Annotated in this window: 37 protein-coding genes, 1 pseudogene, 1 CRISPR repeat array and 1 riboswitch (2 of these 40 cut by a window edge); of the genes and pseudogenes, 18 read left to right on the top strand and 20 right to left on the bottom strand. The window is 57.7% G+C overall.

The features are described 5' to 3' along the window. The 3 genes from dnaG to E8K88_RS10440 all read right to left on the bottom strand — a co-directional run. Nucleotides 1-500: the 5' end (the start) of a DNA primase gene (gene dnaG, locus E8K88_RS10430; RefSeq protein ID WP_136406608.1), read on the bottom strand. Its footprint begins 1,675 nt before the window's first position; only the first 500 of its 2,175 coding nucleotides appear in the window; it begins with the start codon at nt 498-500; the stop codon falls past the left edge of the window. Nucleotides 501-1,002: 502 nt separating this feature from the next. Then, entirely contained in the window at nt 1,003-1,728 is a 726-nt protein-coding gene (locus E8K88_RS10435; protein ID WP_136406655.1) for a DsbC family protein, read from the bottom strand. Nucleotides 1,729-1,961: 233 nt separating this feature from the next. Then, nucleotides 1,962-3,245 (bottom strand): FAD-dependent monooxygenase, encoded by a 1,284-nt coding sequence (locus E8K88_RS10440; protein ID WP_136406609.1) that lies wholly within the window; start codon nt 3,243-3,245, stop codon nt 1,962-1,964. Between the two features lie 516 nt (nt 3,246-3,761). Here E8K88_RS10440 and E8K88_RS10445 point away from each other — a divergent pair. After that, on the top strand, nt 3,762-4,160 hold the full coding sequence (locus E8K88_RS10445; protein WP_136406610.1) for a BLUF domain-containing protein: 399 nt from the start codon (nt 3,762-3,764) through the stop codon (nt 4,158-4,160). 40 nt (nt 4,161-4,200) lie between these two features. Then, nucleotides 4,201-8,970: a CRISPR direct-repeat array (repeat unit 28 nt; unit sequence TTTCTGAGCTGCCTATGCGGCAGGTCAC). 130 nt (nt 8,971-9,100) lie between these two features. Here E8K88_RS10445 and cas6f read toward each other — a convergent pair. From cas6f to cas1f, 6 genes are all read right to left on the bottom strand, one after another. Continuing rightward, entirely contained in the window at nt 9,101-9,667 is a 567-nt protein-coding gene (cas6f, locus tag E8K88_RS10450; RefSeq protein WP_136406611.1) for a type I-F CRISPR-associated endoribonuclease Cas6/Csy4, read from the bottom strand. 15 nt (nt 9,668-9,682) lie between these two features. Beyond that, nucleotides 9,683-10,702 (bottom strand): type I-F CRISPR-associated protein Csy3, encoded by a 1,020-nt coding sequence (gene csy3 / locus E8K88_RS10455; RefSeq protein WP_240754456.1) that lies wholly within the window; start codon nt 10,700-10,702, stop codon nt 9,683-9,685. A 29-nt stretch (nt 10,703-10,731) separates the two neighbouring features. After that, nucleotides 10,732-11,829 carry a type I-F CRISPR-associated protein Csy2 gene (gene csy2, locus E8K88_RS10460; RefSeq protein WP_136406612.1) on the bottom strand — a complete coding sequence of 366 codons (1,098 nt, stop codon included), beginning with the start codon at nt 11,827-11,829 and terminating at the stop codon, nt 10,732-10,734. After that, nucleotides 11,826-13,202, bottom strand: coding sequence for a type I-F CRISPR-associated protein Csy1 (gene csy1, locus E8K88_RS10465; RefSeq protein ID WP_136406613.1), 1,377 nt, complete (start codon nt 13,200-13,202; stop codon nt 11,826-11,828). The genes csy2 and csy1 overlap by 4 nt, the downstream gene beginning before the upstream one ends. Nucleotides 13,203-13,643: 441 nt before the next feature. Continuing rightward, nucleotides 13,644-17,195, bottom strand: coding sequence for a type I-F CRISPR-associated helicase Cas3f (cas3f, locus tag E8K88_RS10470; protein WP_136406614.1), 3,552 nt, complete (start codon nt 17,193-17,195; stop codon nt 13,644-13,646). Continuing rightward, nucleotides 17,192-18,217 (bottom strand): type I-F CRISPR-associated endonuclease Cas1f, encoded by a 1,026-nt coding sequence (gene cas1f / locus E8K88_RS10475; protein ID WP_136406615.1) that lies wholly within the window; start codon nt 18,215-18,217, stop codon nt 17,192-17,194. Before cas1f ends, cas3f begins: the two co-directional genes overlap by 4 nt. 659 nt (nt 18,218-18,876) lie before the next feature. Here cas1f and E8K88_RS10480 point away from each other — a divergent pair. Next, entirely contained in the window at nt 18,877-20,016 is a 1,140-nt protein-coding gene (locus tag E8K88_RS10480; RefSeq protein WP_205880064.1) for a choice-of-anchor U domain-containing protein, read from the top strand. 186 nt (nt 20,017-20,202) lie between these two features. On the opposite strand, the gene E8K88_RS10485 is transcribed toward E8K88_RS10480, so the two are convergent. The 4 genes and pseudogenes from E8K88_RS10485 to E8K88_RS10500 all read right to left on the bottom strand — a co-directional run bounded on the left by E8K88_RS10485 (nt 20,203) and on the right by E8K88_RS10500 (nt 24,595). Then, nucleotides 20,203-20,886, bottom strand: a complete 684-nt coding sequence (locus tag E8K88_RS10485; RefSeq protein WP_136406617.1) for a DUF6348 family protein — start codon at nt 20,884-20,886, stop codon at nt 20,203-20,205. A 75-nt stretch (nt 20,887-20,961) separates the two neighbouring features. Further along, nucleotides 20,962-21,654: an ABC transporter ATP-binding protein gene (locus tag E8K88_RS10490; RefSeq protein ID WP_136406618.1), complete on the bottom strand. Its 693-nt coding sequence runs from the start codon at nt 21,652-21,654 to the stop codon at nt 20,962-20,964. Nucleotides 21,655-21,727: 73 nt separating this feature from the next. Then, nucleotides 21,728-23,383: pseudogene (locus E8K88_RS10495) on the bottom strand (ABC transporter permease); the annotation flags it as partial. 171 nt (nt 23,384-23,554) lie between these two features. Continuing rightward, nucleotides 23,555-24,595, bottom strand: coding sequence for a Fe(3+) ABC transporter substrate-binding protein (locus E8K88_RS10500; protein WP_168797306.1), 1,041 nt, complete (start codon nt 24,593-24,595; stop codon nt 23,555-23,557). 366 nt (nt 24,596-24,961) lie between these two features. Here E8K88_RS10500 and E8K88_RS10505 point away from each other — a divergent pair, with 366 nt between their 5' ends. The 4 genes from E8K88_RS10505 (at nt 24,962) to E8K88_RS10520 (ending at nt 30,833) form a co-directional block, all read left to right on the top strand. Then, nucleotides 24,962-26,503, top strand: coding sequence for a hypothetical protein (locus E8K88_RS10505; protein WP_205880065.1), 1,542 nt, complete (start codon nt 24,962-24,964; stop codon nt 26,501-26,503). After that, complete coding sequence (locus tag E8K88_RS10510) at nt 26,500-27,297, top strand: hypothetical protein (RefSeq protein ID WP_136406620.1); 798 nt, start codon at nt 26,500-26,502, stop codon at nt 27,295-27,297. The genes E8K88_RS10505 and E8K88_RS10510 overlap by 4 nt, the downstream gene beginning before the upstream one ends. Before the next feature lie 3 nt (nt 27,298-27,300). After that, complete coding sequence (locus E8K88_RS10515) at nt 27,301-30,120, top strand: ATP-binding protein (RefSeq protein ID WP_136406621.1); 2,820 nt, start codon at nt 27,301-27,303, stop codon at nt 30,118-30,120. A gap of 170 nt (nt 30,121-30,290) precedes the next feature. Next, nucleotides 30,291-30,833, top strand: a complete 543-nt coding sequence (locus E8K88_RS10520) for a DUF192 domain-containing protein (RefSeq protein ID WP_136406622.1) — start codon at nt 30,291-30,293, stop codon at nt 30,831-30,833. A 320-nt stretch (nt 30,834-31,153) separates the two neighbouring features. Here the strand turns inward: E8K88_RS10520 and E8K88_RS10525 are convergent, their stop codons facing one another. From E8K88_RS10525 to E8K88_RS10535, 3 genes are all read right to left on the bottom strand, one after another. Further along, nucleotides 31,154-31,630, bottom strand: coding sequence for a DUF4149 domain-containing protein (locus E8K88_RS10525; protein WP_136406623.1), 477 nt, complete (start codon nt 31,628-31,630; stop codon nt 31,154-31,156). A gap of 27 nt (nt 31,631-31,657) precedes the next feature. Continuing rightward, nucleotides 31,658-32,134, bottom strand: coding sequence for a transcription elongation factor GreA (gene greA / locus E8K88_RS10530; protein ID WP_136406624.1), 477 nt, complete (start codon nt 32,132-32,134; stop codon nt 31,658-31,660). 329 nt (nt 32,135-32,463) lie between these two features. Beyond that, entirely contained in the window at nt 32,464-33,405 is a 942-nt protein-coding gene (locus tag E8K88_RS10535; protein ID WP_136406625.1) for a LysR family transcriptional regulator, read from the bottom strand. 397 nt (nt 33,406-33,802) lie between these two features. Between E8K88_RS10535 and E8K88_RS10540 the strand changes: the two genes are divergently transcribed. Then, entirely contained in the window at nt 33,803-35,224 is a 1,422-nt protein-coding gene (locus E8K88_RS10540; RefSeq protein WP_136406626.1) for a TolC family outer membrane protein, read from the top strand. Between the two features lie 121 nt (nt 35,225-35,345). Here E8K88_RS10540 and dinB read toward each other — a convergent pair whose 3' ends face one another. After that, nucleotides 35,346-36,581, bottom strand: coding sequence for a DNA polymerase IV (gene dinB, locus E8K88_RS10545; protein WP_136406627.1), 1,236 nt, complete (start codon nt 36,579-36,581; stop codon nt 35,346-35,348). Between the two features lie 236 nt (nt 36,582-36,817). Continuing rightward, nucleotides 36,818-37,411, bottom strand: coding sequence for a nitroreductase family protein (locus E8K88_RS10550; RefSeq protein ID WP_136406628.1), 594 nt, complete (start codon nt 37,409-37,411; stop codon nt 36,818-36,820). Nucleotides 37,412-37,848: 437 nt separating this feature from the next. On the opposite strand from E8K88_RS10550, the gene ppc reads away from it, so the two are divergent. From ppc to E8K88_RS10605, 11 genes are all read left to right on the top strand, one after another. Next, entirely contained in the window at nt 37,849-40,701 is a 2,853-nt protein-coding gene (gene ppc, locus E8K88_RS10555) for a phosphoenolpyruvate carboxylase (RefSeq protein WP_136406629.1), read from the top strand. 142 nt (nt 40,702-40,843) lie between these two features. Then, nucleotides 40,844-41,094, top strand: a riboswitch (cobalamin riboswitch). A gap of 118 nt (nt 41,095-41,212) precedes the next feature. Continuing rightward, a complete protein-coding gene (locus tag E8K88_RS10560) occupies nt 41,213-43,081 on the top strand; it encodes a TonB-dependent receptor domain-containing protein (RefSeq protein ID WP_136406630.1) in 1,869 nt (622 codons plus the stop codon). A gap of 22 nt (nt 43,082-43,103) precedes the next feature. After that, nucleotides 43,104-44,522 (top strand): cobyrinic acid a,c-diamide synthase CobB, encoded by a 1,419-nt coding sequence (locus E8K88_RS10565; protein ID WP_240754459.1) that lies wholly within the window; start codon nt 43,104-43,106, stop codon nt 44,520-44,522. Continuing rightward, nucleotides 44,519-45,181 (top strand): bifunctional adenosylcobinamide kinase/adenosylcobinamide-phosphate guanylyltransferase, encoded by a 663-nt coding sequence (gene cobU, locus E8K88_RS10570; protein WP_240754461.1) that lies wholly within the window; start codon nt 44,519-44,521, stop codon nt 45,179-45,181. Before E8K88_RS10565 ends, cobU begins: the two co-directional genes overlap by 4 nt. A gap of 47 nt (nt 45,182-45,228) precedes the next feature. Next, complete coding sequence (locus tag E8K88_RS10575) at nt 45,229-46,167, top strand: ABC transporter substrate-binding protein (RefSeq protein WP_136406631.1); 939 nt, start codon at nt 45,229-45,231, stop codon at nt 46,165-46,167. Nucleotides 46,168-46,208: 41 nt separating this feature from the next. After that, a complete protein-coding gene (locus tag E8K88_RS10580) occupies nt 46,209-47,225 on the top strand; it encodes a FecCD family ABC transporter permease (RefSeq protein WP_205880066.1) in 1,017 nt (338 codons plus the stop codon). After that, nucleotides 47,215-48,057, top strand: a complete 843-nt coding sequence (locus E8K88_RS10585) for an ABC transporter ATP-binding protein (protein ID WP_136406633.1) — start codon at nt 47,215-47,217, stop codon at nt 48,055-48,057. Before E8K88_RS10580 ends, E8K88_RS10585 begins: the two co-directional genes overlap by 11 nt. An 84-nt stretch (nt 48,058-48,141) precedes the next feature. Next, complete coding sequence (gene cobO / locus E8K88_RS10590) at nt 48,142-48,711, top strand: cob(I)yrinic acid a,c-diamide adenosyltransferase (protein WP_136406634.1); 570 nt, start codon at nt 48,142-48,144, stop codon at nt 48,709-48,711. Between the two features lie 53 nt (nt 48,712-48,764). Next, nucleotides 48,765-49,763, top strand: coding sequence for an adenosylcobinamide-phosphate synthase CbiB (gene cbiB, locus E8K88_RS10595; RefSeq protein ID WP_136406660.1), 999 nt, complete (start codon nt 48,765-48,767; stop codon nt 49,761-49,763). Nucleotides 49,764-49,793: 30 nt separating this feature from the next. Further along, nucleotides 49,794-50,993: an aminotransferase class I/II-fold pyridoxal phosphate-dependent enzyme gene (locus tag E8K88_RS10600; protein WP_136406635.1), complete on the top strand. Its 1,200-nt coding sequence runs from the start codon at nt 49,794-49,796 to the stop codon at nt 50,991-50,993. Nucleotides 50,994-51,015: 22 nt separating this feature from the next. Next, nucleotides 51,016-52,503 (top strand): cobyric acid synthase, encoded by a 1,488-nt coding sequence (locus E8K88_RS10605; protein ID WP_240754463.1) that lies wholly within the window; start codon nt 51,016-51,018, stop codon nt 52,501-52,503. Between the two features lie 141 nt (nt 52,504-52,644). On the opposite strand, the gene E8K88_RS10610 is transcribed toward E8K88_RS10605, so the two are convergent. Both E8K88_RS10610 and E8K88_RS10615 read right to left on the bottom strand, forming a co-directional pair. Beyond that, on the bottom strand, nt 52,645-53,133 hold the full coding sequence (locus E8K88_RS10610; protein WP_276606666.1) for a type IV pilin protein: 489 nt from the start codon (nt 53,131-53,133) through the stop codon (nt 52,645-52,647). Continuing rightward, nucleotides 53,096-57,671, bottom strand: partial view of a PilC/PilY family type IV pilus protein gene (locus E8K88_RS10615; RefSeq protein ID WP_168797307.1) — the 3' portion only. Its footprint extends 419 nt past the window's final position; only the last 4,576 of its 4,995 coding nucleotides appear in the window; its start codon lies off the right edge, out of view — the gene reads right to left on this strand; the stop codon is at nt 53,096-53,098. Before E8K88_RS10615 ends, E8K88_RS10610 begins: the two co-directional genes overlap by 38 nt.

A 57,671-nucleotide genomic window follows, 5' to 3' on the forward strand; every position in this document is an offset into this window, starting at 1 on the left:
GCATGCTCGCTCGCCGGTGCGTAGCCAAGCTGAAAGCGCGCGGCGATCTCGCCACTGACACCACGGCCCTTCAAATACAAAATCGCCTCTGATGCGCGCTTCAAGTGTTCTTTATAGGCCTTGGCCGCTTGGGCGTTGAAATCGGCCAGGGTTTTTTTCTCTTCTTTGCGCTGCTGACGCTCGGCCGCCTGGGCTGGCGAGACCTTGTCTTGCGGCACCTGCATGCCTGCCATTTGGGCCAGATCCTTGACCGCATCGATGAAGCCCACGCCTGTGAACTCCATCAGAAAGCCAATCGCATTACCGTGTTTTCCGCACCCAAAGCAGTGGAAGAACTGCTTGCTTGGGCTGACTGTGAATGAAGGCGACTTTTCCTCATGAAAAGGGCATAGCCCCATCAAGTTCACCCCGCCTTTTTTGAGGGTGACATAACGACCAACCACATCCGCGATGTCTACGCGTTCGGTCAGTTCATCCAGGAAACTTTGAGGAATGGCCACAGTTCAGGCTTGCTACTAGTGTGTGAGGGAATGCAGGTGACTGGTCAGACAACGCAGCAAGCAGTGCCGGTGTTGACGTCAGGCGTTGGCATGGACAGCAGCGCACAGGGGAGCGCAGCGCCTGATGCCATTATCCAACTTTCAACGACTTGCTGCGCTATTGGGCATGCAGAGCACGCACCGGCCAATGTGCGAGGCTGCACAGCAGCCAGCGCAAGCCATGCGCAGCCGCTATTGGTGGGCTTGGTGTAAGAGCCTTATTCGATCTTTTAGCAGATCGCGTTGAAGCCCAAAAGGGTGCAATGCGCGGCAACAGGCGCTTTGCACGGCCTCTTTTTATGCCTTGTGCGACTGCGAAAAGATCGTAAACAGGCTCTAAGAGTACAAAGTTCTTCAGAGCGCGGTTATCGCGCCAGAGCTTGTGCCATCTGCATGCTGAGTTTTGATCAAGGGTGCAGAGCAAAAAGCATGGCCATGCGCAGCTTCAACGCAGCAGGGCGAATTAAGAGCCTTTGGAGCTTGCTGCAATCGCTTGCAGTTTCTGCTCAACTTGCGGTGCCTCAATCGCGCCAGGAACGCGGGTATTGTCTTCAAACACAATCGTTGGTGTGCCAGTGATTTTGTAATTGCGGCCGAACGCCACATTGCGCTGTATGGCATCTACGTTATCACAAGCGTCCAGTTTGGCCGGTGTTTTGCCATCGAGCATCCAGGCATCCCAAGTCTCTTGAGGCTTGGCTGAGCACCAGATGTTGCGCGATTTTTCAACCGAGTCCTGGCCCAGGATGGGGTAGAGAAACACGTGGATGGTAACGTTGTCGACCGCCAGCATGTTCTTTTCAAAGCGCTTGCAGTAACCGCAGTTCGGGTCTTCAAAAATAGCCATTTTGCGGCTGCCATCGCCGCGCACAATGGTGAAGGCGTCATCGATTGGTAACTCGCTGAAGTTGATCGCGGTCAACTCATTGATGCGCTTCTCAGTCAGGTTCTGCGCGTTCTTGGTGTCAAACAACTCGCCGCTGATCAAAAAATCGCCAGTGGCGGTGGTGTAGAACACATTCGTGCCATGGCGCACTTCAAACAAACCGTCCATGGGCGTGGCTCTGATTTCTTCAATGCCAGCCAATTGCGGCACGCGCTGCTCCAGCGTGCTGCGAATGGTTTTGGCTTGCGCATCAGACACTGGTTTGGCGTCCTGGGCAACAACCACCGCAGTGGCAGCGGCCATGCCGGCTACCAAGGCCAGCTTGGCCGTACATTGGGTCAGGGTTGTCAGAGAGAAAGGTGCGTCAAAGCGGATCATAAAAACCTGAATAAATAGTGAACGAGAAACGTGGCCGTGCCAGAAGCGCTGCCTTAAGCATCATTGCCCATTGCAGCGCTTGCCTTGCGCCAACGTCAAAATGTGGCAAGCAGCCTGCGAAGCTGCCTGAAGTTAAAACAGTTTGACATTCCTGTATCTTAAAGGTTCATTGCCTGGCGAACCAACCAATCCTTGAGAGGGCCACTTGACGAAACACCGCGCATGCCCCAATTGCGCAAGGACTGCAGCAGCGGCAAGTCCTGCCAGAACAGCCACTGCAGGCTGTCGGTGGCAAACGCAAACGGCAGCATCGCAGCCTTGCGCTCGCGTTCGTATTGGCGCAGCACGCGCAAATCGTGAACTGGCCGCCAGTTGGGTTGCTCCAGCAACAAGTGACTCAGCGTTGCCACATCGCCCAAGCCCAAGTTCAGACCAGAGCCGGACAATGGGTGAATGGTATGTGCGGCATCGCCTAGCAAAACCCAGCTGCCAGGCCCTTGCGCTGCATGGGCAGCATCATGCGTGGCGCGGTTTTTGGCGGGGGCTGGAGATGCCGAAGCTTTTGCAACTGTCTCAGCCTGAGCCATCGTGCCGCACCAATGCGTGGCCTGGCTTAGTCGCAGTGGCCAGCGGGCCCGGCTGCCAATGAGCGACAGAGACACAACGCCCGGCTGTGCATATTGGTTTGCTGAGTCGTTGCTAGAACCATTGACGATGGCTTCTAACTCATGCGCAAAGGCGCTATCGCTGAGCGCACTCAAACGGCCCGCTTGCTCACAACTGGTAGACCACACGACCGCGTACTCGTCACCGGCTGCACCGCCCAGTGGCAGCAAGGCCACAATGTGCGGCCCGCTAAACCATTGCCAGGCGCAGCCTCCATGGGGCTGGCTGGCTTTGACGCGCGTGGCAATGGCCTGCTGCGGGTAATCGTGGCCATGCGATGCAATGCCCAAGGCATCGCGGCTGGCACTGAATTTGCCCTCGCAAATGGCCGTCAAACGTGCAGGCACAGGCGCTGTGACAATCTCCACTGTGCTTTGAAACCGCAGTGCAGTTTGTAAAACATCTTCCAGTGCGGGCACATCAACAATCCAGGCCAAGGCCTGGACATCAGTGGTTGCGAGCGCATCCAAGCCTGCGCCAGGTTGACTGGCTTGAGCGGCATCAAAATCAACGCGGCCAGTGGTATCGCCATGCACCTCCATGCGCTGCACCGCCGTAATGGCTGAATCATCTGGCCAACAGCGCAGGCTCTCCAGCAATTGACGGGAGGCGTGGTTCAACGCATACGCGCGAATATCGCGCGGCGACTGCTCGCTGCCACCCGCGCCCGAATCCACGAGCGCGACCCGCAGCTTGGCTTGCCCAAGCTTTAAAGCCAAAGCACGGCCGACAATTCCTGCGCCACGAATGCAAACATCAAAATTGGTTTTCGACATGGGATGGATTGTAGAGTAGGGCCGGACCTGTTGATGGGGCAAAAACAGCGATATGGCATTCTTTGGAACTCTTTGGGACAGTAACGCAAGGAAAATTACCAAGACCTGAACGTGCCTTGGCTGCAGTTAGCTCCATTTGTAAAAGCGGTGTGCGAGAACAGGCGCTAAGCGTCAGCAGCATCGGCCACGGTGAGGCTATGTCCAAGGAGTTGCTTGAGACCGTACAAGCTGAATCCTTCTGGGTTGCATTTTGCGTTCATCTGGCTTCCCAGAATAACTGAAATAGGAGGCTGAAAACCATTTGTAAAACCTTGGCCGATTTCACAATGTTGTTGCAATGTTGTTGGTTATCTAGCATACCTGCATGCAGTCAATGCAGATGTTACATTGGCATGACACCCACTTGGACGCGATTCAATCCATAATGGAAAAATGATTTTATGTCTATGCTTTCCATACAAGCTAGAAACCAGGCGCCGCCTGGCTTGCACTACGTAAGATCAATCGAAAGCCTACGTGACCCAAACTCTGCACCGCTTTTTCTACCACAGCCAACTCGCCGATAGTTACGGTGCTGTATGTGTCAGTGACATCATCAAGACAGCGCGCCTATTCAACGCGACACATGGCATAACAGGGGTGCTTGTTTTCGATGGCACACGCTTTTGCCAGTATTTTGAAGGGCCAGAAACTGCGGTGCGCCACCTCATCGCCAGCATCCAAAAAGACCCACGCCACACCGCATTCACGCCCTTGCTGGATGCCCCACTGACAGGGCCGCGCGTATACGAAGGTTGGGTCATGGCCTACTGCTTGTTGGAGGGCATGCCCTTCATTGAGGCCCTGCTGCAGAAAACTCCGCAAGAAGCACTGGAGTTTCTGCATGCGTCACGCAATATGCTCGATATGGCCTGATGAGGCTATCCAGCAAGCTGGCCAGTGCGTTGTTTTGGTGATTTTGAGCTGCCTATGCGGCAGGTCACCCGTGGCTAGACGTACCAATACAAGCGGAGACTTTCTTAGCTGCCTATGCGGCAGGTCACATGCCATCCAAGATAAACCCAGAAGTGGTGATTTTCTGAGCTGCCTATGCGGCAGGTCACGATCCAGATGACCCAAATGCCGCCGAGGTGCTTTTCTGAGCTGCCTATGCGGCAGGTCACGTCGCTTCCACTCGCCCGCGCTGCTGCTTGTCTTTCTGAGCTGCCTATGCGGCAGGTCACGCGCTTTATACAGAAGAAGGCGGCATTTTGTTTTTCTGAGCTGCCTATGCGGCAGGTCACCTTGCGCTCATTGGCATCCACCAGCACCTGACTTTCTGAGCTGCCTATGCGGCAGGTCACTCGGCCACGCCCTTGGTCATCGCCTGGTAAATTTTCTGAGCTGCCTATGCGGCAGGTCACTTTCCCAGCTTGTGGGCGCGCGCCAATCTTCTTTTCTGAGCTGCCTATGCGGCAGGTCACGCCCGAGCCAGTGCGCCCCAGGGAGTGCCGGATTTCTGAGCTGCCTATGCGGCAGGTCACATTCGCCACACCGCGCAGCCATTGCGCAGGAGTTTCTGAGCTGCCTATGCGGCAGGTCACCCATGTACCAGACCTCCCTCTCAATTCAAAAATTTCTGAGCTGCCTATGCGGCAGGTCACATCGGCGACCTGATGCTATGTGTATTGGTAACTTTCTGAGCTGCCTATGCGGCAGGTCACAAGTTTCACAGTTACGCTTTGATGTTGGGTAATTTCTGAGCTGCCTATGCGGCAGGTCACCTGCCCGACTGCGCAATGAGTTCAGACATTGCTTTCTGAGCTGCCTATGCGGCAGGTCACTCATTTCCGCGCCAATGTTCTTGAATTTCTCATTTCTGAGCTGCCTATGCGGCAGGTCACACTGACCACCTTTTGAGCCACTGAACTGCCAATTTCTGAGCTGCCTATGCGGCAGGTCACGAATTAACCCCACAAAATCCACCCTGCCCCAATTTCTGAGCTGCCTATGCGGCAGGTCACGCATAAAAGCGATTGCACTTGCGTCTGTCTCATTTCTGAGCTGCCTATGCGGCAGGTCACACATTGCAAATCACCTACGCCCCAGCGGCTGATTTCTGAGCTGCCTATGCGGCAGGTCACTTGGTAGTCCACAGTGCCCGATGCATCCCCCATTTCTGAGCTGCCTATGCGGCAGGTCACTGTTGGCTATGCGCTCATGACTCGCGAGGGATTTTCTGAGCTGCCTATGCGGCAGGTCACAATGGCTTTAACGGTGGCTCTGGTTTTGTGGATTTCTGAGCTGCCTATGCGGCAGGTCACCATAGGATTCAGACCAGGCATAAGTCACATCATTTCTGAGCTGCCTATGCGGCAGGTCACGAATAAAGCTTTTGATCAACTTACGAGTCTCTTTTCTGAGCTGCCTATGCGGCAGGTCACTTTAAACCTGAAGCCATCACGGGGGCCATGCCTTTCTGAGCTGCCTATGCGGCAGGTCACGCAAGAGGCCATTGGCGCTGGCGGGGTGACGGTTTCTGAGCTGCCTATGCGGCAGGTCACGTCGAGGCTGAAGCATTCCGCGCACTGAAGTGTTTCTGAGCTGCCTATGCGGCAGGTCACCGGGAAGCTGCGGAGCGGGAAATATTCCACCATTTCTGAGCTGCCTATGCGGCAGGTCACCTCTACGATGCGCGTACACCCTTCTGGCCAGCTTTCTGAGCTGCCTATGCGGCAGGTCACGCTACCCGGTAGCGGTGTCGTTGATGTGCTGCTTTCTGAGCTGCCTATGCGGCAGGTCACCTCTACGATGCGCGTACACCCTTCTGGCCAGCTTTCTGAGCTGCCTATGCGGCAGGTCACGCCAGGACTCTCGGCAGTACGTGGGGAATTGTTTCTGAGCTGCCTATGCGGCAGGTCACAGAGTATTGGTGTTCAGCCATATAGCCTCCTATTTCTGAGCTGCCTATGCGGCAGGTCACACAATGGCTTTGCCTGCATCCCATATCCAGCAATTTCTGAGCTGCCTATGCGGCAGGTCACGCCTGCGATGCTCAGCGAGCTCTTTGATGTGATTTCTGAGCTGCCTATGCGGCAGGTCACCTGCCAGGACACGCTGACAACACTGCACGCTTTTTCTGAGCTGCCTATGCGGCAGGTCACGCCTGCGATGCTCAGCGAGCTCTTTGATGTGATTTCTGAGCTGCCTATGCGGCAGGTCACCATGCCGACAATTTCAGGCCCCATGGCTCCGAGTTTCTGAGCTGCCTATGCGGCAGGTCACTGCCTACTTTTGCACAGTGGCGCACCGGCAGTTTTCTGAGCTGCCTATGCGGCAGGTCACACACAAATTGCCTTGCTTGACGTATCCAGGCGTTTCTGAGCTGCCTATGCGGCAGGTCACTACAGTTCCAGAGTCTAGTGATTTTTCTTATTTTTCTGAGCTGCCTATGCGGCAGGTCACGTATCTGGTATTTCCCGGTGTGCATGACCGCGTTTCTGAGCTGCCTATGCGGCAGGTCACAACAGTTCCAGAGTCTAGTGATTTTTCTTATTTTTCTGAGCTGCCTATGCGGCAGGTCACAAGTACCACCGTTACCAATACACATCGCGTCATTTCTGAGCTGCCTATGCGGCAGGTCACTACAGTTCCAGAGTCTAGTGATTTTTCTTATTTTTCTGAGCTGCCTATGCGGCAGGTCACGTATCTGGTATTTCCCGGTGTGCATGACCGCGTTTCTGAGCTGCCTATGCGGCAGGTCACAAGCATCCCTTTCTAACCCACAGCGCCCTTGATTTCTGAGCTGCCTATGCGGCAGGTCACTATAGCAGCTACGCAGCAGCTCACAAGCGTATTTTCTGAGCTGCCTATGCGGCAGGTCACACATGGCTGACCGTTAGCGCCTTTGGCTATCTTTTCTGAGCTGCCTATGCGGCAGGTCACGCCAGTAATCCACATCCCACCTTGCATTTGGTTTTCTGAGCTGCCTATGCGGCAGGTCACGTGCTGGTGTTGGCCAGAATCCGTGGCGGGTCTTTCTGAGCTGCCTATGCGGCAGGTCACGAGAAGATCATGCGCGAGTCGCAAGGCTTCAATTTCTGAGCTGCCTATGCGGCAGGTCACGCCAGTAATCCACATCCCACCTTGCATTTGGTTTTCTGAGCTGCCTATGCGGCAGGTCACGAAAGCCTTCTTGCGGCATATGCATTTGGCATTTTCTGAGCTGCCTATGCGGCAGGTCACCGCTATATCGGCTAGCTTTGCTCTTGTCTTCATTTCTGAGCTGCCTATGCGGCAGGTCACAACTTCAACTCAGCTTTAGTGAGCGACTTCATTTTCTGAGCTGCCTATGCGGCAGGTCACTACAGTCAGGCCGGTATAAGTAGCAACGCCAATTTCTGAGCTGCCTATGCGGCAGGTCACGTTTTGGTTTATACGTCATCATCATAGTTCTTTTTCTGAGCTGCCTATGCGGCAGGTCACGCGATGGTGATGGTGATGGTGACCCTCACCCTTTTCTGAGCTGCCTATGCGGCAGGTCACCATGCCGACAATTTCAGGCCCCATGGCTCCGAGTTTCTGAGCTGCCTATGCGGCAGGTCACTACAGTTCCAGAGTCTAGTGATTTTTCTTATTTTTCTGAGCTGCCTATGCGGCAGGTCACAAGTACCACCGTTACCAATACACATCGCGTCATTTCTGAGCTGCCTATGCGGCAGGTCACTATAGCAGCTACGCAGCAGCTCACAAGCGTATTTTCTGAGCTGCCTATGCGGCAGGTCACGCCAGTAATCCACATCCCACCTTGCATTTGGTTTTCTGAGCTGCCTATGCGGCAGGTCACGTGCTGGTGTTGGCCAGAATCCGTGGCGGGTCTTTCTGAGCTGCCTATGCGGCAGGTCACGTGGTGCGGCGTGGAAAGCTATTGGGGGTGCCTTTCTGAGCTGCCTATGCGGCAGGTCACCCCGTCGTCGTAGCGGCTATGTTCGCCACCTGTTTCTGAGCTGCCTATGCGGCAGGTCACGTGCTGGTGTTGGCCAGAATCCGTGGCGGGTCTTTCTGAGCTGCCTATGCGGCAGGTCACGTGGTGCGGCGTGGAAAGCTATTGGGGGTGCCTTTCTGAGCTGCCTATGCGGCAGGTCACCCCGTCGTCGTAGCGGCTATGTTCGCCACCTGTTTCTGAGCTGCCTATGCGGCAGGTCACTCAGGCGTAAAAAAAGCGCCAATGGTGACGCTTTTCTGAGCTGCCTATGCGGCAGGTCACTGTAGTGGATGCTGCCTACAAATGCTCTATTATTTCTGAGCTGCCTATGCGGCAGGTCACCACAAAACGCCGAAGCCCTACGGAAAACCTATTTTCTGAGCTGCCTATGCGGCAGGTCACACACGATCAAGTTTCAACGCCCCACCTTGGATTTTCTGAGCTGCCTATGCGGCAGGTCACTCTCGTCTGCACTAGCCGTGCTTGCTTCTCTTTTTCTGAGCTGCCTATGCGGCAGGTCACCTGCTAACGTCTCAATTTGATAATTGTCTCTATTTCTGAGCTGCCTATGCGGCAGGTCACATTAATACTCTCGGCTGCCGGGCTTGGAGTGTTTTCTGAGCTGCCTATGCGGCAGGTCACAGCAAGCAGCTGCATCAGCCAAGACCATCACTTTTCTGAGCTGCCTATGCGGCAGGTCACAGCAAGCAGCTGCATCAGCCAAGACCATCACTTTTCTGAGCTGCCTATGCGGCAGGTCACTAGATTCTAAATCCTCTAATCCTCTGATTTTTAAAGAACAATCCCTATAACAAAGCAAAACACCCAAATTCTCGGGTGTTTGCTAAGTGATTGATTTTCCTAGGTACTTGGCGTACATCAGGAAAAAGGGTCAAAACCACGGAATCGTCGCGCTGGTGCTCAGTCCGTAAGCATTAAAGCTGCCCTGTACTGTCGACGACACAGGCTCGCTCAACGCCAGAAACAGCTGAAATGGCTGGCCGGTGCTGCTGCTGCGCAGGTGTACAAAAGGCAGGTTAGGCTGGCGTTCTACGCTATCGGGAATGGCGAGGGCTGCCTGTTCTGGTGTTTCACCTTTGCGTTTGATGCGCCTGCGGCGCAGGCGCTCAGCATTGGTTTTGAACTGCCGGCGTGTGAAGTGCCGATGTTCTGCATCTGCCGGCACTGCCGCTACGGGGCTTAGCTGTGTGTGATCACGCATACCCCGCAGCCAATCGCTGGCCAGCAAGGCTTGCAGTGATGGCTCAGGGCCCAATAGGCGCAGCACCTGGCCTAAGCCGCGCGGCTGCATTTGGTAGTGCGGAAAGGCAATCGCAATGTCGGTGCTGCCTTGGGCCGCCAAAGCACGATGGAGCTTGGCAACCAAAGCACCGAGTAAATGCGCAGGGCTGAACTCCGGGTCTGGCAGCAGTTCAATATCGGTGTAATGGCTTGTCATGGCATTGGCCTCGGCTTAATTGCCTGCATCGCCGAACACGCCGCCACGGATCAATACGGCCAGCACAAAGTGCTGTTGCTCCAGAGCGGGGACTTTGTCTTTCAAAATCCAGTCGTCCAACAGGTTGTAGAAGTCCTGCTTTTGTTTGGGCTGGCGGTAGGCTTTGCCTTGGGTGGTGACGGAGCCATAGGGCTCGACCGCAATCGGTCCTAGCTCGCTTGCGCCTTCGTACCAGTCATCAATGGTGCGGATCGCATTGCCCAGCTTTTGCGAGTGAATGGCTGCCACTTCGCCCACTTGGTAGAGTGTTTTGCTTTTATCGCCGCGACCACGCTCCAAAATCAACTCCTGTGATGGAAAAACTTCCTGGCCCGCGCCTACGCGCACATAGGCGGTGATTTGCAGCAGCACATGCGCTGCATTGGCCAAGCCTTTGGCGATCAGGTCGGCCAAGGCATCGCGGTCTGCTGTGGCACTACCAGCATCGAAATGGCGCAGGCCAAGCGCCAGGGCGTCAAAACTCCAGCTCTGGGCGGCCTTGCCTTGCTCTAGCTTGGCAATGTCAATGCGCACTTGCTCTGCGCCCTGGCGGTTACGCCACAAAAAACGGCCATTGGCCAGGTTGTGCGCGTAGCGTTTGGCCAACTCGCCAAAGCCATTGGCTTGTACATAGCCATCGACGGTGGATTTCAGTTTGGCCTGGTATTCGGCGTTGTTGCAAGCCGATGGTGTGCCTGTGCCCGCCAGCACGCGCAAGGTGAAGCTGACTTTGAGCGTGTCGGCATCGGCTGGCAGCGCTGCCACATCCACGGTTTGCAGGTTGGGGCTTTCAATCGCAGAGTCTAATTTTGCCGGGTCCTGGTCTTTGGTTTTGAGTCGGTTGGAGATTGTTCCGCGCACCGATTTTTCGCGCAAAGCCACTGGCTGCCACTGTTCAGGCTGGGCAATGGCGTCCCAATGGCCTGAGTGGAAGAGGGCATCAGAAGGGTCGAGTTTGCGTTCAAACGCGAGAACGGAAGCTGTTTTTAAAGACATGGTGATTCCTTTCGGTTCGAGAGTCGGATTCAATGGGCTGCGGCAGCGGCCGCATGCAAGCTGGCAGATTCGGGCGCGTCAGGCGCGCCAGATACCGTGGGTTCGTCTGGTACAGGCGCAGGCGCAGGCGGCTGATAGCTGCTGCGGGCGCGGTACAGACCACGCTCGACTTGGCTGTCCGGCCACCACAGCAAGTCGCTGATGCTGTGCATGTGGTGCGGGCTGACCCACTGGCCAACGGAGTAAACACTTTCAACAAAGCGCAGCGGGGTGTCGGTGTCACGTGCATTGGCCACCTGGCCTGCTGCATGCACGTCGGACAGCGCGCTATAGCCCACGGGGATGGGCACCAACCAGCCTGCGCCTTTGGGGCGGTCGTGCGACCAGACCAGTTTGGTTTTTCCGTCTGCTCCTGGCTCTTCATGGCTGCGCCAATTGAAGCGGGCCAAATCCAGCCAGGCATCGAGTGTGCTGGCCTTGGCATCTTGCTGTTGCAATTGCTGCAAGCGCTGCGCCAGCAAATCATCGCGGCCCACCAAGGCGAATCCAGGCAGCAGGCGGCGGCGCAGTTTACGAAATTGCTCTGCGCGCTTTTCTGCATCGGCATCGAGCGCAATCAGCCAAGGGGTGATGAATTGGCCAGGTGGCGGTTGGTGGTGAATCACCGAGCCGCCGGCAATGCGCATGGTGCTGAGTAGCTCGCGGATTGTCCAGGCCAATGCCTGGCGCTCAGCCTGCTCAAGTGTGAATGGGTTGCCGGGAGCGGTGTCATCCACACCGATTTGAAACACCAACGAAATATCCAGATGGATGCGGCCTTCTTCGACAATTGCTGCGGTGCTGCCGTCCTTGTCGACGGGGTTGCGGGTGAGCCGAAAGTTTTTAACAAAACCGTCTGTCACTTGTTCTTCGTGCCAATGGCAGACCACGCCCACTTTTTCAAAGAACAGGTTGTCAATGCCTGCCTCTACCAGCTTGCGCTCCAACGCCCATTGCAAACCCAGGAATGCCGTGATCGATGGAAAACCATGCGTGAGCGGGCTGGAGATGGCATTGGCGTTTTGCACGCGCAGATGTGGAATTACCAGTAGTCCTTTGCCGACCAATGAATGCAAGGCCTCTGTCATGCTTGTTTCCCTTTGCGGCTGTGGATGTAGTGGGGCGCTTTCAATTCCGTGCGGACATCGTGCAGTGCTTGCGCCCAGCCATCGTCGCTTTCATCGAGCAGCAGTTCTTTTTTCCATTGGCGGTGTTCGGCTTCGCCTACCGGCAGTTTGCCTGCGAGCTGGGCGTTGAGCCAATTGCCAAAGCGGTGGCCGATTTGCGCAGGCCAATCCATTAATTGCCACTGTGCGTTGAAGTCCGCATCGCTTTCTGTGCGCTGGGGGTTGAGCCATAACTGCTCAGCAGGTGCCAGCTTGCAGCGCGCATCGGCTGACCAGTTGGTGCCGTAGCTTTGCGTCCAGTCGCGCTGGAGTTCGGCGGCCATCAAGACCAGCTCATCAATCAGCGAGGCGACGTGGGCGTCGACGCGATTGCGTGTGGCAGCGTTTGCAGGCGGGTCGGTGAGCAAAAAATCCAAAAAGGCCTTGATGCCGGGTTTGACGCCATCGCGCTGCAACAGCATGTGATCAATCACCGAGTGTAAGCCCCAAGGTTCGCGTGTGCGGCTGCGCCATGTGGGGGGCAGGGCGCCGAGCAGGTAGTTGCTGCCGCCGCGCTCGCTATTGAGTTGGGAGATGTTTTGGGGTTTGGTGCCGCCCAGCTTTTGCACGGCCAACTGCGGGTAGTCGCGAAACACGCCTTCGTGCGCTTTGCCTTCGCGTTTGGCCGCACGCGCCGCTTTGTTGGCTTCACCAAAGCGCACCTCCTGCACGTCCTGGTACACCGCATGGGCCAGCGAGCTCGCATACAGAGGCGCAAGCAAATGGTAGTCTTCGTTGGCACTGGCATCGCTGCCCACCATCCAGTACAGCTGCTTTGCACGCTGGTGGCTGGCCACATTGGCACTGGCAGTGCCAACCAAGCCCACCAATGCATCGCGCCATTGTTGGGCCTGTTCGGCATCATCGCTCAAGGCGGCAATCGCATGGGCATCGCCTGCAACCAAGGCATCGAGCAGGCTTTGCCCTTCGGGATTGATGGCAATCTTGAGGAATTTGTACACATCCAGCGCAGCGGCATTACCGACTACGTCGCTGGCAAAGGAGGCTGCCAAGTTGTGCGTGCCCACCTCTGCATGCGCAGGGAGTTGCTGCGGCGGCACATACAAGTTGGTGCCGCGTGCATCAGGGTGGATGGGTTTGAGGGAGTGGGTGACGGCTTGGATTTGTTTGACGCGTCGTGCAGCATCTTGCAGCCAAGATCCAGGCTGAAATTGCTCTTCTAACTCGATGCGTTTGGGGTCATCCTCAGCAAGCTTGCTTAGCTTGTCCGCTAGACGGTCACGAAGAAATGTATGGATTGCGCTACGAACATGAATAATTTGTTCGGCTGACATTGGGGTCCTTCCTCAGAAATAGGAAAACGGTACAATCCCAGAGCGGCAATGATGCGACTCTGGGATTTTGAGGGTCTACTTATCTTCTACGTTTTCGTTTTCGACGCATAACGCTCTCCTTTCTAATTAGCCGTTGTTGGGGGATGTCTCTTGCAGCTTTGCCGAAGAGCCCATACAGGATTGCCGTCCTGCATGGGCTCGAATTTTATAGCTGTTTCATTTTTTATGTCAACATCCAGTAAATATTAAACTTGTATTCGCTCTAATCGCTCTAATTTTTCTTTGATCGAAGTATAGACCAAATTTTCGCAAGGCTCTTATCCTTTTTGTAGAATCTGGTGGCTACCGCATAGGTAGCTCAGAAAAGTAAGTATTAACTTGTCTTCGCAAGGTGCCCTGCCGCAAAGGCAGTCAATGAGCTAGATGCGATTTATTTTGCAGCTATTTCATTGTTTTGAATCCCAAAGCCGGATGCCACCGCCATCCTTGCGCACTGGCACGCAAGCTGGCGGTGGCAAAGCGTTTGGCAAAATCCTGCACAGACAAATCCATGGCTTCGGCTTGTGTTTGCATGGCCTGCCAGAAATCGCTGTTGCCCCAAGGCGCAATGCCGGGGCCGTTGACTGCCGCGTCATCGATGCGTTGTAGCAGCGGGCCATCGACCAGCACGTACAGCTGCTCCCATTTCTTTTGGCCTTCCGCTACGCGGTAGAGCAGGTAGCCGTCTTCGTCGTCATTGGGCCGCAGCACCAGGTCGACGTATTCGCTGCTATCTTGCCTAAAGACTTGGCTTTGCTGCATCGCACCGCTCAACTGGACCGTGGGCCAATGCCAGAAGCTGCTGGCATTGAATGCGCTGGGCAGTGCCGCTTGGGCCGTGTCAGGCTGCGGTGTCTGTGTTGGAGCCGAAGCCGCACGGCTCTTGCGGCGGTGGCCTGTGGTGGCTTGTGCTGATGGCTCTGGCGGCAGCATGTGCGCTTCCATGCGGCTGTGTTCCAAATCGACCAGATTGCTTTTGGTTTGGCGCAGCTCAGCAGGTCGCGGCAGGATGCGCGGGCGGGCATCGACGATGAATCGCTGCTCTGCATCCAATACATGCGAGAGCAATGTTTGTAGCGTGTGTACTTGCAGTGGAAAGTCCAGGCTTTCAAAACCGGGGCGGCAAAAAGCCGGCTTTCCCGGTTGCTCAAAATGGCGCAGATTGCTCTCGCACACCAGGATGTTGGGCGCTTTAAGCGCAGCAGGGCTGCGGTGGCGCAGTACACGGCCGGCCAGCTGGATCAGTGAGCGCATGGACGAAGGCTCGGCAATGGCCCAGTCGTAGTCATGGTCACGGCCGACTTCGGTGACCGGACTGCCAAGGACAATAAAAAGCTGGTCGGCCTCGTGGTGCGCATCGATGGTTTGGCGAATTTCTGGCAGCTCAAACACCGCATTCGCATTGCGGCGGTTCAGTGCCTTGTCCAAACGTTGCTCGATGGCTGAGCGCGCAAACAAGGGAAACTGCGAGTGGTAGACGCACAAATGGATGCGCACGCCTTGGGGTGCTCCAAGCTGAAACAAGGCCAGCGCCACCTCATACAAGGGCGCAATATTGGCCATGCGCACCAGGCCAAAGCTGATGCGTTTGGCACTGTGCGTATCCTGGCTGTGGTGCTGTGCGTGCAAATCCAGCGCCGCATCGCGCAGCAGTTGGGCGAATGCTGAGTCGCGGTCGGCCTGCGTCAGGTTTTGAAAGCCTGTGGGCATGGCCAGCAGTTGCGCCCATTTGCGTGGCAGGGCCTTGGCTTCAGCGGCCAGTTTGCTGCTGCGCTGCTCTACAAATGGCGCGTGGGCGGCTGCAAAACTGCTGGCGTCAGCGCATTCGGCATAGTGCTGGTGGAATTCATCGACCCACAGGCAGGCCACGCGCGCTATTGCGTGCGGGCGGGCGCTGCGGTTGCGCTGAAAGTGTTGTCTGCCATGCCAGTAGGCCTGAAACAAGCCTTGTACCAAGGCCGGTGGCAAGGTCGCAGAGGACAGCAAGACCCGCGCACCCAATAAGCCCGCCCAGTGCACCAAGCGGCTCAGCGCTGGCATATCGGCCATATCAAAGTCATCGGGTTCATCAAGCACCAGGTCGCCGCTCATCAAGCGCAGCATCGGCGCTATTTGTTTACCACCACGCAGGCTTTCTGTTGCGGGCATCAGGTGGTCGACCGTGCATACCAACAGCGGCGCAGCCAATAGCTTGCGGGCGGCAGCATCATGGCCCAGGTAGTGCAGTGCAGGGTGCTGGTCATTGCCTTCAAAGACGACGTGGCTGCTTTCTTCATGCAAGGCTTGGGTAGAGGCCGAGCCGGTTTTTTCTGCTTGTGCTTCGTAGTATTCAAACAATGCGCGGTTGGCTGCGCCGCCAACCTGGATGGCCAGTTCGTCATCGCCCAGGCCGAGGTCGTGCTGAAAGCTGCGACCGGTTTGCATGGTCAGCGTGCGCAAGCCCATTGCAAAGGCGCATCGCAGCCCTTGGTGCGGATTGGCCAAGGCGTTCATGATGCGGGCGTTCGCCAGTGTTTTGCCGCAGCCCGTCGAGGCCATATTGACGATGAAAGCGCCATGTTCGGACGCATGTTGGCGCACGCTGGCTGCCAGGTCGGCGGCCTTGTCTTGCCAGCGAAAACGGGCTTGGTCGCTGCGTTTTTTCAAGCCACGGTGGTTGCGCAAATGGGCGAGCTGGCGAGCGAAACTGGGCAAGGCGTGCACCAATTGGCTGGCATGGTGCTCTACGCCCAGCAAGTGTTCGTCTAGCCGTTGCAGCGGTTGGCCTGTGGTGCGGTCTGTGTTGGCAAACAACGGGTAGTGCTCCTCACCTTTGCTGCGCAGCGCTGCACTGACTAAGCCGGAGTAGTAGTGGTCGGCCAGCATCAGCGCCAGCCGTGCAACGTGCATCACGTACGGGTTGTGCAAGGCGTGTATGGGCGGTGCTGCTGGATTGCCTGCGTCGGTGGCAGTCAGTGCATGGCCATTGCCGTTGTCTGCAGGCCCAGCGCTGTCTTTGCTTGCCTGGCGAAGCAAGGCCTGCGCTGCGCGTGCTGCCCGGCCTCGCCACGCCTCGGTGGTGACTGGCAAGCCTTTGGAGAAACGCCAATAGGCGGCAATGGCGGTAGCATCGCGTGCCAGAAAAGGCTCGTTCCAATCAGCGTTGATGCGTGCGAGCAGCTGGTGCAGGTCGGCTGGCAACACGCTGAGGCGGCGGCCGTGGTAGAGCGGTTTGCTAGCATCCAGCATTTCAGCGGTGCTGTAAGGCACGGCTGGCAAGCGGTGGTGTGTCAGAATCAACCATGCCACGGCTTGTGCTAAAGGTGGTAGCACAGCCAATGGATTGTGTGCTGCGCTAATGGTCTTGTCTAAGCCATCGCGCAACAAATGCCCGTCACCAAGCCATTGTGCCAGCCATGTAGCGGGATCTTCGACGGTTTTTGCATGGTCCAAGGCATGCAGCCAGGCCTGGTCGCTGTCTAGGCCGCAGTGGCTGACAAACGCCTGAAAAATGCGCACCGAGGCCCATTCGTGGCGGTAGAGGTTCTTCTCTTTTAATTCACCCTTGAGCCTGCTTTGAAAGGCGTCGCTGGCTTTGCCCAAATCGTGCATCAAGGCCGCCAGGGCCGTGAGTTGCTGCATTAGCCGCAGGTGGTGCCAGCCGTTTTCATCGTCGGCGCGCAGCACGTCGCTTTGTGTGGTGTTGGTTGGTACTGCGCCTTCTTCGTTGAACTGCCTGGCATCGCCCACGACCCACAGCAATTCGCTGTGGTTTTTGCCGCCTATGCGGTGGCAGGCGACTGCGGTGTTTTTGCGGGCGGTTTGGCGCAGCAGCTTGCGCAGTGTGTCCAAGCCCGCTTGGGTAATGGCGGTTTGCCAGGTGCGCTCGCCACGGCGTTCGGCAAACTGGTCCAAAATGCGGCGCGTTTCTGTCAGCGCGCGTTTGCTGCATTGCGAGATCAACAATACATTCATGCGCTGCCTTTTGGGTCTGTGCTGGCTGCAGTGGGCGCTTGCTTGGCCTGCATTGCCAATTGGGCCGTAGCGGTGGCAATTGCTTTGAGCTGGTCAATCATGAAGTCCAGTGATTCGCTGCGGGTCAGGGCTTCAATGCAGTTGCGGCGAAATTGCTGCTCGTCATCGCCGCGCATGGCTGATAGGAATGCTTGGGGCAAAATCGCCGCGTCTTTGACCAGGTCTGCCGCATCGAACACCAAACCACCGCGCCGGGTTTTACCGTGCAGCACGGCCAGGCCATGCGGCAAACCCAGCACCCACGTGGCAGTTGCGCCTAAGCCGTAGGCCAGGTAGTTGCCGTGGTCCAGAAAACGGTTGGCCGGATCGGTGCCGCTGCCGCGTTTGGCGCGGGTGAATTCGCCGTAGCCGGTGGCATCGACGGCCAGTTTGAACAGTGCCTTGGTCAGGCGTGCTTCTTCAGTCAGCAAAGCGGTGGTGTCTTCGGCCAGGGAGATGGCGCGTTGGCTGCGCTCAATCAGCTCAGCCAATCTGCGCCCATCGGCGCGAAAGCCTGCATCGGTGAGTGTGCGGTGGCCCCATTCGCTGTGCAGGCGGCTCAGCCGTGCGGTTTGCAAGGCCTTGGCGGCCATTAAGCGCAATTCATCATCAAACCAGAATTGCACCCAGGCTTGTAAAAATTCAGTGGGGCGGTATTCGCTTTGCGGTGTGAGCCAGGCCACTTCCACATCGACCTCATTGGCACTGAACAGCGGGGTACCACCACCGCCACAAAAGCCAACAAGCACACCGGCTTTGGCCAACTCACGCATCGCTGCCTGGGTCAAAGAGGTGCCAGTGCCCAGCAGGATGCAGGTGGTATTGGCAATCGGAATATTCCAGTACAGCTGGCGTTTGCCAGCGTCGGTCACATACTCGACCCGCCCGCCATTGACGAGTACGCGGCAATGCTCCAGGTAGTAAATATTGGCCCGCTTGGAGTGCAGGATGGTTTTGAGGTCGGAGGCAGCAATGTCATGCATGCCTGGCTTTGTATCACATTGTTGCTGGCAGCAACGTGATGCGTAAAGGCTTTAGGTCTTCCGGCAGCTCGCAATCGCAGAGAATGTACTCAGGCGCCGCTCAAGGACCACAGCAGACACGCGGCAGAGGGGTTGATCATCCATCTTCATGTTCATGCCCCAAATACCTGAAACAAGGGATGGTCAAATATTTGTTAAATAGTAAAATAAGCCAGTAAGTTACGCTTTTAATTGCTTAGCAAGTTCACCAATCCACCAATAGCATCACGATCAGCATCTAGGCCAATGCAATCACTGCCATTTCTGGGGGCTGCAGTTTGCTTGAATGCACTGATCTATCAAACTGCAGCACAGTGCACTGTTGCTTAGATGGGGTTTCTAAGCAACAAGTTACAAACGGCCATTCGCAAGGTACAGCACACGCACACGGGCAGCATCACCAGTGGAATGATAGCTAAATCGAACGCATGCGAACGCCACTTTTTCAGATGGCTGAAGGCATGTCTTTCGTGGCGTGCATTGTGGCTAGCAACGGCATCGAATCAATAGAGAACACCATGAAAACGAAGGCAGAACAGCGCATTGGCTTGAGGCACTCAAACTGGCAATCTTTGCTTGGAGCTAGGCAAGGCAGTACTGCCTGGTTTCGATTTTTTGCTGTGCTCGCGCTTTTTCTGGCGCTTGGCAGTCCGTTGCTAGTGCAGGCTGCGGCAGCCGATACGGGCTACCAGCTAAAGGCATGGACAGGTTGCGACAACAATGCCAGCCTGACCTGCACACTCTCAGGCATTCGTGAAGACAAATCTGAGATTACGCAATTTGCCAAACAGCTATTCACTGTGACTGCGCAAGTGTCGCCTGCCGACGCTGGCAGCATCACTTGCGAGGCAATGCACATTGCCTATGGGGAGGGGACGACTTGCACGGTCCATCCCGCGGCAGGCTACGTCGTAAACTTTATACGTGGCTGCGACAGCAAGGATGGCCTTGTCTGCCAACTCAGCGGTGTCACTGGCAATCGCAATGTCACAGCGGAATTGGTCAAACAGCAATACAGCATTACTGCACAAGTGAGTTCTCCCTATTTGGGCAGCCTCATCTGCGAGACAAACCGCATTGGGTTTGGTGACAGCACCACTTGTACCGCCGCAGCAGAGCCAGGTGCGCGTTTTACAGGGTTTGGTGTCGACAGCGTATGCGCCGCGAGTGCGACGGCTGCACCAGAAACTTGTGTCCTGGAAAATGTGACATCGGATCTTGCTGTGTTCGCCCATTTTGAGCCCTATTTCAGCGCTCTGACGGTGCCAACGGTGGGGGAACCTGCCACAGCGAGCGCCAGCTTTACCGGTGGCGGCGCGGATTGCCGATTGGATCTGAGTCGTACCGCCTTTGTCGCTGCACCAGGTTCTCTACCAAATGGACAAACCATGCCGCATGGCATGCTTGACTTCAAGCTGATCGGTTGTAACTCAACGCCAGTGACCGTCAGCATCGCTTGGCCAAATGCAGTGCAGGGACTGACGAAATGGGGCAAAGCCAGCATTGATGCCACATCACCAAGCTATTTCCAACCCAGCGATCTGGTGGTCGCGGGCAATACCACCACATTTACCGTGCAAGACGGTCAGTTAGGGGACGATGACTGGGCCACCAATGGCGTCATAGTGGATCCGGTGGGGGCCACCGTGCCTGCTGCTTTGGCTCAAGCTGTCCCGGTTCCGACACTAGGCTACCTGGCTTTGGCACTGATGGGGCTGATCGTGGCCGGCTTAGGATTGCGTGGCTTGCATCAACGTTGAATTGGCCAGGAAACAGTGGAAGGTTTGCAGCTTTCTCCGTAACCATCTACTTGTAATCATTGCCAAGTCAGCCTTTCAAAGACCGTCAAGAGCCGATGTTCAGGCCAACCACAGGCTACTGATTTTTCCTGTTGAACTGCCCCTTTTTTGTGTCTTGCGCAATTGTGAAAAGATCGTCAACAGGTTCTAATGGGTATTGCGCGGCATTGCCAACACAAAATGCCGCAGCGCGGCAAATGCCTCGCCTTTGGGCCATTCAATGCTTTGCAGCAAATTCGCACCCGCTTCCCAAGGCTGGTTGTCCAGCAGCACTTCAACCGCTTGCAGCTTGTTGGCGCTGGTGCACAGGTACACGCGCAGCCAATGGGCGTTGGACGCGGTGTGGGTCAATAGGGTTTTGAGTTCATCGAAGATGTCCAGATAGACATCGACCAGCGGCTCGCCATCGCCTTGCGGCTGCAGGGGGCCGATGAAGGCTTGCCATTGAGGGCTGCCATTGTCGGCAGGGCCGGTCCAGACTTCGGTTTCGGCCTGGCCAGCTTCGCACTGGTGGCTGGTCAGGGCTTCGATGATCGGGTGAAAGCAGCCTTCGAGCAGGCGTACAAAGGCGTAGCGCACAGCGTCTTCGGGGGTGGCGCCAAAACCGGCAAAGGTTTCAACCAACGGGGCTTCGCCCAGGATGGCTGCATGCACTTGCAGCTCCAGCACGACCATGCTGGCTTGGCCAATATGGGGTTTCTCAAAAACCTGCACCTGCATGTGCGCGGCGCGCTGGTCCACTTCCAGCCATTCGCCCACAGTGGTGTGGGCAAGGCCGTGCCCGTCAAGCGAGCTTGTCAAATAATGGGTGGCGAGTTCATTGAGTGTCATGGGCTTCATCGACTGGGGAGCAAGGCTGGCGATTGTGCCTGAAGTCTGTGGCCTTGTGGCTGTGCTGCGGGCCGTTTATGCCGTGGCGCTGTCATGCCATGCAACGGCTTGGCCAGGCTGCATTCTGCCAATGCGGTGGCCCATGATGTCGGCTTCACGGTGGTTGTGGGTGACCAAAATGGCCGTTTGGCCGGTTTGCTGCAGGATGTCTTTGACCTCTTGCGCCAAGCGCTCGCGCAGATCGGTGTCGAGGTTGGAGAAAGGCTCATCCAGCAGCAGCAAGGCTGGCTCTGGTGCGAGGGCTCGGGCCAGCGCAATACGCTGCTGCTGCCCGCCTGAGAGTTCATGCGGCCAGGCGTGCTGGGCTTCGCGCAAGCCCACCAGCTCCAACATCTGCAGGCTGCGCGCTTGTCGCTCGGCGCGGCCGAGGTGGCCCAGTCCAAAGCCAATGTTGTGTAGCACATTCAAATGGGGGAAAAGTGCGTAGTCCTGGAACATCATGCCGACGTTGCGGCGCTCAGGTGCGAGGGCATAGCCTTGGCGTGACAGCAGGTTGCCATTGAGTTGGATGCTGCCGCTGCGCAAGGGCTCAAAGCCCGCGATGGCGCGCAAGATGCTGGATTTGCCGCAGCCCGAAGGGCCAAGCAAGCAGGCGGTTTGCCCGCGCGGCAATTGCAGAGAAAAATCGCGCACGACCATGCGCAGGCCTTGACGGCTGTCGTAGCCCAGGCTGATCTGCTCCAGTTCAAGAAATGTGGCTTGGCTCATGCGTGTTGTAAAGCGTACGGGTCGAGGTGTCGGAGGGTGATGCGGCTTGTGCCGCAGGCGGGCTGGCGATGTCCAGGCGTGTGCGAGCCAGCAAGACCACCGGCAGCAAGCCTGCCAGCACAATCGCCAATGCGGCGATGGCACCTTCTTCGTAGGTGCCGCGTGCGGCTTCGGCGTAGAGCCGGGTGGCCAGGGTTTCGATATTGAGTGGTCGCAGCAGCAAGGTGGCGGGCAGCTCTTTCATCGTGTCAACAAAGACCAGCAAGGCACTGGCAGCCAATGCGGGCTTAAGCAGTGGCAGGTGCACCCGGACGAGGGTGCCAGTGGCGTTGTGGCCCAGCAGGCGCGAGGCCTGCTCAAGCGAAGGCGGGATGCGGGTCAGCCCAGCTTCCACGCCGCCAATGGATATCGCCATAAAGCGCAAGCTGTAAGCCAGCACCAGGGCGGCCATGCTGCCCATCAACCACAGTGATGGGGTTTGCAGCAGCCATGAAAGAACTTGGTCGAACAACGCCATTGGGGTGAGCAGGCCAATGGCCAAGATAGTGCCGGGAATGGCATAGCCCAGGCTGCCAATGCGCGCGCAAGCCAAGGCCCAGCGCGGGCGCTGGCCGTGCATGTTCAGGCGGGCCTGCCATGCCAGCAGCAGGCCGCACAGCACGGTGACCAGCGTGGCCAAGGCTGCCAACAACAAGGTGTGGCCCAGGCTGCTCCACAGTGCGCTGGAGATGTGGCCTGCCTGGTCCAGCCGTTTGATGGTGGCCGAGACAAGGTAGGCAGCAGGCGCTACAAAGCCCAGCAGCACAGGCAAGCTGCCCAGCAGCAAGGCCAAGCCCGCTTGCCAGCCCGTTAGTCGTTTGGCCTGCATAGGGCGCATGCGTTGCGTGACGCCAAAGCGCTGGCTTTGGCGCGCGCGCCGCTCCAGCCAGACCAGGGCCATGACCAGCACCAGCATACACAGTGCCAGTTGGGCTGCGGCGCCCAGGTCTGAGCGGGTAATCCAGGTGTTGTAGACGGCCACTGTCATCGTGCGCACGCCCAAAAACTCCGAAGCGCCAATGTCGTTGAGCGTTTCCAGCAAGGCCAGCGCCAGGCCCACGGCAATACCGGGCCTGGCCATCGGCAGGGCGACACGCCAAAAACTGCCCATGGCTGAGCAGCCCAGCGTACGGGCCGCTTCCAGCAAACTGGCGGCCTGGCTTTGAAACATGAAGCGCGTGCTCAGGTACACATACGGATAGAGCACCAGGCCCAATAAAGCTATGGCACCGGGCAGGGAACGGATGTCGGGCAGGCGAAATTCCCGCGGGCTGCTGTAGCCCAGGATGTCGCGCACCAGGCTTTGCACTGGCCCCAAAGGATGCAGCAAGTCCAAATAGGCAAACGCAATCACATAACTGGGAATGGCCAGTGGCAGCAATAGCGCCCAGACCAGTATGCCACGGCCTGGAAAGTCATAAGCTGTAACCAGCCAGGCACTGGCCGTGCCAATCACGCTGACCACCAGGCCCACGCCCAGCAGCAAGTACAAGGTATTGCGGGCGGTGACTGGCAAGACATTGGCCAGCAGGTGTGACCAGTGTGCCGTATCAGATTGCAGTGCATGCCAGACCAGGCCGAGCACCGGGGCAAGCACCGCAATGGCAATGAGTGCACTGCCTAGGCGCGCTGGCCAGGAAGTCAGGCGCAAGCGCTGCAGTGCTGAAGAAGAGGGGGCGGCAAAGGCCATGTGAGAGAAGTCGCGAAGAGGGGCGCTGGTTGGCAGAAATAGCCGGTTGATGCAAAGCAAAAAGCAGCTATGAACATGTTCATAGCCACTTTTGTGCGATGCATTGGAGCCGGTGTTTCCGGCTGGCCGCTAGCGCATGCATTTTATGCTTTTAAAGCGGCCTGATTCGCATTAATTATCAAATCCTACCTTGTCCACCAATTCGCTGGCCTGTTTGCGGTATTTGGCAATTTCCGTCAGAGGCAGTGGGTCGACTTTGAGCACGCCAAAGGATTCGGTCACTGGGTTGAGTTTGACGCCCTCACGGATCGGGTATTCGTAATTGGCGTTGGCGTAGAGCTCCTGGGCTGGTTGCGAGACCAGGTATTCAAGCAGCGCAACGGCATTGTCTTTGTTCGGGGCGTTTTTGGCCACCGATGCGCCGGTGATGTTCACGTGCGTGCCGCCGCTTTTGGCAAAGGTGGGGCGGATGACTTGAATCGCGTCGCCCCATTTGCGGTTGTCGCTGCCGGCTTCGGCGTTTTTCATGTGGCCAACGTAGTAGTTGTTGGCAATGCCGATGTCGCAAATGCCGCCCAGAATGTCACGCGCTACATCACGGTCGCCGCCAGTGGCCTTGCGCGCCTGGTTGGCTTTGACGCCTTGCAGCCATTTTTCAGTGGCTTCGGCGCCGTCGTGCGCGATCATGGCCGCAATCAACGCGGTGTTGTACGGGTGCTGGCCGGCGCGGATACACACCTTGCCTTTCCATTTCGGATCAGCCAGGTCTTCATAGGTGAAATTGTCGATTTGGAGGTCTTTGTCCGCATACAGCACGCGATCGCGCAGCGACAGGCTGAACCAGTCGTTGTTGGCGCTGCGCAGATTGGCAGGCAAAACGGTAGTCAAGGTCTCGGATTCAATTGGCTGGGTCACACCCGCGTCGACCAGGTCCAGCAAATTGCCAATATCAACGACCATGAAAACGTCCGCCGGGGAGTTGGCGCCTTCGGCTTTCGCACGCTCGAGCAAACCGTCTTTGACAAACACGGTGTTGACCTTGATGCCCTTGTCTTTTTCAAAAGCTTCCAACATGGGCTCAATCAGGCGGGGCTCACGCGTGGTGTAAAGATTCAGTTCGCCAGCGGCCATCGCTGCGGTCGAGACGCAGACGCCAGCGGCGGCCAAAGCAAGTGCGCTCAAAGCGCCGGGGACCAGTGTTAAACGTTTCATGGTGCAAATCTCCTCGGGTTGGAATGGTGTTGGCGCATTATGCCGAGTATGCAATTGATAGCGATATGTATTCCCATTGTCTTTTTATGAGATTTTTGCTGACTACGCACTGGGTATGGCAAAAATCCAACTGCAAAAGCGTAGCACGCATTCAGGCCCCCGTCGTGCAGCCTAGTGGGTCCCAACACCCAAAACCTAAAGAGCGCAAGAGACAAAAAACGCCTTGCACAGCCATTTTTTTGTGCCTTGACCGGCTGCGTGGAGCTGATCGACAGGCGCTTGGGCAACGCTGATGCAGCGCAGCAGTGCAACAAAATGCGAACTGCAGCAGCTACCGGGGCAGCGCACTGTGCATAATGCCGCGCAATGCACTCGTTTGATTTAGACAAACTCGAAGACGAAGCCGGCAGCTTTGAGGCTTACTTTCGCACCCCGGAGTTGGCCGCCCAGGCCCCTTTGGCGTGGCTGGTTGAGCGTAAAAAGCCCTTGCTTGATGCCTTGCGTAGCCTGTTTTCTGGGCCACAGCATGTGGTGCAACTGCGCCTGTGGTGCTTGCTGGCCTTGGCCAGCGTTCCCAAAGGGCGCTTAGACCGCGATGATCTGGCCCAGCTGTTTCATGCCCTGCAGCCTCAAGCGCTGGAGAACGTGCTCAAGCGCCTGCGCGACGCGGATCTGCTGGTCTGGGATGCGATCCAGCAAGATTACGCCTTGTCTGATTTGGCGCGCCAGGTACACAGCCTGCTGGCGCCGCTGACCATCGCCGAAGCCGATGAGAGCGAGTTGGCACAATTGTTGACGCAAGTGGCTGGTGCGCAAGCCCTGGGCTTGGTCGATGCCAGCCAGCTGCAGCATTTGCATGCGCAATTGGCGCGTTTGCATAGCGATTTCGCCGAAGCCATCGCCAGCGGCTCAGAGGCGCGCTTACGCGAAGCGCAGCCGCGTTTTGAGCGGGCGCTGCAACTGGTCGATAGCGCTGGCCAAGCGCTGACGGCCTTGATTCGCAGCGACAGCGACGACCCATGGATGGAGCGCGAAGCACGCGCCTTGGGCCATGCGCAAGCGCGGCTGCTGTCAATGGCCAGCCAGTTCAACCGCGCAATGCAGCAAGCCGATCGCCAGCGCGTGACCTTGGGCAGCACTGGCGTGAACAGCTCCGACGTGCGCGACTGGTTGCGCGACCATGCGCAGCTGCACAGCTTACTGGACGGCGCACTGTCAGGCAGCGTACAGCCTTGGCTGATCAGCCAGCATGAATTGCTGGATGTGGCCGAAGCCGAGTTGGAGCGCGACAGGCCCAATCCAGAACGCTCGCATGCCTTGCCACCGCCGCATGCGGCTACCGGTGGGTTGCTGGATGTGCCCAGCATGCCTGAAGAATTGCATGGCCTGATTGACACCCTGGCACGCTGGAAAAAGCACGACCTGGCCGACACAGCGGCAGGCGAGGGCCGGGATGCGGTATTGCGGCCAGTGCACGAGGCCGTGCTGGGTGGGCGCTTTGCCCAAGCGGCCTACCGCATGCAGCTGCTGCCTTTGCTGGGCGATCCACAGGCCCAGACCCTCAAAGGCCAGACCGGCGAGCTGGCCCGCGCAGGCTGGCGTGCCGTACTGCTGCCCTGCATGCAGGAGGTCGATAGCCGTGAAGTGCTGCGCATGAGCCAAGGCCGTATCGTGCCAGCTGATTTTCAGGGCGATGCCGCGCTGATCGAGGCCGCCCGCGCAGCGCTGGACCAGGCCTTGCCAGCGGCTAAAGCCAAAGCCAAAACCAAAGTCATAGGCAGCAAGCGTGCAAGGCAGTCTGCCTCTACGCAGCAAAAGCCGCCCACCACCCAAGCCACAAGCACCGAGGCAGCCGAACACAAAAAACCAGCGCCGCATCGCGAGCCATCCAAAGGAGCGCCTACATGAGCACCCTCGACGAAGCTGCCTTGTTGGCAGCACAACTGCTGTCCAAGCGCTGGCTGCCACGCCAGCACCCCGGTATCAAACGTGCGTTGATCGATGCCGATATGTGGCAGTCGCTAGAGCAACGGCTGGCGGCTGTCGGCCTGCGTTTGGTCGATAACATCCATGCCGACCACGTCAGCGTGGCCTTGCTGCGCAGTGCGGAGTCTGCCGTGTTTGACGAAAGTGGCATGCACAGCCATAACAACTTCGATTTGCCGCGCGATGGCGTGTCGCTGCTGGTGGTGCTGTGGGCCTTGATTGTTTTACCGAAGCGCGAGCGCCAGGCCGCACGTGACCAAGACGCCAGCAACAACGAGCAAAGCGAAATGTTTGCGGCCCAACGCCCGTTGCCCAAAGCCTCAGATGTCAGTCCTGTGGTGTCTTACAAAGCCTTGTTGGCCGATTTTGGGCCGCAGTTGGGTAAAAAGACCCGGCTCGACACCAACCTGAAACGTTTGGAAAACACCGGATTTATCGTGCGGCGAGGCGATGACATTGCCGAGGGCCCGCTGCTGGATTTGCTGCTGGACTACGACGTGATGGCGCCACGCATTCTGGATGGCACTTTGGCTGATGTGCTCAGCCGCAGCAAGATGGCCGAGCTGCATAAGCCGCAGAGCAGCGCGCCAGAAGAGCCGGCTTTGGCCCCGCTTGCGCCGCAGCAAAGCGACGCCGCAGAGGCTTTGGCGCAAGCGACCGAGGGCCGTGCCAGCCTGCCATACACTGCCGGGCCAGAACCCGATACGAAAGCCTGAACCATGTTCCACCTGCAATCGATTGAACTGCTGCACTGGGACTATTGCCAGCGCCTGACTTTGCCGCTCGATGGTGCGATCATCACCGTCGCCGGCCCCAATGGCTCGGGCAAAACCACTTTGCTCGATGCCATGCGCACCTTGCTCGGCCTGGAATGCTCAGGCGGGCGCAGTTTTAAAACCTATGCGCGCCACGCCAATGCCGATTCGTCGTGGCTGCGGGCCGTGGTCGATAACCGCCCACGCAGCCGGCAAAGCTCGAACCGGCCGTTCGCACGCAGCCTGCTGTATGCCGACCAGGTCACGCTGGTGTGCCGCATCCAGCGCAATGCCGGAGACTGGCAGCGACGCTTTTGCATGGCCGAGGGTGATGTGCCGATTGAAAGCCTGCTGGAGCTGCCCGAGAAGGACTGGCTGGGGATTGAACAATGGCGCAAGCGCCTGGAGACAGCAGGCTTGTCCAGAGCGATTGCCCGCGTGTTGGCGCTGGAGCAAGGCCAGACCGACCGTCTGTGCGAATACTCGCCCAAAGAGCTGCTGCGCCTGGTGTTTGATGTGTTTGGTGACCAGGAAGTGCTGGACCGCTACGAAGAAGCACGCCGCCACCAACGCGATGTCGCCGACGAGGTCGAGACCGCCAGAAAAGAGCTCGCGCATGGCGAAGCCCAGCTGGCTTTTGTCGAAGCGCGTTTGAATTTGTACCGCCAGTACCAGCACAAGCTGCGCGAGCGCGAACGCTTGCATACCGAGGTGATTCCGGTGCTGCAATGGCGCGACGCCCGAGATGCCTTGACCCAGCAAGCCAAAGACCTGCACCGCCAGCGGGTCGAGCACGCCCATAGCTTGCAACGCCAGCGCCAGGACCGCATCGCGCTGTACCAGCTGGCCCAGGAGCTGGAAGCGACAGCAGAGCAAGTGGGCCAGTTGGAGGTGCTGCGCCAGCAAGCCCAGCTGGCTTTGTCTGAGGCACGTGGCCATGAAACGCCGGTCGAAGCCCTGGTCAAGCAAGCCGATGAGCTGCGCGCTTTGGCGCAAGTCGAAGGCAATGCCGAGCAGCTGATGGCCCGCATTGACAGCCTGGAGGCAGACAAACACCAGTATGAGCGCCAATGGCATACGCTGCAGCAAGCCAGAGAAGCAGCGCAAAAGGCCTTGGACCAAATGCAAGCGCAGCGTGGCGCCCCACGTGCCGATGATGCGGCCCGTTTTAGCCAGGTGCTGCGCCGCCACCAGATAGAACACCATTTTGTTGCCGATGCGATTGAAATCACTGACAACCAGTGGCGCGGCGCAGCCGAAGGCGTGCTGCGCAGTGCGCGTTGGGTGGTGGTGCTGGCCCATGCCAGTGACGAAGCGCAAGCCAGCGCATTGGCTGAAAAAGAGCGCTACCGCCATTACCTGGTCAGCGATGCAGTGCAGGTCACCCCCGCCAGTACGCCGCCAGAGAGCCTGCTGGCCGTGCTCCGATGCAACAACACCATTCCTGTGTGGCTGCGCAGAACCTTGGCAGGCGTGCGCCGGGTCGAGACAACCCAGCAAGGCTTTGCCCAAGGCGGTGAATGGATTACGCCGCAAGCCTACTGGCGCGATGGCCGGGGCGGGCGCAGCGTCTGGGTCAACCCCGAGCAACACCAGTTTGGAGCGGCCGCCCTGGCAGCGCGGCGTGAGTCGATTCAGGCCCGCTTGGCCGATCTCGACGCGCAGCTGCAAACCACTGCCCAGCATCAGCGCGAAACCGAACGCCAGCTCAAAGCCGCCCGCGAGGCCACTCAAGGCCAGCGTGCAGCAGAAGAATTGGCGCGTCGCGGTGATGAATTCGAACAAGCCCGCCAGCAGTTGGCCCAGCTCAAAGAAGCCCGCATGACGGCGGCCAAACGCTGGGCAGAGCTGGATGCCCGCTACACGCACAGCAGCGATGCCCAGCGCCAATGCAAGGCCCGTTATCAGGAGACGCAAGCGCGCCTGCAGGAAGGCCAGTCGCTGGCAGAGCGCTTTGCGCGAGAATGGCAGCAGCGGCGCGATGAGCAAAAAACCAAAGTGGCCCTGTCACAACGCCAGCGCCAACAGTTCCCGGCGCGCTGGATTGCGCCAGAGACCTTGCAGGCTTTGCGCAGCCAATTCACCAATGCCACGCAGGCGCGCTTGCGCAGCGAGGCGGTAGAGCGGGAGTTGGCTGGCGGCGAATGGGAGACCGACCCGGTAGTGCAAGAGCGCCACACCTTGATGGTCGCGCAAGTAGGCAGCCAGCGCCATCACATTCTGCAACGCGAAGCCAGCAATGAGTCAGCGCGTATCGCGGTAGGCAATGCGCGTGAGCGCTACATCGATGTGCTGCGCACAACCGTGCGCCGCTACCGCAAAAACATCATTGAGCTGGGCGAGCTGGCGGGTGTGGTGGTGAATGCCGATACCCCGCACCTGGAAAACGACGATGTGGCGCTGCGCCAGGCCGAGTTGAAAGTGCATTTCAACTTCGATGGCAAAGGCCAGATTGGCCTCAATGATGGTGAAGCATCCGGCGGGCAACAGGTGATCAAGTCGCTGATCTTGCTGGTGGGCTTGCTCAAAGACGAGGATTCTTCTGGTGGCTTTGTGTTCATTGACGAGCCGTTTGCGCATTTGGATGTGCGCAATATCCAGCTGGTCGGGCACTTTCTGAAGTCCACGCGTGCGCAGTACGTGCTCACCACGCCGATCACACACAACGTCGAAGTGTTTGAGCCAGCCGATGTGACCCTGGTAACAGCCAAGAAAAAGCCGGGCGAGCGCTGGGCGCCGCCGATTGGTGTGTTGCAACGCAGGCCGCAAAGCGCTGGCTACTGAGAACCTTTTAACGCTCGCCGCGCTGCGCAGCAAAAGCCCTATTGCCAAGGCCATGCCTGATGTAGTATCGATGTCCTTCAGACACGGTCATATACGGGTTTGGTCGCCATCTGCTGTGGTGTTTGCGTCGTAGTATGATGGGCCAATACCTTTGTTTTATTTGTTTTTTCATGACCGTACTTGCTTCTTTTTCCTCTGTTCTTGCAGGCTGTTTGCATAAGCCCTTGCGCAAGCTGAGCTTGGCTGCCGGTGCGCTGGCTATGTCGGCTGCGGCTGTTGCGCAGGTTGGCCCTCAAGCCAATGGCCAGCCACAAATGGATTTGCCGCGGCTGGATATCACCAGCACCATGCACCGCATTGACGCCCAGGTGGCCGCGACCCCTTTGCAGCGCCAAATTGGTCTGATGCACCGCCAGAGCATGCCCGAGCATGAGGGCATGCTGTTTGTGTTCGAGACCCCGAATGTGCAGTGTTTCTGGATGAAAAATACCTTGCTGCCTTTGTCTGCCGCTTTTGTCGCTGACGACGGGCGCATTGTCAATCTGGTTGATATGCAGCCAATGTCCACCGATTCGCATTGCTCCACCGAGCCCGTACGTTATGTGCTGGAGATGAACCAGGGCTGGTTTGTCAAGCGCGGCATCGAGGCTGGCGCGCACCTAAAATCAAAAATTTTTGAAAACGCCGCTGCTCCGAGCGCCAGTAAGCAATAAAAAACAGGCCTCGGTTTGGAGGCCTGTTTTTTTGAGAAGATTAGAGCGTGTTCTAAGAGCCTGTTCAAAGTCTCGACGCAGTCGCGCAAGGCACAAAAAAGAGGCAGTACAAGACGCCTGTTGCAGTTCATACGTCTGTATGAGCACAACGGGCAACGCAGTCATGCGCTTTTTTGTGCCTTGCCCTTCGGGTTGGAGCCCAAAAGGCACGCTGCTTTGTTAAAAATCCTCGCCGGGCAGCTAGCCCGACTGCGGTTTTTGCCGCGCATCGTATCCTTTTGGGCTCCAACGCGGTCTGCGTGGAGACTTTGAACAGGCTCTTAACGCTGCCAGTGCAGCTTAGAGGCCAGTCGCCACAGCACGACACTGGCGCACAGCCATTGGGCTGCATACATGCCGGTGCCCACGCGGTGCCATAAAGCCAGGTTCTCGCGCGCCACAATGCGCGGCGCTACTGCATATTCACTGAGCAGGGCAAGCACGGCGCCAGCCAGAATCCATGCGGTCAAGGCCATTGCCCAGATCGCTGCTGGGCTGGGCGCTGGCAGCGGCGTGCCTGCTGGCGTATCCAGATAGTCCGGGCGTGGCGTGCGCAGCGTGAAAATCAGGATGAAGCAGCAGGCCAGCGATACCCAGGTAGTCGCTGAAAACAGCTTGGCTGCCATTTGTCCGGCAATCGCCGCAGTGGGCAGGTGGCTGAACAACAAGGGCACACACAAAAAACCAACCACACTCAGGCTGCCCCACCACAGGGCCGCGGCAAAGAGCGGGAGTTGTTGCTGTTTGATTGTGTGCATGGCGGGATCGAAACTGGTTGGGTCGATTTAAATGTAGCGAACGGCCACGATTTCGTAGCTTTTTTCGCCGCCTGGGGTGACCACCACGGCCACATCGCCTTCCAATTTGCCAATCAGTGCGCGCGCGATTGGGCTGGAGACATTGAGCAGGCCCTTTTTGATATCGGCTTCGTCTTCGCCGACGATTTGGTAGGTAACGCGATCGCCGCTGTCTTCGTCTTCCAACTCGACCGTGGCACCGAATACGACTTTGCCTTCGGCATTGAGACTGGCTGGGTCAATGACCAGCGCAGCAGCGAGCTTGCCTTCGATGTCTTTGATGCGGCCTTCGATAAAACCTTGGCGGTCTTTGGCGGCCTCGTACTCGGCGTTCTCACTCAAGTCGCCTTGCGCGCGCGCCTCAGCAATGGCGTTGATGATGGCTGGACGTTCTACGCTTTTGAGCTGATGCAGCTCGGCCTTGAGCAATTCAGCGCCGCGTGTGGTGACGGGAAGAGTTGTCATTTTTCACTTTCCAAAAAAACGCACCGCCGAATGTTGCCATGCAGCGGTGTGAGATTGCATTGATTGTGCCCATTCTGGGTTGGGCTCGTAGAACGTGCACACGGCCTGGATGCATGAAGCAATCAGGCCGTGGCAGTTGGTAAGAACGTGCTTGCGTTCTTTGAGCACGTTCTTTGGGTATGGCAGCTATTGTGGCACAGACCCGGATGCCGGCATTGTAATCGGTGTCTTTGACGCCAAAGCACTAATTGATAACCCTAGGGCGGATTTGAAAAAGCGCGGTTGTGGTCCAAGCTCCAGCAACGGGCGGACAGCGCTTCTCAGGACACTCAATCCGTGCGCGATTTGCCTGGGCGCTGTAATGCCATTCTGGATGGTTCTTGCGGCATCAAGCCGCTGCTGGGCGCGCGGGCTGTATCACGCAAGAATTGCCAGACCGCCTGCACACGGGCCAGGTGGCGAATTTCTGCAGGCATGGACATCCAGAAGGTGCGGTGAAAATGCGCGTCTTGCGGCAGCACACATTCCAGCGCCGGGTCCTTGTCGCCAATAAAAGCAGGCAAAATGGCCAGGCCTGCGCCATGCCGAACAGCTTCGTACTGTGCTGAGATGCTGGTGCTGCGCAAGCCAAAATGGTTGGGTTGAAAAAAGGTCTCCAAAAACTGCAGTTGTTTGGAGAACAGCAAGTCGTCCACATAGGAGATAAAGGTGTGTGGCTCCAGATCGGCGACCGATTCAATGCGCGGGTAGTCGGCCAAATACGTTTTGGCGCCGTACAAACGCAGGATGTAGTCGCTGAGTTTGGTCACCACGACCGAGCCGCGGGTTGGCCGTTCTAGCGAGATGACAATATCGGCCTCACGCCGCGAGAGGTGCAGCAGCCTAGGCAATGCCAGTAAATCAATCACCAGGTTTGGGTGTTGTTTGGCCAAGCTGGCCAGCGGCGCAGCCAGCACTTTGGCGCCCAGGCCTTCGGGTACGCCAACGCGTACCAGCCCCGATAAGCCTTCTTCTTGTTTGACCAGGGAGCTGCTTTCAATCGAGAGAAATGCCTCTTCCATGGCTTCTGCCTGGGGGAGCAAGTGCTGGCCGGCTTCGGTCAGGCGGTGGCCGGAGGTTTCTCTGGCAAACAAGGGCACGCCCATTTCCTTTTCCAGCGCCTGAATGCGGCGGCTGACGGTGGTGTGATCCACTTGCACGGTGCGCGCAGCATTGATCAAGGTGCCTGTGCGTGCCAGCGCCAGAAAATAACGCAGGTTATCCCAATCCATGTGTACCAACTGTCCTGTAATTGCTTGTTGACTGTGAGGCTCTCCATCATAGTGCGGTACAGCGCGCTGTGTAGGCACTATGTGCTGATAGGGCGATCTTTGAGAAACCGATGGTGCAGCTTACGCGGCGGTGACTGATGGCGGGCTTTACGCGATCTCACCGTGCGGCAAGCCGCAACGTGTGCAACAATCAAGCAAGAATGCTGAGGGTGCGATGCGGCTTGCATCGACGGACTTTTTCAGCAACACATCCATGTTTTTGTGTTTGCCGGCCCCACTAGGGCTTGGTCTCCAGGGGCTAGGCAAACTTAGCACACCTGCTTGTTGTGGTCTGAGCGTGTGGGTTTCGCCCAGCTTGCCTAGTGCCCAACCGGGGATGTTTTCTTCTTTCTGATTTATGCGTTTTCCAATCCATAGCACGCTTCGTCTGAGTTTGTCTGCCTTGCTTATCGGCACGCCCTTGTTATTGCAAGCCCAAAGTTTGTTGGACATGGTTGAAAACGCCACTGGCTATGACGCGCAATGGCGCAGTGCACAAGCAGAAAAAGAAGCCGCAGAGCGCCGCAGCGACCAGGCGCGTGCGCCCTTGCTGCCGCAAGTGGGCATTGGTGCTGACCTGTCGCGTGCGCAAACGCGCTTGAACATCCAGGACCGCCAGCACACCGGCACCACCCACAACATCGCGTTGATGGCTTCGCAGTCGTTGTACCGGCCTGCTGACAATGTGCAGTTGTCGCAAAGCAAATTGGCCGTGCAGTCAGCGCAATATGCACTCAACGCAGCGGCGCAAGATTTGATAGTGCGTGTGGCACAAGCCTATTTTGACGTACTGGTCGCGCAAGATACCTTGGCCTTTGTGCAGGCTGAAAAAGAGTCGGTGATAGAGCAGTTGGCCGCGGCTGAGCGCAATTTCGAAGTGGGCAACTCGACCATCACCGACACGCGCGAAGCCCAGGCACGCTTTGACCTGGTGCGCGCGCAAGAGATTGCGGCAGCCAATGACCTGCAGGTGAAAAAACTGGCATTGGACAAGACCGTGGGCCTGATTCAAAGCCAGCCATGGCCCCTGCAACACCCCTTCACCTTGCCTGAACCCAGCTCGGAGAATGTGATGGATTGGGTCGACTGGGCGCAAAGCCAGCAACCACAGATCCGCCAGGCCCAACTCGGGCTGGACATTGCCAAGCTGGAAACCGACAAGGCCGAAACTGGGCATTTGCCAACGGTGAGCTTGACTGCCAGTGTGGGGCAAACCAATAACCGGCAAGGCACGCTGGCCACGCCAGTCAATGGCATGCGCTCGCAGCAAGCCAGTGTAGGGGTGGCGCTGAACATGCCTTTGTATGCCGGCGGTGCAGTGCAAAACCGCGTGCGAGAAACGCTGGCGCTGGAAGAGGTCGCACGGGCGCAGCTCGATGAAGTCACACGCAATACCGTGCAGGCCACGCGTGAGGCGTTTTACGGCATGCAGTCCGGGCGCAGCCAGGTCAAGGCCCTGGAAGCGGCAGAAGTCTCCTCGCTCAGTGCGCTGGAGGCCAACCAATTGGGTTATGAGGTCGGCGTGCGGATTAACCTGGATGTCTTGAATTCGCAAAGTCAGCTGTTCCAGACCCGCCGCGACCTGGCCCAAGCGCGCTACGGCGTGCTGATGAGCAATTTGCGACTGGCCCAGGCCAGTGGCACTTTGAGCATGGACGATGTGCGCAAAATTGATGCTTTGCTGCAACCGCTGCCTGCCGCGGCATCAGCGACTACTTCGGGCAATTCCACTGCAGCCCCAGCCGAGGCAGCCCCTGTGACTACTGCGCCGCAGCAGTAAGCGCAGCGGTTGTTGGGAACCTAGGGTGGCGCAGCTTGGCTGCCCACGCCAGTTGCCGCTCAAACAAGCAACGTTGCAGCGGTGTCGTTTCAAAAGCAGCACCAATCACCCAACCACCCAATCACTCAAACGGCAAGGACAACTGCAACGCACTGTACTGCGCCGCTTTGGGCTGCTGCTGCGCCTTCGCATCCATCTGCTGCGCCTGCTCCAAGGGCAGCAAATTGTCCACCTTGACTCCGAGCAGACGAAAACGCCGCGTCAGATCAATCCGCTTCAAGCACTGGCCCGCGACCTGGCGGATCACGGCGGCGTCTTGCGTATGGTGGTCGATGGTAATCGCGCGGGTCGCCGAGCGAAAATCTGGAAATCGGATCTTCACGCCCACGGTGCGGCCTGCGTAGCCTTTGCGTTGCAAGTCAGCGGCCACCCGTTCGCACAAATGCGTGAACAGCGCCGAGAGTTCGGCTTTGTCAGCACGCGCATGCAGGTCACGCTCAAACGTGGTTTCGCGGCTCATGGACACGGGGGTGCTGTCAGTCACCAGTGGCCGCTCATCATGGCCCCAGGCAATGCGGTGCAGCCAGGCGCCATAGGCGGGGCCAAAGGCATCGATCAGCGCTTGCGCATCGGCATGTGCCAAGTCGTGCAAGTGGCGAATGCCCATGCTGTCGAGCTTTTCACTCGTTTTTGGGCCAATGCCATTGACTTTTTTGCAGGGCAGCGGCCAGAGCCTGTCGGTCACTTGCTCGGGCATCAAAATGAAAATGCCATTGGGCTTGTGCCACTCGCTGGCCAGTTTGGCCAAGAGCTTGTTGGGCGCAACGCCGATGGAGCAGGTCAGGCCGGTGTCGTCAAAAATGGCTTGCTGGATGCGCTTGGCCAGCAGATAGCCGCCTTCGTCCTGGCCGCCAGGCACATCGCTGAAGTCGATGTAGACCTCGTCGACGCCGCGGTCTTCGATTTCAGGCGCATAGTGCGCAATGATGGCTTTGAAGCGGCGCGAGTACGCGCGGTACTGCTCGAAATCGGCCGGCAACAAATAGGCATCGGGGCAGAGTTTGGCCGCTTTCATCATGCCCATGGCTGAGCCGATGCCGAACTGCCGCGCCTCGTAGGTGGCAGTCGTGATGACGCCACGCCCAGTGTAGCTGTGCAAGCGGGCAAATGCCTCCAGTGGAATCTGCTCGGGCGGTAAGGCCTCCAGTTTGGCGTTGCCCAACCAGCCGGCGCTGCGGCTTCTGCCACCGACGACGACGGGCAGGCCTTTGAGCTGCGGCTGGCGCAGCAATTCGACGGAGGCAAAAAATGCATCCATGTCGAGGTGGGCAATCCGGCGAATAGGGGGGCTGGTCATGGGCTGCTTCAGGTCATCCAGGCTTATGGGCCCAGCACCTGTGCTGTACCAACAAGCCATCAACAATTGTAGGCCGCTTGGGACATGCCTAGACCCAGTGGCGCACAGGCGACAATCAAAAAAGAAAAATGCAAAAGGGCCGCTTGTTTGCACAAGCGGCCCTGATTGCCAAACACAGGTTTTAGCGCGTCTTAGTCAAGCCCATTACCCCTGCTGGCGGCATTAGGCGCTCAATGTTAAGCACCAAATGTTTTGAAGCGAGTGGCATCATCAATGAAGGTTTTCTCACCGAAACCAGCCTCGTTTGAGCCAAATGGCATTTGAGCGCGCAGTTTCCAGCTGGCTGGCACGTTCCAGGTCGCTTGCACTTGTTCGTCAACGATCGGGCTGTAATGCTGCAAGCTGGCGCCGATATTGGCTTCGGCCAGAGCAGTCCAGACTGCGAGTTGGGCCATGCCAGCCGAATGCTCGGAGAACATGCCGAAGTCGTACGGGTACTTTTCGTTCAACGCTTTGACGGTGTCCTGGTCTTCAAAGAACAGCACAGTGCCAACACCAGCAGCAAAAGAGGTCATTTTGGCATCGGTTGGCGCAAAGGACTCAGCGGGCACCAGGCCGCGCAGTACTTCGCGCGTCAAATCCCAGAATTGTCTGCTGGCATCACCGAACAGGATCACAGCGCGTGAGCTTTGCGAGTTGAAAGAAGATGGCGATTGGCGCATGGCTTCTTTGATGATGGCTTCAATCTCAGCGTGAGAGAGAGACACGTTTTTGCCTAAAGCGTATTGCGTGCGGCGTTTGGTCAGGGCTTGGATAACTTGGTTGCTCATGGTGATCTCTACCTTTGGTGGTTCAGTTGTCGTAGAAGGGCTGGTGTGCTTGCAGGTTGTGCTCGATTGCATGCGCTGTTCACACGCCATGTCCGCAAGCATACTGCGATGTGATTTTTTTTGCAGCGCAACAGAGCGTTCCATAAAACGTACCAGTGCTGGATGCAGGCACTGGCGACGATGGCGGGCAAATCAGTGCGAGTCAATGAGGGGGCAATGGTGTATTGGCGGTTTATCAAAGCACGCTGCTTGCAGTCGCGGTAAGGCATGAGAGCCGTCGCCAATGGTGCGCGCAGCAAGGCATCTGCTCGAATTGACAAGCTTTTGTGTCTCATTACGCATGCAGGCGGTTGTCGAGACTGCATAATGCCAAGCGCTTGGTGTGGCCGCAAACGCAATGCGGGTGTACCGCTTTTTCCTAGCAACAAAGGATTTTCATGAGCGATACTTTCTTGTCGACTGGTGGGGCTGCTGCGGACAAAGAGCAGCCGTTGTTGGATGATATTCGCCTGCTCGGCCGAATTTTGGGCGATGTCATTCGGGAGCAAGAAGGAGTTGCGGCTTTTGAGTTGATTGAGCGCATTCGCCAATTGGCTGTGGCCGATCGCAAAGCAGGAGATGGGCAAGGGCAGCCCTTGTCCCAAGGCGGCTTGCAGGACTTGCTGCACGGTCTGACCAGCCAGGAGACAGTCACTGTTGCGCGGGCCTTCACCTATTTCAGCCATTTGGCCAATCTGGCCGAAGACCGCCATTTCTTGCGTCGCCGTGATATCCATGAGCGCCGTGGTGAGCATTCACGCGGCAGCATCACCGGCGCATTGGCAGAATTGGAGCGGGCCGGTGTATCCAAAGCGCAAATCGCCGACTCCTTGGCACATGCCTATGTCTCGCCAGTGCTGACCGCACACCCGACCGAGGTGCAGCGCAAAAGCATCCTGGATGCAGAAAAAAACATTGCCCAATTGCTCTCGGTGCGCAGCCAGTTGCAAGAGGCGGCCGCCAAAGACCTGGTCTTGGGCACGCCCGATGCGCGCCTGCCTGCGCGTTTGCAGAGCAATGAGGCCGCCCTGCGCGCCCGGGTGACCCAGCTGTGGCAAACCCGGCTGATTCGATACTCGCGCCTGACGGTGGCCGATGAGATCGAAAACGCTTTGAGTTATTACGAAGCGACCTTTCTGCAAGAAATTCCTAAGCTGTACGAAACACTGGAGCAGGAATTGGGCGCAGCACACCTGCCCAGTTTTTTCCGCATGGGCCAATGGATTGGTGGTGACCGTGATGGCAACCCCAATGTGTCGGCGCACACTTTGCTGCATGCGCTCCAGCGCCAGTCAGAGGTGGCACTGCGCCACTATTTGCAAGAAGTGCATGCACTGGGCGCCGAGCTGTCGATGTCCGAACGCCGCGCCGGCATGAGCGAGGCGCTGCAAGCCTTGGCCCAGGCCTCTGGCGATGACAGCGACCACCGTGCCGACGAGCCATACCGCCGCGTCTTGACTGGTGTGTATGCGCGTTTGAGTGCCACTTTGCACAACCTGACAGGTGGGCAGGCACCGCTGGCCGTACGCCATGCCATGCCTGCTTACCAAGACGCCAAAGAACTGCTGGCGGATTTGCAAACCATCACCACCTCGCTGTGCGAGCACCACGGCGCACCTTTGTTGCCAGCCCGTTTGAAACCACTGGTGCGCAAGGTCGAAGTGTTTGGCTTTCATTTGACCACTTTGGATTTGCGCCAGAGCTCGGACCAGCATGAGCTGGTGCTGGGTGAGTTGCTGCAAGTGGCCCAGATCACGCCTGACTACAGCGCCTTGGATGAAGACGCCCGTGTGGCCTTGCTGCTGCAACTGCTCAATGAGGTGCGGCCTTTGCGTGTGCCGCACTACAACTACAGCAGCTGGACCAGCGGCGAAATGGCCATTTTTGACATGGCCCGCCAAGTCTTGGAGCGCTATGGCCCAGATGCCATTCGCCACTACATCATCAGCCATACCGAAACGGTCAGCGATTTACTCGAAGTGCTGGTGCTGATGAAAGAAGCCGGCCTGGTGCAAGGCACGCTGGGCAGTGCAGAAGGCGCGCGCGCCAGCATCATCGTTGTGCCACTGTTTGAGACCATTGCCGACTTGCAGCATGCCCCAGGCATCATGCGCGGCTACTATGCGTGCGAAGGTGTGGCACGCATGATTCTGCAGTCGGGTGCCGAGCAAGACATCATGCTGGGCTACTCAGACAGCAACAAAGACGGCGGCATTCTGACCAGCAACTGGGAGCTGTATGTGGCCGAAACCGCTCTGGTGCAATGCTTTAATGCGATTGGCCAGGAATACGGTGGTGAGATCCGCTTGCGCATGTTCCATGGCCGTGGTGGCGCGGTCGGGCGAGGCGGTGGCCCCAGCTATGACGCGATCCTGGCGCAGCCGCCGGGCACGGTGCGCGGCCAGATTCGCCTGACCGAGCAGGGCGAGGTGATTGCCTCCAAATACGCCAACCCGGAAATTGGCCGGCGCAATTTGCAAACACTGGTGGCCGCCACACTCAAGGCGACTTTGCTGCCACATACGAATGCTGTGCCAGAGGCCTATTTGGAGGCAGCCAAGGCCTTGTCCGAGGCCAGCATGCGTGCTTACCGCGCACTGGTGTTTGAGACTCCGAATTTCGCCAGCTACTTTTTCAATGCCACACCAGTGCGTGAGATTGCCGAACTCAATATCGGCTCGCGTCCAGCATCGCGTAAACCGGGTCAGAAACTGGAGGATTTGCGCGCGATTCCATGGGGTTTCGGCTGGGGCCAAAGCCGCCTGACGCTGCCGGGCTGGTACGGCTTTGGCAGTGCGGTGCAAAGCTTTCTGGATTCTGCAGGCTCTGACAGCGACAAGGCAGCTCGCCTGCAATTGCTGCAAGAGATGGCCAGCCAGTGGCCGTTTTTCCAGACCTTGCTCTCCAACATGGACATGGTGATTGCCAAAAGCGATCTGGCGCTGGCCAAACGCTATTGCGCCTTGGTGCCAGATGCCGAGTTGGGGCAGCAAGTGTTTGAGGCCATCTCGCATGAATGGCATAGCACTGCGCAAGCGCTGGCACAGTTGACTGGCAACGAAGACCGCCTGGCTGCTAACCCTGGCTTGGCGCGCTCGATCCGCCACCGCTTTCCATATATCGATCCGCTGCACCACATCCAGGTTGAATTGTTGGCTCGCTGGCGTGCAGGCGAGCATGACGAGCGCGTGCAAACGGCCATCCATATCACCATCAATGGCATTGCCGCAGCTTTGCGCAATACCGGTTAATCGCCAGCTAAACGCCAGTGCAGGCATTGCGCATCAACGCCTGTTCAGCAAAACAGGCGCCTTGCACGGCCTCTTTTTTGTGCCTTGCGCGACTGCAAAAAGATCGTAAACACGTTCTAAGAGGCACGGCGCCTATTGGCTTACAATAGCGCCCGCTGTAGGTGCTCGCCATTGGCCATTCTGGCCGTGGCAGTTCAACGGGAAGCAGGGTGAGGTCGCCATTCAAGGCGCGCCTCTAGCCTGCGCTGCCCCCGCAACGGTGAGCGAATCAGGTGCGCGCTGCGCATCTGCCCCCTCAATGACAATGCCACTGGTGGTTGTATCGAACCACTGGGAAGGCTGAGTAAGGGTCCATTCGCCAGCCCGGATACCGGCCTGCAGAGTGGTGCTTGCTTGACAATGTGCTCTTAGATCGCGCCAACCCATGCGGGAGCGCGGGCACAGGGGCAAGCATTTTTTGCTATTGCTGACGGGGAGGTTGGCGTGGCGTTTGTTCCTGACTGAAAATTCTATGTCGATCCCCTCGATGTCCTTAGCGCCAATGACTGGGCGCTTGTCTTCTTGCGCGGGCTTTGCGCTGCGCGCCACCTGTGTACCTTTGGGGCTAATGGCGTTGGTGGGCGTTGCCCAGGCGCAAAACCCTTTCTTGGATGAAGTGGTGGTGACGGCCAACCGCAGCGAGCAACGCATGCAAGACGCGTTGGCGGATATCTCGGTGATTGACCGTACAACGATTGAGCAAAGTGGTGTCACCGGTGTGGCCGATATTCTGGCGCGCTTGCCGGGCATTCAAATCAGCCGCAACGGCGGGCCAGGCACCTCGACCAGTGTGTTTATTCGTGGCACTGAGACGCGTTATGCGGCTGTTTTTATTGATGGCGCGCGCGTTGATTCGCAGTCGACTGGTGGCGCACCGTGGGCCAGTATCCCCTTGAGCCTGATAGAGCGCATTGAAGTGCTGCGCGGCCCTGCGGCTGCTGTGTATGGCTCGGATGCCATCGGTGGCGTGATCCAGATCTTCACCCGCAAGGGCACTGGCGGTTTTCAGCCATTTGCCTCTGTAGGAGTTGGCAACCAAGGCACACGCGATGGCTCAGCCGGTGTCAGCGGTGCTGCCAATGGCTGGGACTATGCGCTGAGCGGCGCTTACGAGCGCAGCGACGGGTTTAACTCGCGTATTGGCCCCAACTACAATCCTGATAAAGACGGCTACCGCCGCTCGTCCGGTCAGGCCAAGCTGGGCTACCAAATCAACGAACAGCACCGCATTCAAGGCTCATGGCTGGGCAGCTATTTGAATTCAGCTTACGACTCCAGCCCCACTGCCGATGACCGCAATAAACACCATCTGAACGCCTCCAGCCTGAGCTGGAATGCGCAGTGGAGCGACCAGTACCGCACGACACTGAGCGTGACCGACTCCAACGATGTGTACGAGACCTCGCCCAACATTTACCGCACCGATACGGTGGTGCGTAGCTATTTGTTCCAAAACGAATACACGCTGGGTGACCAGCGTTTCAGCGCCACATTCGAGCGCCGTGAAGACCGTTTGAAAAATGGCGACATCAACTCCAAACGCGCACAGAATGCCCTGGCCTTGGGCTATGGTGTGAATCTGGGCGCACACAGCGTGCAGGCCAATGCCCGTTATGACAAAGACAGCGAGTTTGGCAGTGTCACGACCGGCTCACTGGCCTATGGCTACGCCTTCACACCGCAATGGAAAGTGCATGCCGCAGCGGGCAAAGCCTTCCGCGCGCCCACGCTGTACCAGCGTTACAGCGAATACGGCGTGGCCGCGCTGCAACCCGAAAGCGGCCGCAATGTGGAAGTGGGCGTGACTTACTCGCAAGGCGTGCACCTGGTCTCGTTGACCGCTTACCGCAACAGTGTGAAAAACCAGATCACCTTCGCGGCGTCTGGCCCTTGCGCATCGAACTTTGGCTGCTATGAGAATACGGCCAAGGCGCGCTACGAAGGGGTGACCCTGGCTGGCCAAACCCAGCTCGCGGGCGTATTGCTCAAAGGCTCGCTGGACTGGCAAGATCCCAAGGACGTGTCCACTGGCAATATGCTGGCCAGACGCGCCAAGCGCTATGGCAACCTGGGCGCTGAATACAGCGTAGCCGGTTTCCTGCTGGGCGCAGAAATGCAAACATCTGGCTACCGCTGGAACAGTGCTGGCAACACCGCTGCGACCAACCGCATGGGCGGCTATACGCTGTGGAACCTGCATGCCAGCCGCGCCTTGGGCGATGACTGGACCTTGACGGCCCGCCTTGACAATGCCAGCGACAAAAAATACGAGTTGGCTCGCACTTATGCCACTGCAGGCCGCACGTTCTACGTCGGCCTGAAATGGGCTCCTAGCAAGTAAATCATACTGCTGCCCAAAGACGATGCTGCCATCTACCGACTCCATGACCGCAATGCAAGCCCAAGCTGGGCAGCAGTCTGAGCGCTGCGTTGTCTTGATGGTGGCGGCGACCGCCTCGGGCCAAGGCAAAACCTTGGTCACTGCCGCATTGGCGCGCTGGCATGTGCGCCAAGGACGCCGCGTGCGTATTTTCAAATGCGGCCCGGATTTCCTCGACCCCCGCTGGCATGCGTTGGCCAGTGGCGCTGTCGTGCACAACCTGGATTTGTGGATGACGGGCGAGGCCGATATCCAGGCGCGCTTGGCCCAGGCTGCCCAAGAGGCCGATGTCATTCTGATCGAAGGCGTGATGGGCTTGTTTGATGGATCACCCAGTGCGGCTGACTTGGCGCTGCGCTGGAATATTCCGGTGCTGGCCGTGCTGCAGGTGGGGGCGATGGCGCAGACTTGCGCTGCCGTGGTTTACGGACTCAAGCATTACCAGCCCGATTTGCGCTTTGCCGGGGTGCTGTGCAACCATGTGGCCAGTGCCAAACACGCCAGTCTTTTGCAGCATAGCCTGGAGCCTACTGGGGATTGGTTGGGCGCGCTGCCCAAGCTGCAGGCGCCAGACAGCCAGGGCAGCGCTGCGGCGTATTTGCCGTCACGCCATTTGGGCTTGGTTGCTGCAGCAGAAATTCCAGACGCCATGGCACGCTTGGACCAGGCCGCAGATGCACTGACACAAACCCCTTTGGGGCAAATGCCATGGAGTGAATGGCAAAGCCGTTGGTCCTTGGATGCAATGCCTCACCCGCCCAAGCCGCCCATGGCAGAGCGCGCCCCTGCACTGCAAGGCAAAACCATAGCCATTGCGCATGACGCGGCGTTTGCCTTTGTTTACTCGGCCAATGTGCAGCTTCTGCAAGATTTGGGCGCATGTTGTGTGTTTTTCTCGCCATTGGCAGGAGACGACCTACCGGCCTGTGATGCATTGTGGCTGCCAGGTGGCTACCCAGAGCTGCATGCACCTGCGCTGCGGCGCAACACCCAACTGCAAGCGTCTATTCGTACGCATTGGCAACAGCACAAACCCATTTGGGCCGAGTGTGGCGGTATGCTCGCTTTGGCAGAATCGGTGCGTTTGCGTGATGGATCGGTCGAGGCGCTGTGGGGCTTGCTGCCAGCACAAGCGACAATGCAAGCGCGCTTGGCGGGTTTGGGCCACCAGCAGCTCGATTGGCCCGCAAACACCGAGTTGCCTTCTTTGCGGGGCCATACCTTTCATTACTCCACGCTCGATTGTTCGCTACCAGCTTGGACGCACACCCACCGGCCAGACGCCTCAGCTGGGGGTGAAGCGGTGTACCGCCATGGCAGTTTGACGGCCAGTTACTTCCATGCGTGGTTTGCATCCAGTCCCGAATGGATGGCGCGTTTGTTTTTGGGAGCCTTGCCATGAACCAGATCGACCACAATCTGCCGATGCCAGCCCACTGCTTGATTCTGGGGGGGCAAAAAAGTGGCAAGTCCCGCCATGCTGAAGCCATGGCCCTGCGCTGGCTAAGCCAACCAGGCCGTGAGGCGGTGTTGATTGCCACGGCCCAGGCCTGGGACGAGGAAATGCAAGAGCGCATTGCCCGCCACCGGGCCGACCGGGCGGTGTACGCGAGCGGCTTGCAGACCGTGGAAGAGCCGCTGCAGTTGGCCCAAGCGATCAGGCGCTGCAGTGCGCCGCAGCGGCTATTGGTGGTTGATTGCTTGACCTTGTGGCTGACGAACTATGCGATGCCCATCGATGTGGCCGATGCTGACGAGGCCACGGGCCTGCGTGCCAGACGCGCAGAGTTCCAAGCGGCCAAACTGGAGCTGTTGGCCGCCTTGCAGTCCGCCCAAGGGCCTGTGCTGCTGGTCAGCAATGAAATGGGCTGGGGTGTGATGCCCATGGGCCGTGCCGTGCGTGCGTTTGCAGATGAGCTGGGCTTATTGAACCAGGCCATAGCGGCCGTTTGCCAGCAAGTGCTGATGGTCGTGGCGGGCCAGGCCGTGGATGTCAAAGCACTGGCGCACAATGCAGTGCATGTCGGCAACGACCAAGGCCCGCAACCAGGAGCGCACTAATGCCCAGCAGATGGTCTTTTTTTAAATCACAGTATCTCTCGCATGTAATGCGCAGAAGTAAAGCGCCGCTAGTGGTCTTGGCTATGGCATGTGCGCTGACTGGCCAAGCTGCCGCCTCCGTGGTGATTGAAGATGACCGGGGCCAGCGCGTCGAGTTTGAGGCGCCGCCACAACGCATTGTCAGCTTGCTGCCGTCGTTGACCGAGAGTGTGTGTGCCTTGGATGCTTGCGATCGTTTGGTCGCAGTAGACCGCTACTCCGAATACCCCGAGTCGGTGCAGCAGTTACCGGTGGTCGGTGGCGGGCTGGACCCCAGTATTGAAGCCGTGGTCGCGCGCAAACCCGATGTGGTATTGATGTCTGTGTCTTCACGTGCGGCGCAGCGTTTGCAAGCGTTGGGGATCAAGGTTGTGACCCTAGAGCCCAAAACCCATGCCGATGTGAAGCGGGTGTTGGAGGTGCTGGATACGCTGCTGTATGGCGATGCCGCCGCTGTCAATGGTGCCTCGCGTGCACAGCAGCTGTGGCAGACGATTGAGCAGGGTGTGGACCAGGCCGCTGCCAGTCTGCCCGAGTCCAGTCGCGGCATGCGCGTGTATTTTGAGGTCAGCAAAGGACCGTATGGCGCAGGACCACAGTCCTTTATTGGCGAGACCCTGAGCCGACTGGGCTTGGGCAATGTGCTGCCGCAAGACTTGGGGCCGTTCCCTCGCGTGACGCCAGAATTCATTTTGCGTGCAGACCCTGATGTGTTGATGGTCAGCAGCCGCTCCATGGTGCCGGAGTTCCAATACCCAGGCTGGCAGAACATGCGTGCGATGAAGGCCAGGCAAGTCTGCCAGTTCGGTGCCGATGACTCCAATATCCTCGTGCGTCCAGGCCCACGCATGCATGTGGCAGCCCAATTGATGGCTGGCTGCTTGCAGGGCTTGTTTACGCACGCGGATACAACAACGGCTGAGCCCCCCAAGACCACGGCCCCATGATGCGCCAGCCAGCCAGACAAACCATGCATCAGCCAGTGCACATGCTCCAGCACACCAAAAGCTGGCGCTTGCTGCTGATGTTGCTGCTGCTGTGCGCCGCGCTGGTTGTGCTGGGCATGGGCATTGGCAGCGAGGGTTTTGAGGCGGTATGGACGATGCAGCATGACCCGGTGACGCGGCAAATCGTTTGGGACATTCGCTTGCCGCGCACGATGGGTGCTTTGCTGGCAGGTGGTTTGCTGGGCTTGGCTGGCTGTGTGGCGCAGGGCCTGTTTCGCAATCCGCTGGCCGATCCGTATCTGTTGGGCAGCTCAGCGGGTGCTTCGCTGGGGGTGGCCTTGGCCTTGATGGTCAGCGGCACCTCTATCTCGGTGATGTCGATTGTGGGCTATTTGGGCATGACAGGCGCAGCTTTTGTTGGCTCGATCCTGGCGGTCTTGCTGACCCTGACCTTGGCCCAAGGCGTCAGTGGTGGCCTGCGCTTGCTGCTGGCCGGTGTGATTGTGGGCGTGGTGCTGGGCGCGTGCAAGGATGTGGTTGAGCTGATGCGCCCGGACATCATGCAAAGCATGCAGTCGTACACGCTGGGCACGACCGCAGCAATTGGCTGGCAATCGTGTGGGATCATGGCCGTGGCGCTGGCTTTGTGTTTGCTGGCCGCCTGGAGTTTGAGCCGCGTGCTCGATGGCCTGGCGCTGGGAGAGGCCACGGCCCGCTCGTTGGGCTTGCCCTTGGGGCTGATGCAGGCGGCCTTGATTGCAGTTCTGGCCCTGGCCACGGCAGCCGCAGTCGCGCAAACCGGTTTGCTGGCCTTTATTGGGCTGGCGGCGCCGCATTTGGTGCGCGCCAATGTCAAGGTGCGCCATAACCGTTTATTGCTGCTCTCGACCTTGATGGGGGCGGTCCTGCTGGCCAGTGCCGACTTGTTGGCGCGCTGGGTGATCGCGCCGCAAGAGTTGCCAGTGGGGGTGCTCACGGCCTTGCTGGGTGGCGGCTATTTGCTGCGCTTGATGCACCGCCAAAAAAGTTTGGGAGGTTTGGGCGCCGATGGCAAATAGGACTGACACGCCTTCACAACACAGCTTGGCGCCCGCACTGAGCGCGGCGGGCGTGAGCGTGCAACTGGGTGGCCAGCCAGTGCTGCACGAAGTGCAATTGCAATTACAACGTGGCCGTTGGACCAGTATCATCGGCCCCAATGGCGCAGGCAAATCGACCTTACTCAAGGCTTTGGCGGGTTTGCTGCCCTTGCAAGGCCAGGTTGAGCTGCTGGGCCAACCGTTTGACAAGGTGCCAGCCCGCGAACGGGCCAAAACCATGGCCTGGCTGGGCCAGAGTGAGCGGGCGCTGGACGATATGACGGCGTTTGATACGGTCATGCTGGGACGCATGCCGCACCAGAACTGGCTGGCAACCGCCAGTGGGCAGGACATCGAGATTGTCAGGCAGGTCATGCAAAGCAACCATGTCTGGCAATTCAAAGACCGCAGCCTGGCCGAGTTGTCCGGTGGCGAGCGCCAACGCGTGATGTTGGCACGCGTGCTGGCTGTGCAGGCACCGGTGGTGCTGATGGATGAGCCCTTGGCCAACCTGGACCCGCCACATCAAACCGAATGGTTACTGGACATGCGTGCGCTGGTGCAATCGGGCGTGAGCCTGGTCAGCGTGCTGCACGAGGTCTCGATTGCCTTGCAGGCCGATGATTTGGTGATCGTTGACAAGGGCCGAATCAAGCACATCGGCGCTTGCAATGACCCGGCAACGCGCGCCGCTGTGGAGGCCGTGTTTGAGCACCGCATCCACGTCCGGCAAGTGGGCCAGGTATGGACGGCGGTGCCGAATCTGCAGCCACTTGGACAGACCGTTTATGCCGATCAAGCGCCACAGTGATTTCGACTGCACAGGCGGATGTGGCAGCGGTGCATTTTTGCTGGTTCGCACAAGCGAGCCAGTGCATTGAAAGGATCAAAGAACATGCAAGTAGAACAACCTCCGGTGGATCGTGTCCGTCAAGTGCAAGAGGGCGAGCGCCGTGGCTTGCTGCTCATCAATACCGGCAATGGCAAAGGCAAAAGCACCTCGGCTTTTGGCTTGGCCTTGCGCGCCCATGGGCGTGGTAAAGCGGTGAAAATTTTTCAATTCCTCAAAGTGCCCAGTGCCCGCTTTGGTGAACACCGCACCTTTGACACCCTGGGCGTGCCAATTGAAGGTTTGGGAGATGGCTTTACGTGGAAGAGCAAGGACATCGAACATTCGGCAGAACTGGCACGGCAAGGCTGGAGCAAAGCGCGTGAAGCCATTCTCAGTGGCGATTATTTTCTGGTCGTGCTCGACGAGCTGACCTACCCGCTGATTTACGGCTGGCTCCCGTTGGAAGAGGTCATGCAAGACTTGCAGGCCAGGCCTGCACACGTGCATGTGATGGTCACGGGCCGCCGTTGCCCGCAAGAATTGATAGATATTGCCGACACCGTCACGGACATGCAATTGGTCAAGCATGCGTACCAGGCGGGTATTCCTGCGCAGCGGGGCATTGAGGATTGAGCGTGGCAGATGGCTGGCCATGGCTTGCTGCAACATGGCCCGGAGGTGTGGCCATGGCCTTGGCGGTGCTGCTGGCGCTGGCGATTGACCAGATCTGGGGCGAGCCAGCGGCGCGCTGGCACCCAGTGGTGTGGATGGGGCACAGTTTGCAGCGGCTGCAAGCGTGGGTGTTTCGGCAAAGGCAGCCCACAGCGGCCACTCGCCAGATTTTTTGGCGCGGAGCCATTGCTTGGTGCGTGTTGGCTTTGTGCTGTGTGGTGCTAGCCTGGGCCATAGAGCGCGGCTTGCAGGCCTTGCCCTGGCCGCTCTACACGGTACTGCTGGCGCTGGCGCTCAAGCCGATGCTGGCCTGGCGCATGTTGCGCCACGAAGTCCAGCGCGTGGAGCTGGCGCTGCAGCAGTCGCTGGCCCAAGGCCAGCAGCAATTGGCCCGCTTGGTCAGTCGCGACACGACCGTGCTGGATGCCACCCAGGTACGGGAGAGCGCGCTGGAGTCATTGGCCGAGAATCTCAATGACTCGGTCATTGCACCGCTGTTCTGGTTTGCGCTGCTGGGGCTGCCCGGTGCGGTGTTGTACCGCTTTGCCAATACCGCCGATGCGATGTGGGGCTATATCGGCCTGCGAGGCGAGCGTGATTGGACCTGGGCTGGCAAGTGGGCGGCGCGCAGTGACGATGTGCTGTCCTATATTCCGGCGCGACTCACCGCGCTGCTACTGCTTGTCAGCGCCTGGCTGTGGTATGCCGCTGTCGGCAAGCGTGCAGGCCATGCCATGCCGATGGCCTCGTTGCGCGCTTTGGGCGAGTTGCGCCTACAAGCTGGGCAAACGCCATCGCCCAATGGCGGCTGGCCGATGGCCTGCATGGCCATGTTGCTGGATATTCGATTGAGCAAGCCGGGCGTTTATGTGCTGCATGCCTCCGGACGCAAGGCCGGTGCCGGCGACATCGCGCAAGCTGTACGCTTGGCCTCAACGGCCGTGTTGTGTGGTGCGCTGCTGGCCAGTGTGTCCTTGTTGCTGCCCAGTTTTGCGATTCGATGCTGCGCTTGATGCGCATCACAAACTGTCTGATTTATTGCGATGTTGCCATCTCATTTTTCTTCACTTACCAATTGCAGTGTGCATGCCGGCAACCATGGTGGCAGGGATGCACTGGGTGTGGCCGAGCATGACTTCTCCACCAACAGCAATGCCTGCGGGCCATGCCCTGAGGCCTTGCAGCAAGTGCAGCAGGCCGACCCCAGCCATTACCCTGATCCGCATTACACCCATCTGCGTGCCGAGTTGGCCGCTTGGCATGGCGTGGCAGTCGAGCAGATTGTGCTGGGGGCCAGTGCCAGTGAATTGATTCATCGCTTCTTATTAGCGGCCAGACTGGCAGGAGCCGCGGCAGCCCAACTGCCGCTGCCCGCTTATGGCGACTATGCGCGCCAAGCCATGGCCTTGGGTCTGCCAGTGCAAGTGCGCACCGATGCAGACAGTGGCTTAACTGCTACCACCGAGGCCTATTCCAGTGCTGCGGCAGGTCAGCCAGGCCAGGCGTGGGCGATCGAGTGGGGCTGCAGCCCATCCAGCCCGCATGGAGGCGTGGATGCCTGTGCCAGCAACTGGTTGCAAGCGCCGGTCATAAGCACTGACGTGCGCGACGTGGCGCAAGCAGGCGCGCCTTGGTGGCGCGTATTGGATGCTGCATATGCACCGTTGCAGCTAGGGCAGGGGCCGCAAGAGTGGCTGAACCATGCCCGGCATATGCAAGTCGCATGCTGGCAATTGTTTTCCCCCAATAAATCCTTGGGCATGACGGGGGTGCGCGCTGCCTACGCGATTGCGCCCGCGCAACCAGTGGCAGCTGTTGCGCAGCAGCAGTGGCAGGCCTGTTTGGTACAACTGCAGGCGCTGGCGCCTTCATGGCCGCTGGGCGTACATGGCGAGGCGATGCTATGGGCGTGGATGCAGCCCTCTGTGCAACATTGGTTGCACGACAGCCGAGCCCAACTCCAAACCTGGAAACAGGCGCAACGCGCGCTGTTGTCTGAGCTGGGCTGGCGCTGCCGTGCCAGTGCGACCAATTTTTTTGTCGCCGAGCCACCATGGCCAGATGGAGTGCTGGATGTCTGTCACCGACATGCTGTGTTAGCCCGTATGCGTGACTCAGGAGTAAAGCTGCGCGAGACGGATTCGATGGGGTTGCCAAACCATGTACGCATCAGTGTGCAGCCACCGAAATCACAGCAGGCCCTGGCCCAAGCATGGCGCGACGCCATGCACTATTACAGCTGATGTGTGCTTTCAGGATGTTTGTATGACCCATCTTCCTCTTCCTTCTCCCAAGCAAACAGCGGCTTTGTGCGTGATGGTGCTTGGCACGACCAGTGGCGCTGGCAAAAGCTGGCTGGCGACGGCGCTGTGTGCCTGGTATAAGGCGCAAGGCTATCGGGTGGCGCCATTCAAAGCGCAAAACATGAGCAATAACGCCCGCGTGGTAGCAACGCCTGACGGTGGTTATGGCGAAATCGGCAGCGCCCAGTATTTTCAGGCGCTGGCCGCTGGCGTGCAGCCGGATGTGCGCATGAATCCGCTGCTGCTCAAACCTGAAGCCGACACGCACAGCCAGGTCGTGCTGATGGGGCAGGTCAGTGCCGAGCTGACAGCGATGGCCTGGCGCGAGCGCAGCAACCACGTATGGCCGGCGATTGCCAAGGCGCTCGACGCGCTGCGCCACGAGTACGAGGTGGTGGTGATCGAGGGGGCTGGCTCACCGGCTGAGATCAACCTGAGCCACAGCGATGTGGTGAATATGCGTGTCGCCCGCCATGGCAATGCCCACTGCTTGCTGGTCACCGACATTGACCGGGGCGGGGCATTCGCCCATTTGTATGGAACCTGGGCTTTGCTGCCAGCATGTGATCAGGCCTTGATCAAGGGTTTTGTGCTCAACAAGTTCAGAGGCGATGCCCAGTTACTGGCACCGGCCCCTGCCATGCTGGAGGAACTCACCGGCGTGCCGGTCGTGGCCACGATCCCGATGCTGCGCAACCACGGTTTGCCGGAAGAGGACGGCGTATTTGATGACCGCATGGCTTCAGGTGCAGCCTTGCCGGGCCAGGCCATGCGCACCATTGCCATCATCGCCTATCCACGCATCAGCAACCTCGACGAATTCCAGGCACTCAAAAATGTACCCGGTGTGCGTTTGGTCTGGGCGCGTGACCCGCGCGATCTGGTGGGCGCTGACTGGATTATCTTGCCCGGCTCAAAAGCCACCAGCGCCGACCTGCGCTGGCTGCGTGCGCAGGGCTTGGACCAAGCGGTGTGCGCGCACGCAAATGCAGGCCAACCTGTGCTGGGAATTTGTGGTGGCTTGCAGATGCTGGGTGAGAGCTTGATTGATCCGGAGGATGTGATGGGCAATCAGCCGGGCTTGGGGTTGCTGCCTTTGGTGACGGTGTTTGAAACACAGAAAACGGTGCAGTTTGGCGCTTACCAGTTGGGGCCAATCAACGGTTCGTGGAGTGCGCTATCGGGTATTGCATTTGATGCGTACGAAATTCATCAAGGCCAGACTCGGCCCTATGAAGCCATGCTGACAGCAGGCATGCAGTTGCAGCCGTGTTGTGGCCAATTGGCATGGGCCAATGGGGCAGGCAATGTGCTGGCCTGCTACTTTCACGGATTGTTTGAGAGTCCAGCGGTACTGCACGCCTTGTTTGGGATGCAGGCGGTGAGCTTGCAGGCGGTGTTTGAGACGATGGCACTACAGGTACAGGCTTGGTTTAGCGAGATGGTCTGAAGCACATCAGGCAATTGCCCTTGATCTCAACCGTTGATGGCGGGCCGGGCAGTTATCTTAATCCAGCAGTGCATGGACAACAATTGAGAGCCGCAGCCCAGGCGCTGCATGGCAGAACCTGAGCAGATTGGGCACGGTGATTTATTTCCAGCACGTAGCGACGGTGCCGCCATTGTGATCGTCCAGGCTTTTCTTTCCCACGCCATCCAAAACCAAATCACCGCATTTTTTGTCTGCCTTTTGAACCCCTTGGCGCTTTGCTGTCAAGGTGTAGCCATTGGCAGAGGTAATAGCCAGTTTGTAGTAGCCACGTTCAGACAGGTCGCCATAGGGGAGTTTGAGATCGCTCACTGTTGTAGTGTAAGTGCCGTTTTGTGCACGAAAACGCTCTTGCCGGGCGGCAGCTTCATTTAAAAAAGCTTGCCCCTCGGCGCGGCGCGAGCGCAGCATGTATTCCTGGTAAGAAGGGTAGGCCACCGCCGCGAGAATGCTCACGATCGCCACCACGATCATGATTTCAATCAGCGTGAAGCCTTCTTCAAGATGGCGTTGTGCAGCCATTTTTTCAATTGATACTCTCATAACGATTCCATTAGTTGGCAGGCTGCTCACGCCAGCTTTGACGGCCATATTCGATGCCCGAATTCACCAAGCGACGTGATCCACTGGGGTCATAAATATGCTCGCCAGAAATATTGTTTCGACCAGCAGTGGCATCCACGCCAGCAACAAAACCACCTTCAATCAGATCATCTTCGTCAATTTTGCCATCACCGTTGACATCAAACACGCTGTAGTTCGGCGAAGCACCGGTAGCAGGTGCGATCGCATACAAAGCACCGCTCAAGCCTGCCAGGCAAGGGTCGTCACTGTTTCTGATCGTTGTGAGAATCAGCGATTGCCCATAGAGGGTCATCTCATAGACCAGCTGCTCTTCTTCGCGCGGCAAGTTGATATACCAGCCCCATTTTTGAACTTCATCGTCATCTCCGCTGGTTTGTAAGTCGGCGAACCAGTCGACCGTGTTGCTTGTCAAGGAGAAGACGCCTTCATGGTTGGCAAATTCATTGAAAGTCTGGCTTTGTAAATCGCCGCGGGTTTTGCTGACCGTTGGCAATGTGGTCGTCGTCACATCCGTGCCTTCTGCGTAACGATCCCATACGCCATAGACGGTTTGCTGGCCACGGTCCTGATCGCTCGGTGTCAAATAACGGCCCGTGCCAAATACCACCATATTGCCAGTTCCGAGTGGGTGGTCGACAACGTAGGGCGCTGCGGTAATCGGCAGGCGTTTGCCTGCGGCATTTTGGGCCACAAAGAATTTTTGGGCCTGCCAGCCACTGCTTGAATCGCCACGCAAATCAAATCGCCATACGTTGCCGAGCAAATCACCACCGTAGACCAAATCGACTTTGCCATCGCGATTGTTATCCACCGCAGCGATGTTGGAGAGACCGTTGCCTAATGGCAGGTAGCCATCGGGCTGCTGGCTGTTTGACACGCCGGTAATTCCGTCTGCGGCAAATTTTTTGATCTTGGCGCCAGTGGCAATGTCCAAAACGAACAGACTGGCTGTACCTGCGCTGCTGCTGCCACTTTGGTAGCCGTTGGGCACCAGAGCAACCCAGCTGCCTTTGCCATCGACCGGGTCATTGAGCCGTGCAATTGTAGGCTTAGCGATGGAGTAGCCCATATCCGAATCTTGGTCGGCACCAAACTCCCAGAGCAATTGGGGCGAGGTGGGTACAGTGATGTCCAAGGCGAAAATTTGCCTGCCACCAGCGCCCATGCTGCCAACCAGCACCTTATGCCATGCTCCGTCAAAATAAACATCGGTGGCCACTGGTGTGCCGTCAACGAAATAGCGGTGTGGCGTGCCATTTTCTTGACCGTAATCCGAAGTGGTCAACACATTGAGATAGGTTCTCACTGCCGTTGGAATGAAGGCAAAGACCTCCTCTCCTGTGCTGCCGTTGAAGGCGTGCAGCATGCCGTCGTTTCCGCCGATATACACCATCTCTGGCAGCGCCGCTTGGCTAGCGGCATACTTGGCGTAATCGCTATCGGAATTGCTTTGAATGCCCTCCAGTGCATTGGCGGGTGCACTCCTGTAGACAGGGCCGTGCACGCGCAGTGCCGAGGAGTTGACAATGTCACCCAGCAAATTGGGAGCGCCAGAGGTGAGTTTCTTGCGCTCGCGCAGGGTGGACTCTTCACCACGCAGGAACGACACACGTGTTTCGCCTTTGTTGTCGAGCACTCCGCTGGCATCGCGGTTGAGCATGTCTACCCAGGCCTCATAAGGGTTGGTGGTGCCGCCAGCGTTCAACACAGCCCAGGTGAAAGGCTTGAGCTCTTTGTGGCCGAGTGCCGATTGGCCTGCAAAGTAGATCGTGCGGTCGTTTCTGCCAGCGAGTTGTTCGGCGGCACTCCAAATCCGGCTGCGCGACAGCACCCCGTCAGTGACGGTCAATGCTTCTTTGAGCAAATCGCCGCTCCAGCCTTCCGCTTCAAATGTAGAGCGATAAACATCGGAATTGCCACTGAGCGGGCCATCAGGGAGGCTGACTTCTACCGATGTGACCGAGCTGGTGTTTTGCAAAATGTCATTAAACGCTTTGGTCATTTGCGTTTTGAGCGTTGTGGCATTAGTGACCAGAAAATAATTGTCTGGATCGCCTTTGACAGAAGCAGGGTCGCGGTCAGGCATGCCATATTTAGCGGCATACCAGAGTGGATCTTTCAAGAAACTGCCAGAATCGCTCTTGGCACTAGGCGTAAAAATCCTGCTGCCAGACAATGGCAAGTTGATGCACTCGGAATCATTTCTGCGATTTTTACAGTATCCAGGATCGCGCCCTTGCGGGGTGTTGTGCTCGTAGTAGACCGAATTGGTATCCTTGTCGCGCACTTCAATATACATGCCATCTTTGGTTGTGCCCGAAATAACATAACCCATATGCTGTCCAATGCTACCCGCAGCATATTCTGAATAAATATCTATTCTCACTTTGCCATCTGCTTGCAAAGCAACAACATACCGAGAAATTGCATCCATATCGTGGTCAGCGCCTTGCTCAACGTCTTCGTAGTTGATGCGGAATTCGGCATAAGGGCGGCCTTCATTAACGCTGCTATCAGTATCGGCGGTGCCAGTATTGGCGATCTTATCTACATAGTAGTCAACAATCTGGTTGGTAGGCGAAAAAACCAAGGGGTTGATGCCCATACCAGTAACTGACTTTGCGAATGGCGCAATAGTCACATACAAACCGTTGCCAACAGGAAAGCGAATTTCTGGCAGAGGAGAGGCCATGGCCACTGAATAGGTCATGACTTTATTCATGCCTTGGGCATTGCCTGCTATCCGGTTGTTGGCACCGAAGCGGGAAACTCCTGCAGAGTAATAGGTACCCTCTTTACTAGGCTCCTGCGGTGACAGTCCACGCACCCATGACAGGTCGTTGATGCGTTTAACAGAGGGCGCCGCGTCGGCGTTGGTTTCATCCGATTGACCGATGAAGAAATTTTGGCCATGGATTCCTTCAGCACTTCCAATGGCTTTGGTTTCATTCGCCACGTTGAAGCTGTCTAAATTGCTTGCATTTGCTGAGATGCTTTGAAATCTGCTTCCAGGGAGTTTGAAGTCGTAGGAAGGGTTGATGTCGCTCATCACTGTCATCACTGGACGTGCGCAATGCGGAAAGCCTCCCCCATTTTGTTTTGCATCTACATATGGAGATGTCCACTTTGGCTTGGACAGGTTGAGGTCGCTGTCCTTTGAGCTGCCAGAACCATAATCATAGGTACTTGTTGGCGTTGTGGCGCCGCCAAAATACCGCAATGTTTCAAACATCATTTCCGCAATTGGATTGCCCCACATGGCACAGTTGGATGGGTCGGACATTTTGCTTAATGGACCAGCTGTATACCATCCGCAGCTGTTGTATTGGCTTCCTCCAAAACCAATAATTCGCTGCCTATTAATATTATCAACAATGCCATTGGTATTGGTGTTGAATTGGCCTGTTTGCAGATTAACCTCGGAAGTAAAGCTGCTCATATTGCGGCGCAAAACACCGCCTGCTATGTTTTTTTGGTAGGAGCCAGTGAGCAAGCCGAAATACATTTTTTCATTTTCGCCAAAATCGTGCAGTAGTCCTGTTGGCTTGAAAATTGGCGTTTTACCACTATTTGGATAACCCTTGCAATTCTCTTCCCGAAGCTCGGCTGTACTTGGACATGCCTGTACTTTGACACTATGGCCTACGATTTGGCTTTTGGGCCTTTGGACTTTTTGTGCAAAACCCCAGTTATCTTGGCCACTTCCTTCCGCATGCCGAAATCGTATGGGTTTCCAGCCCGCAGTGAGGGTAATGGTTTTACTTCGTGCCGATGGCGACTCCCAGTCAGAGCGATTATTGGCATGGCCTCCGTACCAACCCCATTTGTTGCTATCTTTGCCGTCAATCATGACTTCAACGGCATCATCGCCATCGATGGAAAATGTATAGCTGCCATTTTCAGGAATAAATATCTGCCCGTTAATTTCGGTCATGTATTTATCTTGCGTGCAGCCATTGATGCCAGCAAATGGATTGTTTTCACCACCGGTTGTATTGATTGTACTTATTGAGCCTGAACCACAGCGATTGCCTGTCGTTCCATAAGTCGCAAAATGCTTATCCATCGCCTTGGCATCGCCTGGCGTTGCGCCGTTTGTTTTCCAGGTGGTAATAGTCAGATTGTTGAATGAGCTGGAGGGCAGTACAACATATTCGGTTCCTGCACTTTTTTCACAGCTGACCCCACCCATACACAGATCTTGGCCAGCCGTTCCCTCTTTGGAGACCCAGTCCCAAATCTGGAATGTCGTATCATTGAGCACACGCAATTGTGGTGCAAGATAATCACCGCTTTCACCAAGTGTGGATACGGCAAACAAATGCCTTGTCCCAACCGCAGGGAGATTAAGAGGTGTATATTTTCTAATATCGTAGACTGCGATATCTCGCGCAGGGTCGTATGACTTGCCCCAGGAGTGCGCATCTCTGGGTATGTAGGAGCCTTGCAAAACAGTATTGCTTGTAGTGTCCACCGAGCGCATGCCACCATAAAGGACTTTGCGCAGTGCATCCATTCGCGATGTAGATAAGTAATTTAAAAAA

The sequence above is a fragment of the Lampropedia aestuarii genome, assembly GCF_004803635.1.
GTDB classification, from domain to species: Bacteria; Pseudomonadota; Gammaproteobacteria; order Burkholderiales; family Burkholderiaceae_C; genus Lampropedia; species Lampropedia aestuarii.

Excerpts from the sequence above, each read along its gene's own strand:
- cas3f (WP_136406614.1), bottom strand. The coding sequence starts at position 17,195 with ATGAATGTATTGTTGATCTCGCAATGCAGCAAACGCGCGCTGACAGAA.
- cobU (WP_240754461.1), top strand. The coding sequence starts at position 44,519 with ATGAACCAGATCGACCACAATCTGCCGATGCCAGCCCACTGCTTGATT.
- E8K88_RS10500 (WP_168797306.1), bottom strand. The coding sequence starts at position 24,595 with ATGAAACGTTTAACACTGGTCCCCGGCGCTTTGAGCGCACTTGCTTTG.
- E8K88_RS10605 (WP_240754463.1), top strand. The coding sequence starts at position 51,016 with ATGACCCATCTTCCTCTTCCTTCTCCCAAGCAAACAGCGGCTTTGTGC.
- csy1 (WP_136406613.1), bottom strand. The coding sequence starts at position 13,202 with ATGTCAGCCGAACAAATTATTCATGTTCGTAGCGCAATCCATACATTT.
- cas6f (WP_136406611.1), bottom strand. The coding sequence starts at position 9,667 with ATGACAAGCCATTACACCGATATTGAACTGCTGCCAGACCCGGAGTTC.
- cobO (WP_136406634.1), top strand. The coding sequence starts at position 48,142 with ATGCAAGTAGAACAACCTCCGGTGGATCGTGTCCGTCAAGTGCAAGAG.
- csy3 (WP_240754456.1), bottom strand. The coding sequence starts at position 10,702 with ATGTCTTTAAAAACAGCTTCCGTTCTCGCGTTTGAACGCAAACTCGAC.
- E8K88_RS10580 (WP_205880066.1), top strand. The coding sequence starts at position 46,209 with ATGCTCCAGCACACCAAAAGCTGGCGCTTGCTGCTGATGTTGCTGCTG.
- dinB (WP_136406627.1), bottom strand. The coding sequence starts at position 36,581 with ATGACCAGCCCCCCTATTCGCCGGATTGCCCACCTCGACATGGATGCA.
- E8K88_RS10575 (WP_136406631.1), top strand. The coding sequence starts at position 45,229 with ATGCGCAGAAGTAAAGCGCCGCTAGTGGTCTTGGCTATGGCATGTGCG.
- ppc (WP_136406629.1), top strand. The coding sequence starts at position 37,849 with ATGAGCGATACTTTCTTGTCGACTGGTGGGGCTGCTGCGGACAAAGAG.
- E8K88_RS10600 (WP_136406635.1), top strand. The coding sequence starts at position 49,794 with ATGTTGCCATCTCATTTTTCTTCACTTACCAATTGCAGTGTGCATGCC.
- greA (WP_136406624.1), bottom strand. The coding sequence starts at position 32,134 with ATGACAACTCTTCCCGTCACCACACGCGGCGCTGAATTGCTCAAGGCC.
- E8K88_RS10485 (WP_136406617.1), bottom strand. The coding sequence starts at position 20,886 with ATGACACTCAATGAACTCGCCACCCATTATTTGACAAGCTCGCTTGAC.
- E8K88_RS10440 (WP_136406609.1), bottom strand. The coding sequence starts at position 3,245 with ATGTCGAAAACCAATTTTGATGTTTGCATTCGTGGCGCAGGAATTGTC.
- E8K88_RS10550 (WP_136406628.1), bottom strand. The coding sequence starts at position 37,411 with ATGAGCAACCAAGTTATCCAAGCCCTGACCAAACGCCGCACGCAATAC.
- csy2 (WP_136406612.1), bottom strand. The coding sequence starts at position 11,829 with ATGACAGAGGCCTTGCATTCATTGGTCGGCAAAGGACTACTGGTAATT.
- E8K88_RS10520 (WP_136406622.1), top strand. The coding sequence starts at position 30,291 with ATGACCGTACTTGCTTCTTTTTCCTCTGTTCTTGCAGGCTGTTTGCAT.
- cbiB (WP_136406660.1), top strand. The coding sequence starts at position 48,765 with ATGGCCTTGGCGGTGCTGCTGGCGCTGGCGATTGACCAGATCTGGGGC.
- E8K88_RS10535 (WP_136406625.1), bottom strand. The coding sequence starts at position 33,405 with ATGGATTGGGATAACCTGCGTTATTTTCTGGCGCTGGCACGCACAGGC.
- cas1f (WP_136406615.1), bottom strand. The coding sequence starts at position 18,217 with ATGCATGACATTGCTGCCTCCGACCTCAAAACCATCCTGCACTCCAAG.
- E8K88_RS10610 (WP_276606666.1), bottom strand. The coding sequence starts at position 53,133 with ATGGCCGTCAAAGCTGGCGTGAGCAGCCTGCCAACTAATGGAATCGTT.
- E8K88_RS10435 (WP_136406655.1), bottom strand. The coding sequence starts at position 1,728 with ATGGCCGCTGCCACTGCGGTGGTTGTTGCCCAGGACGCCAAACCAGTG.
- E8K88_RS10490 (WP_136406618.1), bottom strand. The coding sequence starts at position 21,654 with ATGAGCCAAGCCACATTTCTTGAACTGGAGCAGATCAGCCTGGGCTAC.
- E8K88_RS10510 (WP_136406620.1), top strand. The coding sequence starts at position 26,500 with ATGAGCACCCTCGACGAAGCTGCCTTGTTGGCAGCACAACTGCTGTCC.
- E8K88_RS10565 (WP_240754459.1), top strand. The coding sequence starts at position 43,104 with ATGCTGCCATCTACCGACTCCATGACCGCAATGCAAGCCCAAGCTGGG.
- E8K88_RS10560 (WP_136406630.1), top strand. The coding sequence starts at position 41,213 with ATGTCGATCCCCTCGATGTCCTTAGCGCCAATGACTGGGCGCTTGTCT.
- E8K88_RS10540 (WP_136406626.1), top strand. The coding sequence starts at position 33,803 with ATGCGTTTTCCAATCCATAGCACGCTTCGTCTGAGTTTGTCTGCCTTG.
- E8K88_RS10505 (WP_205880065.1), top strand. The coding sequence starts at position 24,962 with ATGCACTCGTTTGATTTAGACAAACTCGAAGACGAAGCCGGCAGCTTT.
- E8K88_RS10515 (WP_136406621.1), top strand. The coding sequence starts at position 27,301 with ATGTTCCACCTGCAATCGATTGAACTGCTGCACTGGGACTATTGCCAG.
- E8K88_RS10585 (WP_136406633.1), top strand. The coding sequence starts at position 47,215 with ATGGCAAATAGGACTGACACGCCTTCACAACACAGCTTGGCGCCCGCA.
- E8K88_RS10525 (WP_136406623.1), bottom strand. The coding sequence starts at position 31,630 with ATGCACACAATCAAACAGCAACAACTCCCGCTCTTTGCCGCGGCCCTG.